This window comes from Bacillus sp. ISL-75 (assembly GCF_018613095.1).
Genome location: NZ_JAGGQX010000014.1, coordinates 1 through 56964, shown reverse-complemented (window position 1 = coordinate 56964; position 56964 = coordinate 1). Strand labels below are relative to the sequence as shown.

Annotated in this window: 65 protein-coding genes and 2 riboswitches (1 of these 67 only partly in view); of the genes, 23 read left to right on the top strand and 42 right to left on the bottom strand. The window is 37.7% G+C overall.

Annotated elements, in window-relative coordinates:
- The 3 genes from efp to J7E63_RS06380 all read right to left on the bottom strand — a co-directional run.
- Positions 1 to 424, bottom strand: partial view of an elongation factor P gene (efp, locus tag J7E63_RS06390; RefSeq protein ID WP_088088945.1) — the 5' portion only. It extends 134 nt beyond the left edge of the window; 424 of the gene's 558 nt are visible here — the first part of the coding sequence; its start codon is at positions 422 to 424; its stop codon lies beyond the left edge, outside the window.
- A gap of 22 nt (positions 425 to 446) precedes the next feature.
- Positions 447 to 1508 carry a M24 family metallopeptidase gene (locus tag J7E63_RS06385; RefSeq protein ID WP_215010714.1) on the bottom strand — a complete coding sequence of 354 codons (1062 nt, stop codon included), beginning with the start codon at positions 1506 to 1508 and terminating at the stop codon, positions 447 to 449.
- Between the two features lie 79 nt (positions 1509 to 1587).
- Positions 1588 to 2085 (bottom strand): YqhR family membrane protein, encoded by a 498-nt coding sequence (locus tag J7E63_RS06380; RefSeq protein WP_215010713.1) that lies wholly within the window; start codon positions 2083 to 2085, stop codon positions 1588 to 1590.
- A gap of 285 nt (positions 2086 to 2370) precedes the next feature.
- Between J7E63_RS06380 and J7E63_RS06375 the strand changes: the two genes are divergently transcribed.
- Both J7E63_RS06375 and J7E63_RS06370 read left to right on the top strand, forming a co-directional pair.
- Positions 2371 to 3315 carry a DUF1385 domain-containing protein gene (locus J7E63_RS06375; protein ID WP_215010712.1) on the top strand — a complete coding sequence of 315 codons (945 nt, stop codon included), beginning with the start codon at positions 2371 to 2373 and terminating at the stop codon, positions 3313 to 3315.
- A 57-nt stretch (positions 3316 to 3372) separates the two neighbouring features.
- Positions 3373 to 3768, top strand: a complete 396-nt coding sequence (locus J7E63_RS06370; protein ID WP_308161920.1) for an SA1362 family protein — start codon at positions 3373 to 3375, stop codon at positions 3766 to 3768.
- A gap of 36 nt (positions 3769 to 3804) precedes the next feature.
- Here J7E63_RS06370 and J7E63_RS06365 read toward each other — a convergent pair whose 3' ends face one another.
- From J7E63_RS06365 to J7E63_RS06350, 4 genes are all read right to left on the bottom strand, one after another.
- Complete coding sequence (locus J7E63_RS06365) at positions 3805 to 4689, bottom strand: patatin-like phospholipase family protein (protein WP_215010710.1); 885 nt, start codon at positions 4687 to 4689, stop codon at positions 3805 to 3807.
- Between the two features lie 160 nt (positions 4690 to 4849).
- Positions 4850 to 5299 carry a C40 family peptidase gene (locus J7E63_RS06360; RefSeq protein ID WP_251033395.1) on the bottom strand — a complete coding sequence of 150 codons (450 nt, stop codon included), beginning with the start codon at positions 5297 to 5299 and terminating at the stop codon, positions 4850 to 4852.
- Between the two features lie 222 nt (positions 5300 to 5521).
- Positions 5522 to 8080, bottom strand: a complete 2559-nt coding sequence (locus J7E63_RS06355) for a vitamin B12-dependent ribonucleotide reductase (protein ID WP_215010709.1) — start codon at positions 8078 to 8080, stop codon at positions 5522 to 5524.
- Between the two features lie 342 nt (positions 8081 to 8422).
- Positions 8423 to 9259: a lipoate--protein ligase family protein gene (locus J7E63_RS06350; protein WP_215010708.1), complete on the bottom strand. Its 837-nt coding sequence runs from the start codon at positions 9257 to 9259 to the stop codon at positions 8423 to 8425.
- A 193-nt stretch (positions 9260 to 9452) separates the two neighbouring features.
- Between J7E63_RS06350 and J7E63_RS06345 the strand changes: the two genes are divergently transcribed.
- The gene (locus tag J7E63_RS06345) at positions 9453 to 9836 is read left to right on the top strand and encodes a rhodanese-like domain-containing protein (RefSeq protein ID WP_214998523.1); all 384 of its coding nucleotides are present in this window, start codon (positions 9453 to 9455) and stop codon (positions 9834 to 9836) included.
- A 306-nt stretch (positions 9837 to 10142) separates the two neighbouring features.
- Here the strand turns inward: J7E63_RS06345 and gcvPB are convergent, their stop codons facing one another.
- The 3 genes from gcvPB to gcvT are packed head-to-tail and all read right to left on the bottom strand — an operon-like array spanning position 10143 to position 14067.
- Positions 10143 to 11603, bottom strand: coding sequence for an aminomethyl-transferring glycine dehydrogenase subunit GcvPB (gcvPB, locus tag J7E63_RS06340; protein WP_215010707.1), 1461 nt, complete (start codon positions 11601 to 11603; stop codon positions 10143 to 10145).
- On the bottom strand, positions 11596 to 12942 hold the full coding sequence (gcvPA, locus tag J7E63_RS06335) for an aminomethyl-transferring glycine dehydrogenase subunit GcvPA (RefSeq protein ID WP_215010706.1): 1347 nt from the start codon (positions 12940 to 12942) through the stop codon (positions 11596 to 11598). Before gcvPA ends, gcvPB begins: the two co-directional genes overlap by 8 nt.
- An 18-nt stretch (positions 12943 to 12960) precedes the next feature.
- Complete coding sequence (gcvT, locus tag J7E63_RS06330) at positions 12961 to 14067, bottom strand: glycine cleavage system aminomethyltransferase GcvT (protein ID WP_215010705.1); 1107 nt, start codon at positions 14065 to 14067, stop codon at positions 12961 to 12963.
- Positions 14068 to 14153: 86 nt separating this feature from the next.
- Positions 14154 to 14233, bottom strand: a riboswitch (glycine riboswitch).
- Between the two features lie 3 nt (positions 14234 to 14236).
- Positions 14237 to 14324: riboswitch (glycine riboswitch) on the bottom strand.
- Positions 14325 to 14501: 177 nt separating this feature from the next.
- On the opposite strand from gcvT, the gene J7E63_RS06325 reads away from it, so the two are divergent.
- From J7E63_RS06325 to J7E63_RS06270, 12 genes are all read left to right on the top strand, one after another.
- Positions 14502 to 16190, top strand: a complete 1689-nt coding sequence (locus J7E63_RS06325; protein WP_215010704.1) for a DEAD/DEAH box helicase — start codon at positions 14502 to 14504, stop codon at positions 16188 to 16190.
- Positions 16168 to 16959: a YqhG family protein gene (locus J7E63_RS06320; protein WP_215010703.1), complete on the top strand. Its 792-nt coding sequence runs from the start codon at positions 16168 to 16170 to the stop codon at positions 16957 to 16959. Before J7E63_RS06325 ends, J7E63_RS06320 begins: the two co-directional genes overlap by 23 nt.
- 128 nt (positions 16960 to 17087) lie before the next feature.
- Complete coding sequence (gene comGA, locus J7E63_RS06315) at positions 17088 to 18170, top strand: competence type IV pilus ATPase ComGA (RefSeq protein ID WP_308161919.1); 1083 nt, start codon at positions 17088 to 17090, stop codon at positions 18168 to 18170.
- Positions 18136 to 19188, top strand: coding sequence for a competence type IV pilus assembly protein ComGB (comGB, locus tag J7E63_RS06310; protein WP_251033394.1), 1053 nt, complete (start codon positions 18136 to 18138; stop codon positions 19186 to 19188). The genes comGA and comGB overlap by 35 nt, the downstream gene beginning before the upstream one ends.
- Positions 19189 to 19208: 20 nt before the next feature.
- Entirely contained in the window at positions 19209 to 19529 is a 321-nt protein-coding gene (gene comGC / locus J7E63_RS06305; protein WP_282599550.1) for a competence type IV pilus major pilin ComGC, read from the top strand.
- Positions 19529 to 19969, top strand: a complete 441-nt coding sequence (gene comGD / locus J7E63_RS06300; RefSeq protein WP_215010702.1) for a competence type IV pilus minor pilin ComGD — start codon at positions 19529 to 19531, stop codon at positions 19967 to 19969. Before comGC ends, comGD begins: the two co-directional genes overlap by 1 nt.
- A 10-nt stretch (positions 19970 to 19979) precedes the next feature.
- Positions 19980 to 20291 carry a hypothetical protein gene (locus J7E63_RS06295; RefSeq protein ID WP_215010701.1) on the top strand — a complete coding sequence of 104 codons (312 nt, stop codon included), beginning with the start codon at positions 19980 to 19982 and terminating at the stop codon, positions 20289 to 20291.
- Positions 20239 to 20715 carry a competence type IV pilus minor pilin ComGF gene (gene comGF / locus J7E63_RS06290; protein WP_251033393.1) on the top strand — a complete coding sequence of 159 codons (477 nt, stop codon included), beginning with the start codon at positions 20239 to 20241 and terminating at the stop codon, positions 20713 to 20715. Before J7E63_RS06295 ends, comGF begins: the two co-directional genes overlap by 53 nt.
- A complete protein-coding gene (gene comGG, locus J7E63_RS06285; protein WP_215010700.1) occupies positions 20712 to 21098 on the top strand; it encodes a competence type IV pilus minor pilin ComGG in 387 nt (128 codons plus the stop codon). The genes comGF and comGG overlap by 4 nt, the downstream gene beginning before the upstream one ends.
- Positions 21099 to 21145: 47 nt before the next feature.
- The gene (locus tag J7E63_RS06280; RefSeq protein ID WP_088088967.1) at positions 21146 to 21331 is read left to right on the top strand and encodes a YqzE family protein; all 186 of its coding nucleotides are present in this window, start codon (positions 21146 to 21148) and stop codon (positions 21329 to 21331) included.
- Between the two features lie 229 nt (positions 21332 to 21560).
- Entirely contained in the window at positions 21561 to 22259 is a 699-nt protein-coding gene (locus J7E63_RS06275; protein WP_215010699.1) for a helix-turn-helix transcriptional regulator, read from the top strand.
- 84 nt (positions 22260 to 22343) lie between these two features.
- Positions 22344 to 22586 (top strand): DUF2626 domain-containing protein, encoded by a 243-nt coding sequence (locus J7E63_RS06270; protein ID WP_088088969.1) that lies wholly within the window; start codon positions 22344 to 22346, stop codon positions 22584 to 22586.
- 44 nt (positions 22587 to 22630) lie between these two features.
- Here the strand turns inward: J7E63_RS06270 and J7E63_RS06265 are convergent, their stop codons facing one another.
- Both J7E63_RS06265 and J7E63_RS06260 read right to left on the bottom strand, forming a co-directional pair.
- Positions 22631 to 23719: a class I SAM-dependent methyltransferase gene (locus J7E63_RS06265; protein ID WP_215010698.1), complete on the bottom strand. Its 1089-nt coding sequence runs from the start codon at positions 23717 to 23719 to the stop codon at positions 22631 to 22633.
- Positions 23720 to 23885: 166 nt separating this feature from the next.
- The gene (locus J7E63_RS06260; RefSeq protein WP_215010697.1) at positions 23886 to 24521 is read right to left on the bottom strand and encodes an MBL fold metallo-hydrolase; all 636 of its coding nucleotides are present in this window, start codon (positions 24519 to 24521) and stop codon (positions 23886 to 23888) included.
- Positions 24522 to 24734: 213 nt separating this feature from the next.
- On the opposite strand from J7E63_RS06260, the gene J7E63_RS06255 reads away from it, so the two are divergent.
- Complete coding sequence (locus J7E63_RS06255) at positions 24735 to 24911, top strand: DUF2759 domain-containing protein (protein WP_215010696.1); 177 nt, start codon at positions 24735 to 24737, stop codon at positions 24909 to 24911.
- 36 nt (positions 24912 to 24947) lie between these two features.
- Here J7E63_RS06255 and J7E63_RS06250 read toward each other — a convergent pair whose 3' ends face one another.
- The 23 genes from J7E63_RS06250 to J7E63_RS06145 form a co-directional block, all read right to left on the bottom strand.
- Positions 24948 to 25265, bottom strand: a complete 318-nt coding sequence (locus tag J7E63_RS06250) for an MTH1187 family thiamine-binding protein (protein WP_088088973.1) — start codon at positions 25263 to 25265, stop codon at positions 24948 to 24950.
- An 86-nt stretch (positions 25266 to 25351) separates the two neighbouring features.
- Complete coding sequence (locus J7E63_RS06245; protein WP_215010695.1) at positions 25352 to 26485, bottom strand: YqgU-like beta propeller domain-containing protein; 1134 nt, start codon at positions 26483 to 26485, stop codon at positions 25352 to 25354.
- Between the two features lie 133 nt (positions 26486 to 26618).
- Positions 26619 to 27590 carry an ROK family glucokinase gene (locus J7E63_RS06240; RefSeq protein ID WP_215010694.1) on the bottom strand — a complete coding sequence of 324 codons (972 nt, stop codon included), beginning with the start codon at positions 27588 to 27590 and terminating at the stop codon, positions 26619 to 26621.
- A gap of 5 nt (positions 27591 to 27595) precedes the next feature.
- On the bottom strand, positions 27596 to 27808 hold the full coding sequence (locus J7E63_RS06235; RefSeq protein WP_088088976.1) for a YqgQ family protein: 213 nt from the start codon (positions 27806 to 27808) through the stop codon (positions 27596 to 27598).
- A gap of 78 nt (positions 27809 to 27886) precedes the next feature.
- Positions 27887 to 28111 (bottom strand): tetratricopeptide repeat protein, encoded by a 225-nt coding sequence (locus J7E63_RS29515; RefSeq protein ID WP_251033392.1) that lies wholly within the window; start codon positions 28109 to 28111, stop codon positions 27887 to 27889.
- A 7-nt stretch (positions 28112 to 28118) separates the two neighbouring features.
- Positions 28119 to 29447, bottom strand: a complete 1329-nt coding sequence (locus J7E63_RS06230; protein ID WP_251033391.1) for a rhomboid family intramembrane serine protease — start codon at positions 29445 to 29447, stop codon at positions 28119 to 28121.
- A gap of 163 nt (positions 29448 to 29610) precedes the next feature.
- Positions 29611 to 29805, bottom strand: coding sequence for a hypothetical protein (locus J7E63_RS06225; RefSeq protein WP_088088978.1), 195 nt, complete (start codon positions 29803 to 29805; stop codon positions 29611 to 29613).
- 93 nt (positions 29806 to 29898) lie between these two features.
- Positions 29899 to 30852 carry an L-lactate dehydrogenase gene (locus J7E63_RS06220; RefSeq protein WP_215010693.1) on the bottom strand — a complete coding sequence of 318 codons (954 nt, stop codon included), beginning with the start codon at positions 30850 to 30852 and terminating at the stop codon, positions 29899 to 29901.
- A gap of 59 nt (positions 30853 to 30911) precedes the next feature.
- Complete coding sequence (locus J7E63_RS06215) at positions 30912 to 31700, bottom strand: DUF92 domain-containing protein (protein ID WP_215010692.1); 789 nt, start codon at positions 31698 to 31700, stop codon at positions 30912 to 30914.
- Positions 31697 to 32263, bottom strand: a complete 567-nt coding sequence (locus J7E63_RS06210; RefSeq protein ID WP_214713388.1) for a 5-formyltetrahydrofolate cyclo-ligase — start codon at positions 32261 to 32263, stop codon at positions 31697 to 31699. Before J7E63_RS06210 ends, J7E63_RS06215 begins: the two co-directional genes overlap by 4 nt.
- Before the next feature lie 56 nt (positions 32264 to 32319).
- Positions 32320 to 32469 (bottom strand): 50S ribosomal protein L33, encoded by a 150-nt coding sequence (gene rpmG, locus J7E63_RS06205; protein ID WP_066064234.1) that lies wholly within the window; start codon positions 32467 to 32469, stop codon positions 32320 to 32322.
- A gap of 61 nt (positions 32470 to 32530) precedes the next feature.
- Positions 32531 to 33193, bottom strand: coding sequence for a hypothetical protein (locus J7E63_RS06200; protein ID WP_215010691.1), 663 nt, complete (start codon positions 33191 to 33193; stop codon positions 32531 to 32533).
- A gap of 14 nt (positions 33194 to 33207) precedes the next feature.
- Positions 33208 to 34467, bottom strand: a complete 1260-nt coding sequence (locus J7E63_RS06195) for a glycosyltransferase family 4 protein (protein ID WP_215010690.1) — start codon at positions 34465 to 34467, stop codon at positions 33208 to 33210.
- Complete coding sequence (locus tag J7E63_RS06190; RefSeq protein WP_215010689.1) at positions 34460 to 35011, bottom strand: DUF4912 domain-containing protein; 552 nt, start codon at positions 35009 to 35011, stop codon at positions 34460 to 34462. The genes J7E63_RS06195 and J7E63_RS06190 overlap by 8 nt, the downstream gene beginning before the upstream one ends.
- A gap of 218 nt (positions 35012 to 35229) precedes the next feature.
- A complete protein-coding gene (phoU, locus tag J7E63_RS06185) occupies positions 35230 to 35889 on the bottom strand; it encodes a phosphate signaling complex protein PhoU (RefSeq protein WP_215010688.1) in 660 nt (219 codons plus the stop codon).
- Between the two features lie 13 nt (positions 35890 to 35902).
- Positions 35903 to 36676 carry a phosphate ABC transporter ATP-binding protein PstB gene (pstB, locus tag J7E63_RS06180; protein WP_214713383.1) on the bottom strand — a complete coding sequence of 258 codons (774 nt, stop codon included), beginning with the start codon at positions 36674 to 36676 and terminating at the stop codon, positions 35903 to 35905.
- A gap of 12 nt (positions 36677 to 36688) precedes the next feature.
- Entirely contained in the window at positions 36689 to 37510 is an 822-nt protein-coding gene (gene pstB, locus J7E63_RS06175; protein ID WP_215010687.1) for a phosphate ABC transporter ATP-binding protein PstB, read from the bottom strand.
- Positions 37511 to 37526: 16 nt separating this feature from the next.
- On the bottom strand, positions 37527 to 38414 hold the full coding sequence (pstA, locus tag J7E63_RS06170; protein WP_215010686.1) for a phosphate ABC transporter permease PstA: 888 nt from the start codon (positions 38412 to 38414) through the stop codon (positions 37527 to 37529).
- Positions 38414 to 39334 carry a phosphate ABC transporter permease subunit PstC gene (gene pstC, locus J7E63_RS06165; protein WP_214713380.1) on the bottom strand — a complete coding sequence of 307 codons (921 nt, stop codon included), beginning with the start codon at positions 39332 to 39334 and terminating at the stop codon, positions 38414 to 38416. Before pstC ends, pstA begins: the two co-directional genes overlap by 1 nt.
- A gap of 80 nt (positions 39335 to 39414) precedes the next feature.
- Positions 39415 to 40332, bottom strand: coding sequence for a phosphate ABC transporter substrate-binding protein (locus J7E63_RS06160; RefSeq protein WP_215010685.1), 918 nt, complete (start codon positions 40330 to 40332; stop codon positions 39415 to 39417).
- A gap of 278 nt (positions 40333 to 40610) precedes the next feature.
- Complete coding sequence (locus tag J7E63_RS06155) at positions 40611 to 42674, bottom strand: peptidoglycan D,D-transpeptidase FtsI family protein (RefSeq protein WP_215010727.1); 2064 nt, start codon at positions 42672 to 42674, stop codon at positions 40611 to 40613.
- 207 nt (positions 42675 to 42881) lie between these two features.
- Positions 42882 to 44099: an MFS transporter gene (locus tag J7E63_RS06150; protein ID WP_215010684.1), complete on the bottom strand. Its 1218-nt coding sequence runs from the start codon at positions 44097 to 44099 to the stop codon at positions 42882 to 42884.
- A gap of 111 nt (positions 44100 to 44210) precedes the next feature.
- The gene (locus J7E63_RS06145; RefSeq protein ID WP_088088992.1) at positions 44211 to 44819 is read right to left on the bottom strand and encodes a superoxide dismutase; all 609 of its coding nucleotides are present in this window, start codon (positions 44817 to 44819) and stop codon (positions 44211 to 44213) included.
- 355 nt (positions 44820 to 45174) lie between these two features.
- On the opposite strand from J7E63_RS06145, the gene J7E63_RS06140 reads away from it, so the two are divergent.
- Positions 45175 to 45870, top strand: coding sequence for a Crp/Fnr family transcriptional regulator (locus J7E63_RS06140; RefSeq protein ID WP_215010683.1), 696 nt, complete (start codon positions 45175 to 45177; stop codon positions 45868 to 45870).
- A gap of 693 nt (positions 45871 to 46563) precedes the next feature.
- Here J7E63_RS06140 and J7E63_RS06135 read toward each other — a convergent pair.
- Positions 46564 to 47046, bottom strand: coding sequence for a DUF456 domain-containing protein (locus J7E63_RS06135; protein WP_215010682.1), 483 nt, complete (start codon positions 47044 to 47046; stop codon positions 46564 to 46566).
- A 189-nt stretch (positions 47047 to 47235) separates the two neighbouring features.
- On the opposite strand from J7E63_RS06135, the gene J7E63_RS06130 reads away from it, so the two are divergent.
- From J7E63_RS06130 to ispG, 3 genes are all read left to right on the top strand, one after another.
- Positions 47236 to 48009 (top strand): DUF1189 domain-containing protein, encoded by a 774-nt coding sequence (locus J7E63_RS06130; protein WP_215010681.1) that lies wholly within the window; start codon positions 47236 to 47238, stop codon positions 48007 to 48009.
- A gap of 96 nt (positions 48010 to 48105) precedes the next feature.
- Positions 48106 to 48444, top strand: coding sequence for a hypothetical protein (locus J7E63_RS06125; RefSeq protein WP_214998493.1), 339 nt, complete (start codon positions 48106 to 48108; stop codon positions 48442 to 48444).
- 116 nt (positions 48445 to 48560) lie between these two features.
- A complete protein-coding gene (gene ispG / locus J7E63_RS06120; RefSeq protein WP_179196035.1) occupies positions 48561 to 49661 on the top strand; it encodes a flavodoxin-dependent (E)-4-hydroxy-3-methylbut-2-enyl-diphosphate synthase in 1101 nt (366 codons plus the stop codon).
- A 55-nt stretch (positions 49662 to 49716) separates the two neighbouring features.
- Here the strand turns inward: ispG and J7E63_RS06115 are convergent, their stop codons facing one another.
- A complete protein-coding gene (locus J7E63_RS06115; RefSeq protein WP_215010680.1) occupies positions 49717 to 50199 on the bottom strand; it encodes a DUF4190 domain-containing protein in 483 nt (160 codons plus the stop codon).
- A 172-nt stretch (positions 50200 to 50371) separates the two neighbouring features.
- Here J7E63_RS06115 and J7E63_RS06110 point away from each other — a divergent pair, with 172 nt between their 5' ends.
- Positions 50372 to 50974: a 5' nucleotidase, NT5C type gene (locus tag J7E63_RS06110; RefSeq protein WP_215010679.1), complete on the top strand. Its 603-nt coding sequence runs from the start codon at positions 50372 to 50374 to the stop codon at positions 50972 to 50974.
- Between the two features lie 44 nt (positions 50975 to 51018).
- Here J7E63_RS06110 and zur read toward each other — a convergent pair whose 3' ends face one another.
- Genes zur through J7E63_RS06095 form a run of 3 tightly spaced genes read right to left on the bottom strand, consistent with a single transcriptional unit; the run spans position 51019 to position 53046 of the window.
- The gene (gene zur, locus J7E63_RS06105) at positions 51019 to 51429 is read right to left on the bottom strand and encodes a zinc uptake transcriptional repressor Zur (protein ID WP_088089001.1); all 411 of its coding nucleotides are present in this window, start codon (positions 51427 to 51429) and stop codon (positions 51019 to 51021) included.
- Positions 51419 to 52276, bottom strand: a complete 858-nt coding sequence (locus J7E63_RS06100) for a metal ABC transporter permease (protein ID WP_215010678.1) — start codon at positions 52274 to 52276, stop codon at positions 51419 to 51421. Before J7E63_RS06100 ends, zur begins: the two co-directional genes overlap by 11 nt.
- Positions 52273 to 53046, bottom strand: coding sequence for a metal ABC transporter ATP-binding protein (locus J7E63_RS06095; protein ID WP_215010677.1), 774 nt, complete (start codon positions 53044 to 53046; stop codon positions 52273 to 52275). The genes J7E63_RS06100 and J7E63_RS06095 overlap by 4 nt, the downstream gene beginning before the upstream one ends.
- Positions 53047 to 53219: 173 nt before the next feature.
- Here J7E63_RS06095 and J7E63_RS06090 point away from each other — a divergent pair, with 173 nt between their 5' ends.
- Positions 53220 to 53477 (top strand): DUF2624 domain-containing protein, encoded by a 258-nt coding sequence (locus tag J7E63_RS06090; protein WP_088089004.1) that lies wholly within the window; start codon positions 53220 to 53222, stop codon positions 53475 to 53477.
- Between the two features lie 28 nt (positions 53478 to 53505).
- On the opposite strand, the gene J7E63_RS06085 is transcribed toward J7E63_RS06090, so the two are convergent.
- Positions 53506 to 54399, bottom strand: a complete 894-nt coding sequence (locus J7E63_RS06085; RefSeq protein WP_215010676.1) for a deoxyribonuclease IV — start codon at positions 54397 to 54399, stop codon at positions 53506 to 53508.
- A gap of 21 nt (positions 54400 to 54420) precedes the next feature.
- Complete coding sequence (locus J7E63_RS06080; RefSeq protein WP_215010675.1) at positions 54421 to 55737, bottom strand: DEAD/DEAH box helicase; 1317 nt, start codon at positions 55735 to 55737, stop codon at positions 54421 to 54423.
- Between the two features lie 259 nt (positions 55738 to 55996).
- Between J7E63_RS06080 and J7E63_RS06075 the strand changes: the two genes are divergently transcribed.
- Positions 55997 to 56659: a YqfQ family protein gene (locus J7E63_RS06075; RefSeq protein WP_215010674.1), complete on the top strand. Its 663-nt coding sequence runs from the start codon at positions 55997 to 55999 to the stop codon at positions 56657 to 56659.
- The last annotated feature ends 305 nt before the right edge of the window (positions 56660 to 56964 follow it).

The following is a 56964-nucleotide window of genomic DNA, read 5'->3' as shown; positions in this document are numbered from 1 at the left end:
CCTTAATACCCGGTTCTGTTTCAGCAACCTCTAAAATTACATTGTTTGGTAATTCTACTCCAAGAGTTTCATAATTAAACATCATAATTTGTACTTCCATATTTTCTTTCAAAAACTTTAATTCATACTCAATGCTTGAAGCAGGAAGTTCTACCTGCTCGTAAGATTCCATATCCATAAATACATGATTATCACCGCTTGCATAAAGATATTGCATTTTACGGTTATCGATTTGAGCTTTCTCTACTTTTTCACCTGCACGGAATGTTTTTTCTTGAATTGCTCCATTACGAAGGTTACGAAGCTTGGAACGAACAAAGGCTGCTCCTTTACCTGGCTTTACGTGTTGGAAATCAAGGACACGCCATAGGCCGCCATCCACTTCAATTGTTAATCCTGTTTTAAAATCATTTACAGATATCATATTAAGATCCTCCTAAAAATCATTACAGTATAATTAGTTCTTTTGTAGAATGTGTGAGTGCTTCGTTATGGTCCTTTGTAATCAATGTATCATCTTCAATCCGAACGCCGCCGAGTCCTGGGATATAGATACCTGGCTCACATGTTACTACCATTCCAGGTTCTAATATTACATCAGACTTCATCGATAGACCAGGGCCTTCATGGATCTCAAGTCCGATACCGTGCCCTGTTGAATGACCAAAGTATTCACCATAACCTTTTTCTTTTATGTAGTCTCGTGTTATTGCATCTGCTTGCTTCCCTGTCAAACCTGGTTTGATTCCAGCCATTCCAAGTAATTGGGCTTCAAGTACAACTTCATAAATTTCTTTAAGCTTTGCGTCTGGCTCTCCAATCGCAATAGTCCGCGTAATATCAGAAACATATCCATTGTAGTAACAGCCGTAATCCATTGTTACAATATCCCCTGCTTCAATGACCTTATCGCTAGCAACACCATGTGGAAGTGCTGAGCGATGACCAGAAGCAACGATTGTATCAAATGAAGAGGAAGTGGCACCAGCTCTCCTCATAAAGAACTCTAACTCATTAGATACTTCTAATTCCGTTTTTCCTGGACCAATGAAGTCTAAAATATGTTTAAATGCAGCATCAGCAATATCAGCTGCTACCTTTAATATCTTAATCTCTGCATCAGTCTTTATCAAGCGTAACTTTTCGATTACACCAGAAAACGGAACTAGTTCAGCGTCAACTTCTTTATCATATAATTTAAAGGAGGAGTAGCTTAGAAAATCCTCTTCAAATCCCAGCTTTTGAATTCCAAGGTTCTTCACTTGTTGTGCAACTTCTTCAGGAATCGTTCCGGTTATTTTTATAATCTCGAAACCTTGGCATTGTTTTGTCGCTTGTTCAATATAGCGGAAATCCGTAAGAAACAAAGTTTTTTCCGCACTAATTAAAACTACACCGGCAGAGCCAGTAAAGTTTGAAATATAGCGACGATTATATGAGCTAGTGATCAAAATTCCATCAATTCCAAGTGTTGAAAAATTAGATCTTAGTTTTTCTATTTTTTCCATTGCTCTCCACTCTCCTTTTCAAATCCATATGAGGACAAAAATATTTTATCATAACCTACTTCATCCGACTAATCGTAACTTAGGAGGACTCCTCTTTCACTTGCTCGTTATTATTTTGATACTCATAATTTATGGAATATCCAATAAAGATTCCATATACGATATAAATACAAACGGATGTAATGATCGTATCTCTTTTTAGATCAAAAAATGGTTTAATACCTGGAAATAGTGGATTTAGAATAAAGAACACCACCAAAAACAATACAATTCCATAGCCAAGTCCAAACCAAAACCCTGTGAATTTCCTCAGCACTGCATAGTAAATAAATGCTGCTATCACGGAACATATTCCAATTAAAATAATGGAAATGACGGTCCCCAGCCATTCGTATTTCCAATGCCCTAGTGCCCATGGCTCTAGAATGACATTGGGACGAATTTCTGTAAAACTTAAGTAGGACGCTATGCAGCCAATCAATCCCCAAAACAGACCTCCAAATAAACCCGTCCAAAATACCATTACCGAAAAGGACATGGGCTTAGGATAATTTCCTAGTTTCTTCTCAATCGCCATTGTAACAACCTCCGTTTACTTTCTGTTTATTCGGGAAGTGCCCTTTTTACTGTTATATATACTTGATATGCTGTCCTATAATTGGGACAACAAAAGGCCATTATAAATTCCATTTCTTATTATGTCCTTTGGTATTCAATCCCTTACATATAAAAAAACTTTTTAATTGGAAATATTATGTCATTCCTAGAGGTTTTTTTGTTTTTCTAGTAGAATAGAATTAAGTACATACAGATTTTATCTTTCAGCTGTTGTGCAACTATAGATTAGGTTGGTGTAAAGTATATGTCCAATTCTCAAAAACCCGTTTATGGCGGCCAAGCGGTTGTCGAAGGTGTTATGTTTGGCGGAAAACATCATTATGTTACCGCGGTACGCAGGAAGGATCAATCTGTTGAATATTTTCATTTACCTCGTAAAGCAAATCCTTATTTTACAATCCTAAAGAAAATCCCATTTCTGCGAGGGATTATCGCAATTATTGAGTCGAGTGCAAATGGATCGAAACATTTAAACTTCTCGACGGAAAGATTTGATGTGGATCCAAAAGAAGATGAAATTATAAAAGAAAAAGAAGTCTCTAAATTGACCATGTACCTTGGTGTTGCTGCAATTGGTGTTATTTCATTTTTATTTGGTAAATTTGCTTTTACACTGATCCCTGTGTTCCTTGCAGTTTTGACAAAACCAATTTTTCCATCGCATTTTGCTCAAGTGTTAGTGGAAGGTTTTTTTAAACTAATTTTATTAATTTCCTATATTTATTTTGTTTCACTTACTCCATTGATAAAAAGGGTGTTTCAATATCATGGCGCCGAACATAAAGTAATAAATACCTTTGAAGCTGGGGTTGAGTTAACCGTTGAAAATGTGCAGGCTCATTCCCGTCTGCATTACCGCTGTGGCAGTAGTTTCATCCTGTTTACAGTCTTTGTTGGTGTTTTTGTCTATATGCTGGTACCATCAACTCCGCTTTGGTTACGGGTGGCCGACCGTCTCCTCTTAATTCCTGTGGTTTTGGGTATTGCTTTTGAAATCCTTCAATTAACTAATAAACTTAAAGATATTCCAGTTTTAAAGTATCTAGGTTATCCTGGTCTTTGGCTGCAACTAATAACAACGAAGGAACCACAAAATGATCAAGTCGAAGTGGCAATACTTTCTTTTAACGAATTATTAAGAAGAGAAAAGGAATCTGAGTACTCGGTTAAAAGCGAAGAAATTGTCTAAATACTTGTTTTATCGTGTTTAAAAGAATAAAAAAATGCTTAAGATGCTCTTAGGGAGGTGGCTTTCTTGAAAAATCGGACATTTGTTAATGTTGTTGTTGGGGGACTTATCATTCTTGCTTTACTTGGCCTTGTTGGTTCATTTACAGCTAATCCGGCCGGTTTCATTCAGAGAATAGCTGTCATCGCATTGATTGTTCTAGCCGTTTATTTCCTAGTACGGAAGTTTTCCAAATCAAACCCTCAGAAAAAAGAGCAGCGTGCATTTCTTAAAGCCGCCAAAAAATCAAAAAAACGATTACTGCAAAAGGGTGGAGACTCAACTGTAAAAACCTCCACTCTTGGGACGCTAGCATCATTAAAGAAGAGCAACAAGACAAAAAAGAAATCTCCTGCTCACTTAACTGTTATCGACGGCAAAAAGGGTAAAAAGAAAAATCGAGCGTCTCTATAGGCGCTCGATTTTCTTTTTACCCTATTGTAATCCGTATTAGTATCCCCATGTCTTCAAAAATTGTTTTGCTCTCTCTTTTCCTAGATTGAACAACTCATGTTTCTTCTCCTCTGTTAAATGGAATTCTGTTGATAACACACCCTCGGTCGGTATAAAGATAATGTTCTTTACATGTTTTTTAGAAATGTACCTAGAATCGTGTGCATCCTTCATCGTCTCAAATAGGGCTCCAAATAGTTGAATCGCATTTTTTATTTTATGTTTTTCAGTTTCATATTCACTTGGGCTTAATTTAATACCGAGGACAGGTCTTACCTTTTGTGCATTTTCCTTATCAAAAAGCCACATAGGAAAATTGCTTAGGACCCCTCCATCAACTAAAATGTTCATTCCATCCATTGTACGCATTTTAACAGGTTCAAAAAAATATGGGATACTGCAGCTGATTCTAATCGCTTTTGCGATTGGAAATGAACCAGGTGAAATGCCGTATCTTTGTAAGTCATCAGGTAAAACAATCATTTGCCCATTTGAGAGGTCTGATGCAATTACTCGAAGTGCCTTCGGGGGCAAATCAGCGAATGTTCTTAACCCTTTGGCTTCAAGTTTCTTACAAATCCATTTTTCAAGTTCATTGCCTTTATAAAGTCCTAGCTTCCAATAGACAAACAGCCATTTTGCAAAAGGGAATGGGATAATTGATTTGCGGGCATCCATTATTTTTGAGAGATCCAACTCGTCGACCAATTGGAAGATTTCTTTACTTGTGTAGCCAGCGGCAATCAATGCTGCAACAATCGATCCTGCACTCGTTCCCGCCACTCTGACAAATCGCAAACCTTTACTTTCTATTTCTTCGCAGGCTCCAATAAGTGCAAACCCTTTTATTCCTCCTCCAGAAAAAACGCCGTCTATATACATGGCAGCCACTCCCAAAGATGTACTCGTTTTTACATCTTTAAGCGGTTATTTTAATAAATAGTACCAAGGACAAGTAGAAAATTTATTATATATAAAAAAGAACATCGTCATTAAACGATGTTCTTGGTCAATAACTATATTGAAAACGCTTAGCTTTTCATTAAAAACGTTTTGCTCCAATGTATCTTGGTTTCCAATAACTATTGCTTGTATAAGCGATTGAAACTCCTTTTGAAGATGCAGCCTGAATCATTTTTCCGCCACCAATGTAAATCGCAACGTGAGTAGGTCTGCTTGCCTTATTCGGTGCAAAGAACATCAAGTCTCCTGTTTGTAAAGAACTAACACGATATCCTTGCTTGTAGTACATATCAGCTGCCGTCCGTGGCAATACTTTTCCAGCCTTACCGTAAGAATACTTAACCAAACCAGAGCAGTCGAATCCTTTAGGTGTTAATCCACCCCATCTATATGGAACACCAAGATTTGCTTTTGCAACTGAGATTGCTTTTGTATGGTAATAGGCCGCTTCCGCTTTATCACCCATAGTGGTAAACAATGAACTTAGAATAATTGTCATAGCCATGGTTGCAATGATTTTTTTCAACATATTGTTTAATCCCCCTGCGTGCTTCGTTACTCATAATATACAAAAAAAGAGTAACATGGACGTAACAGGTAGATTACAGTTGTATTACAAATTTCGACTTCGTTCTACTTCAATTAGCAAAATATGCTAAATATGATGCAGTATAGTGTAACTTTCAGGGACGGATATTGACCTTAATAATACAAAAAAAGGGGGATTTTCTCCCCCTCTAATAAATACGTATTATAAACCACATTTTAATTGAGCGCCGCAGTTTGCACAGGTATTGCAGCCACCCATTTCTTTTACTTTTCCAGTCCGGCAGACAGGGCAAGTGTTACCGACTTCAGAGCCGATCGTTACACTTGTTGAGCGGAGTTCACTGATTGTATCAACAAGGACAACATGCTGCTTCGGTTTTTCATTAAAAATTGATAATTGTTCATTGGTGTTTTCTTCAGCTTTTAGTGTTAGTACCTGAGAATCGCGTGACCCATCAACATAAACAGTTCCACCTTTTGCCCCGCCGCGGTACAAACGCTGATAAACTTTTTCGACCTGCTCTACACTATAACCTTTTGGTGCGTTGACAGTTTTACTGATAGAACTATCTATCCAGCGCTGGATGACACATTGAACATCCGCATGGGCTTCAGTTGAAAGCTCCATCGATGTAACAAACCAGTGCGGAAGATTGTTTTCATCTGCTTCTGGGTGCTGATCCAAGTATTCTTTCACAATATCCGCTTTAACTTCGATAAATTTACCGAGGCGTCCGCTACGGAAATAAGAGAATGAGAAATAAGGCTCAAGTCCGGTGGAGACACCAACCATTGTTCCTGTGGATCCAGTTGGTGCCACAGTTAGTAAATGGGAATTTCTAATTCCGCTTTCTAAAATAGATTGGCGGACATCTTCAGGCATTTTTTTCATAAACCCTGTATTTATGAAGGCCTGTCTTAATCGATTGGTTTCTGATGTTGTTTCACCAGTTAAGAATGGGAAACTTCCCTTCTCTTTTGCCAATTCAATTGATGTTCTGTATGCAGTAGTTGCAATTATTTCAAATACTTGATCAACGAGTTCGTTTCCTTCTGGTGATCCATACTTCGTTTCACAATAAATCAGCATGTCATGTAAGCCCATGACTCCAAGCCCTACACGTCGTTCACCAAGGGCCTGTTTTTTATTTTCTTCTAGGAAGTATGGGGTTGCGTTAATGACATTATCCTGCATCCGTACGCCCACAGCTACTGTTTTCTTAAGCTTTTCAAAATCAACAGTTTTTGTGTCCTTATCAGCCATCTCAGCGAGATTGACTGCAGCAAGATTACAGACGGAAAATGGTGCAAGAGGCTGCTCTCCACATGGATTTGTTGCAACAACTTGTTGTCCATATGCTTTTGCATTGGTCATGTCGTTTGCGTTATCGATAAAAAATATTCCCGGTTCAGCTGAGTAGGTCGCGCAAATATTGATTAGGTTCCAAAGTTCTTTTGCTTTGAACTTTTTGTACACTCGTACTTTATGCCCTTGTTTTTCCCACTCGCGAACGTCACCAACTTTATGCCATTCTTGGTTGTAAATCTCCATTTCCTCTTGATCATATTGTTCAACATACGGGAAGCGGAGTTCGTAGTCACTATCGGTTTCTACAGCATCCATAAATTCCTTTGTTAAACAGACAGAGATGTTCGCACCTGTAAGGAACTCTGAATTGTGGACAGTGTAATTACCGCCAGTTAATAATTTCTCTTCTGCATCTGCTATGATGTTTTCATCAAATCCACCGAACCCAGGAATGTTTTTATAATTTACAATTCCTTGGTACATTGCTGTTTCTCTTAGAGTTAGAGGGGTGAACTTTAACTTATCTTTAGCAAGTTTTTTAATCGTTTCATCATTTGTATTTTCAATCAAGAATCGTAAAATTCTAGGATTTTGCATCTTAGAAATAATAAATTCAATAATGTCTGGATGCCAATCTGCCAACATGATCATCTGAGCTCCGCGTCTTGATCCGCCTTGCTCAACCAAATGAGTCAATTTCGCAATATCATCCAGCCATGAAACCGATCCAGATGATTTACCATTGACGCCTCTAGCCAGTGTATTTCTCGGTCTCAGCGTCGAGCCATTTGTTCCAACACCGCCGCCTCGGCTCATAATCTCCATTACCTGCTTACGATGATCAGAGATACCTTCACGTGAGTCAGGAACAAACGGCATCACATAGCAATTAAAGTATGTTACATCAGTATCTGCCCCAGCACCGTAAAGAACGCGACCCGCTGGAATGAAGTTCATGTTAACAAGCTCTTGATAAAACCTTTCAGTCCATTCTCTTCGCTTCTCTTCCGTCTTTTCAACAGAAGCAAGACCAGTAGCATTACGCTTCGCAATTTGCTCATAGAAGAGCTCCAAAGGCTTCTCAATTACATCTAAGGATCTGACTATCACACCAGTACTAGCTTCCTCAGGATCATCGAGTACTCCCCTGAATTCCTCTTCGACTAAAACTTTCGCTTTTTTCTTTTCCCAGTCTATTTCCATAATATAGCCAAGACCACGAGCTGGAAATTTCGGATCTTCTTTAATAGTTAAAACAACAAAGTCGCCGTTTGTAAGAGTAATTTTTGCAGTATCTTTAAAGGTATAGCGGTCCAACATGACCAAACGAGAAACACCCTTGTGAGTTATTTTCATATCTGGGGTAACTGGATGCACCTGGGGGAATAATTGAATATCCTCATTCAACCTTTCAAAATCAATATTCATTGTTTGTCTAAAAACTACAGACATTAGAACAACTCCTTCTTAAATAAAAATCCACCTATTGTGCTAAATCTAGCAGGTTTACGCTATATCTAGTTGGTTTGTATTTTTAGGTTATCATAGCCCACCTGAATAAATCAACTAAATATCAATATATAGTACCGAAAATATTTTCGACACCACTATATATTGTATGTCAAGCAAACTATAATTATTTTGTCAAACTTAAAAAATAATAGAATTAAAAGTAATCAATAGCTTTTAATAGATTTTCGTCAGAAAACAGGAAAATTCAACAAATTTCGCGGTTTGCTTCTTTACATTAATCGTTAAGGCAACAAAAAAAGACGGCGAATTCGCCGTTTCTAATTATCTTTTATAATTCCATTCATCACTTTCATAGCGATCTTTTGCAATCTTTTCAACATAAGCTAGTTCTTCCTCGGTTAATTGATAAGTTTCAAGCTCAATATTTAGACCCTCAGCAAAGCCTTTATAAAAAGCTTCCTTTGCTTCCTCAAGTGAAATTCTTCTTGGACTAATGTTGTTGATAGCAACCGCTTTATCCTTAAATGCTTTTCTCATACGTTCCTTAACTCTCTCACTTGGATATTTAAATAAACTAAATAGCTTATCTTCATCTAAATCTAACAGAATGGAGCCGTGCTGTAGAATTACACCCTTTTGTCTCGTTTGTGCACTGCCGGCAACCTTCCTGCCTTCCACCACAAGCTCATACCAGCTTGGAGCATCAAAGCATACTGCAGAGCGAGGGTTTTTCAATGCATCCCGTTCTTCTGCTGTTTTTGGAACAGCAAAATATGCCTCAAGTCCTAGCTGGTGAAAACCTTTTAAAATTCCTTCAGAAATTACTCGGTATGCCTCTGTAACAGAATTAGGCATTTCTGGATGTTCTTCAGAAACGATGACACTATAGGTAAGTTCATGCTCATGCAGAACGCCACGTCCTCCTGTAGGTCTTCTTACGAAACCTAATTGGTGTGCCTTAACTGCTTCCATATCAATTTCTTTCTCTACTTTTTGAAAATATCCTACTGATAGCGTTGCCGGATCCCAGCCATAGAAACGAATCACTGGAGGAAATTTCCCTTCACTATGCCAATCAAGTAACGCTTCATCTAAAGCCATATTAAAAGATGGTGAACTATTTCCAGTATCAATAAAACGCCAAACTTCTTTTTTCATTCTAAAACCTCATTTTTTTATAATTATATCGTATTTAAGTCTACCAAAATCTGATATAGATTCAAAATAAGATGTTTCTGCTATAATTATTTAGGCAATATCAAAAGATTTTTTTGCATTCATCTTTATCTTTATCGGATTGACTTATATAATAAATACTAGTGCAGGAAAGCTTGAAAGGAGCAAAAAGAAATTGAGTTCACTTTATCCATTATTAATCATCATTGTAGCAGTTATCATTTATTCCGTTTTTACATTTTTCTATCAGAAAAGAATTGTTAAAACGGTAACAGAAGAAGACTTCCGTGCGGGGTACAGAAAGGCACAACTAATAGATGTTCGTGAAGCAAACGAATTCGAAGGCGGCCATATTTTAGGAGCACGTAATATCCCAATGTCGCAAATGAAAATGCGTATGAAAGAAATTCGTTCTGATATGCCAGTATATTTGTATTGCCAGAGTGGAATGCGCAGTGCACGTGCAGCCCAATTCTTACACCGAAAAGGCTATCGAGACCTTACTCAGCTACAAGGCGGGTTCAAAAAATGGTCAGGTAAAGTAAAAACTAAGAAATAAGAAATCATTAAAGGTTCCGGATTCGGAGCCTTTTTAATTTCAAAAACTGCTACAGAACAAAAGGCGCAAGCGCCCGTTTAGCTGTGTATGGACTGGAGCGCTCCAACTGAGATAAAGGAAACACGGAGAGCGTTAGCGCATTCGTGCTTGACTTATCGTAGGGCGGAGAGTGAAGTCCACTAGCAGCTGGGCGCTGGAGCTGGATTCAGAGAACTATTTTAAGTTGTCCACAATAAATAATTTTATAATCTCCTATCCAACAAGATAAAAGGTCAGATTATTTTTCGAATCTGACCTTTCCATTTATTAAGCTTCTTGGTATTTCAAAACTGGTTTACGGGCTGCTTTTGTTTCGTCCATCCGGCCGACCACTGTTGTATGTGGTGCTTCTTGAACGATTTCTGGATTTTCTTCCACTTCTTTAGCAATTTGGATCATAATATCGATGAACGAATCCAGTGTCTCTTTTGATTCGGTCTCAGTCGGTTCAATCATAATACACTCTTCCACATTTAATGGGAAGTAAATGGTTGGTGGGTGGTAGCCAAAATCAAGCAGACGTTTCGCAATATCCAATGTACGAACGCCTAATTTTTTCTGACGTCTTCCACTGAGTACAAATTCATGCTTACAATGTCTATCAAATGGTAGATCATAATATTCAGCAAGTCTTCTCATCATGTAGTTCGCATTTAATACAGCGTACTCTGTTACCGCTTTTAAGCCATCTGGTCCCATCGAGCGGATGTATGTGTAAGCACGAACATTGATTCCGAAGTTTCCGTAATATGGCTTCACACGGCCGATTGATTGCGGGCGGTCATAATCAAGGACATATTCTTCGCCTTGCTTTGTGATAATCGGCTTCGGTAAGAACGGGATAAGGTCTGCCTTCACCCCGACAGGACCGGAACCAGGGCCACCGCCTCCGTGTGGGCCAGTGAATGTTTTATGAAGATTTAAGTGAACAACATCAAATCCCATATCTCCAGGTCTTGCTTTTGAAAGAACGGCATTTAAGTTTGCTCCATCATAATAAAGCTTGCCACCGGCTTCATGGACAATTTCAGCCAATTCAAGAATGTTTTCTTCAAATAGTCCAAGCGTATTCGGGTTGGTTAACATTAATGCAGCAGTATCTTCGCCAACAACCCTTCTTAAATCTTCAAGGTCAACAAGACCATGTTCATTTGATTTAACGGTAATTGTTTCTAGACCAGCAATCGTAGCGGAAGCTGGGTTCGTACCATGAGCAGAATCAGGGACGATTACTTTTGTACGGTTCATATCACCGTTAGCCTCATGATAAGCACGGATCATCATTAAACCTGTCCATTCCCCATGAGCCCCTGCCGCAGGTTGCAAGGTCACTTCATCCATACCTGTTATTTCGATTAAATGCTCCTGCAAATCGTATAAAAGTTCAAGAGCACCTTGAACAGAGCTTTCATCTTGCAGCGGATGTACATGTGCAAATCCGTTAAAACGCGCTACATTTTCGTTGATTTTCGGATTATATTTCATCGTACACGAGCCTAGTGGATAGAATCCTGAATCGACGCCATGATTTCTCCTCGAAAGGGCAGTGTAGTGGCGCATAATATCAAGCTCCGAAACTTCAGGAAGTTCAGGCTCTTCTGTACGAAGGTAACCATCAGGAAGGAGACCGCTGAGATCTAGTTCCGGTATATCCATTTCCGGCAGGCTGTAGCCGATGCGGCCTGGTGTACTAAGTTCAAAAATGAGTGCCTGGTCTTGATTATGCATGGAAATCCCCCAATTCTTTCACTAGAGTATCAATTTCTTCCTTCGATCTTTGTTCTGTTACAGCAATCAGCATATGGTTAGCCAGTTCTGAATAATCACGCCCTAAATCATAGCCCCCGATTATTCCTTTTTGTAAAAGGTTTTGGTTGATTTCTTTTACAGGCTTAGTTAATTTCACAACGAATTCATTGAAGGAATGGCCATCATAAACAACTTCAAAGCCAGCTTCCTTAAAAGCATTTTTCGCATAATGAGCTTTTTGCAAGTTGGCCGCAGCCATTTCCCTGACACCCTTTTTACCAAGTGCGGTCATCGCTACAGATGCAGCGAGGGCATTTAATGCCTGATTGGAGCAAATATTTGATGTAGCTTTATCACGTCGGATATGCTGTTCACGAGCTTGCAGTGTTAAGACAAAACCGCGGCGTCCTTGGTCATCCGTTGTCTGTCCAACAAGACGGCCTGGAACTTTCCGCATTAACTTAGTAGTGACAGCAAAATATCCGCAGTGCGGTCCGCCAAAGGCAGTTGGGATCCCAAACGGCTGCGCATCACCAATAACGATGTCAGCACCAAATTTACCTGGAGGTGTTAATACCCCAAGGGACAGTGGGTTACTTGAAACTACAAACATGGACTTATTTGCATGAATGATTTCCTCAAGCTCTTTTAACGGCTCGACTCGCCCAAAGAAGTTTGGATATTGGACGATAACGGCTGCAACATCTTCATTAACTAGTCCTTTTAATGCGTCTAGATCTGTTACACCATCTTTGACTGGTACTTCAATCACATTGAGGTACTGACCCTTTGCATAAGTTTTAAGAACATCACGTGATTCTGGATGTACCGCACTGGATACAACTATTGTTTTTCGTTTGGTATGGCCTGCACTAAGCATCGCTGCTTCAGCAAGTGCAGTTCCGCCATCATACATCGATGAGTTGGCAACATCCATTCCCGTTAACTCACAAATCATTGTTTGGAATTCAAAGATAGCTTGAAGTTCACCTTGTGAAATTTCTGGTTGATAAGGTGTATAAGCTGTATAAAATTCTGATCTAGAAATAACATGGTCGACAATTACAGGCATGTAATGGTCATAAACACCTGCACCTATAAAAGATACGTTTCTTTTCAGGTCAGCGTTCCGACTAGCCATCTTAAAAAGCTCTTTCATTAAGTCCGTTTCAGACTTGGCCGCTTTTATATTGTACTCACCCTTAAATCTTACTTTCTCAGGGATATCGCTAAACAGTTCATCAATAGAGGAAACACCAATTGCCTCAAGCATAGTCTTCTTATCTTGTTCAGTCATAGGTAAATAGCGATGTTTCATAAACCTAACTCCCTTCTCTTATTTCTTTTCTTTTTTATAAAAAGGTGTTGGAACTACAGTAGCTTTTAAACGTTTGCCGCGAATTTCAACTTCAACTTCGGATTCAAGACCCGTAAATTCTGCATTGATTAGGGCAAGACCTATATTCCTTTTTAACGTTGGTGATTGCGTTCCAGTTGTAACCTCACCAATTAACTGATCACCTTTATAAACAGGGTAGCCATGACGTGGAATCCCGCGATCAATCATTTCGATTCCTACCAATTTTCTTGTTAAGCCCTTTTCTTTTTGTTGGATTAACGCTTGTTTCCCGATAAAGTCATCTTCTTTGTTTAATTTCACAGCGAAACCAATTCCAGCTTCTAGTGGTGAAATTTCTGGAGATAGTTCTTGACCATAAAGTGCTAAAACTGCTTCAAAGCGAAGTGTGTCGCGTGACCCTAATCCACATGGGATTACTCCATCTTCTTTACCTGCAGTTAAAATGTCTCTCCAAAGGTCCACAACATCTTCTGCATCGCAATATACTTCAAAGCCATCTTCACCAGTATACCCAGTTCTTGATACAAGTGCCTTTTTCCCATTTAGGATTACATCTTGTTGGAATTTGAAAAAGCCAATTTGGCTTAAATCATTATCTCCCGCAAGCTTTTGCAATACTTTTTCCGCAAGTGGTCCCTGGATAGCCAGCTGTGCTGTTTTTTCCGATAAGTTTTCTAAAGAGACATCACCAGTTAAATGGTCTTCAAGCCATTTGTAATCTTTTTCAATATTTGATGCGTTTACTACTAAAAGGTAATGATTGTCTTCGATCTTATATACAAGCAGATCATCAACAGTACCGCCATTTTCATAACACATGGCGGTGTACTGGGCACCTCCATTTTTTACTTTTGATATGTCATTAGTCATCATTTTTTGTAAAAACGCTAAGCTATTAGTGCCTTTTACTTCTATTTCACCCATATGGGAAACATCAAATAAACCTGCACTAGAGCGAACAGCTTCATGCTCTTCTTTAATGCTAGAGAATTGAACCGGCAGTGCCCAACCTCCAAAATCAATGGTTTTTCCACCCCATTCTTTATACACATCAAAAAGTGGAGTTCGTTTTAATTCAGACATTCTTAATCCCCCTTCAATCTTTGGCGCAAATTATTCATTAGATAATATAAAAAAGGACAGAAACCTCCTATGAAACGTAAGAAGGTCTCTGTCCTTGCACCTGAAAGTTTACCTAAAAAGGCTTTCCCCTTTGGTGGCTGCTTAAAGCTAGCAGCGCTCTCCAGAGCTGCGTCCTACAAGAGTTCTTTTGCCTGAGAGATTCACATTTCTGCTTGCTCCTTCGGCGCTACATAAGTAGTCTCTCCCCTTGTTATCATTCGCATTATAATATTATCTAAACTGGTCATACTAATTATACTTATAAAATAAATTACCTTATTAAAATATTTAAAACATTCAAAGCTAATATCATCCTACCATTAAAATAATACATTGAGCAATAACTTTATTAGAAAAGCAAAAAGCTGGAAATTGAACAAAAAGGAGTTGGAACCATGTCGATCGAAATTGAATTTGATTCCTCCTGGAAGGATGATTTTTTACATAGAATTGAAAACGATGGTCCATGGGGGAATTGGGAACTTTTTAAACTAGCAATTGGAGTTGAAAAACATCTCGTCATTCCAGATTTCAAGGGTTTATTAGCACCTAGCCATTTACCCAATCTAACCCCACTTCCTCACCAGCTTGAAACAGCAAAACAAGTAATTGAAAACATGAATGGGAAAGCCATCCTTGCCGATGAAGTAGGACTCGGAAAAACGATTGAGGCCGGGCTGATTCTAAAAGAATATATGATTCGTGGATTGGTGAAAAAGGTATTGATTCTTGTCCCTGCATCCTTAGTTACTCAATGGTCGATGGAGTTGAATAGCAAATTTTTCATTCCAGCCATTTCACAAAGGAAAAGCTATGTGTGGGAACAGTGTGATGTTGTCGTTTCGTCAATTGATACGGCCAAACGAAATCCTCATCGAGATATAATTTTTAAGCAGGACTATGACCTTATTATCATCGATGAAGCCCATAAACTTAAAAATAACAAAACAAAAAATTACGAATTTGTCCAAAATCTGAAAAAGAAATTTTGTTTACTATTGACGGCAACGCCCATTCAAAACCGTATCGAGGAAATTTTTAATCTGGTTTCATTATTAAAACCAGGACATTTAGGCAGCGAAACAGCATTCTTTGAAAAATACAAACGAGATGCACGTTCATTAAATGATGATGAGCATTTAAAAGAATTAGTAAACAAGGTTATGATTCGGAACCGGCGGGCAGATACAGGCATTGAGTGGACGAAAAGGCATGTGGAAACCATTCCGATTGAATGCACTCAAGAGGAGAAAGATCTTTATGAGTCAATTACTGAATTAAAAAATGAGGGGAATTGGGCACAGGCAAGTTCATTCTCCGTAATGACATTACAGCGTGAGGCATGCAGCAGTAGAGAAGCAGTTTTTTATACATTAAAAAATATGCTGCAAAAAAAGGAAAATCCAACCCCAGCTTTCGAAGAACAAATTCAGTATTTAATAACAAAAGTCGAAGCTGTCCAGAAGAATTCAAAAGCCGAAAAAGCATTAGAATTAATTCAAAAAGTAAATGATAAAGTGATTATTTTTACAGAATACCGAGCAACACAAATGTACCTCCAATGGTATTTAAAACAGCATGGAATTTCATCTGTCCCTTTTCGGGGCGGCTTTAAGCGGGGAAAAAAGGACTGGATGAGAGAATTATTCCAAAAGCACGCTCAAGTCCTTATTGCAACTGAAGCAGGCGGTGAAGGAATTAACCTTCAGTTTTGTAATCATATAATTAACTTTGATTTGCCATGGAATCCAATGAGGCTCGAACAACGAATTGGTCGTATCCATCGTCTGGGCCAGGAAAAGGATGTCATGATTTATAATTTTGCGATAAAAAATACTGTCGAAGAACATATTTTGAAGCTTCTTTATGAGAAAATACATTTATTTGAAAAAGTAATTGGTGAACTTGACGATATATTAACAAAGTTGGAATTTGGCAATATAGAAGACCATTTAATCGATATTTTTGGACAATCCTCATCCGAAGGCGAAATGCGAATTAAAATGGAAAATTTATCATCAATGATTGAATTTGCTCAGGACATGAAGAAGGGAGATTCCCATGCAGCAGCAGGAAATTCATAACTTTTTATTGAACTATTTTCAGGCTAATGACTGTGCAATTGTGGCGAATAGCCCAGGCTATTTGACTGTTCAGTTAACAGTTGAACTTGATAAGGAATTAATGAATCGGCCTTTTTACTGGCACTATTTAGAAAAAACGGGTGGAATTCCAAACCCGATGAAGTTAACATTTATTACGAACCAAGATGCCGCTCCTGAAAATATAAAGGGGGAAATCATTCATTTTGGTTCACCTCGGCTACATCAAATTTTTACTTCGACGAAAAATTTAGCCAGCTATATCCGACTTTATGAAAATCATCGGAATCAAAACAAGCAAACTCCTTTACTACCATGGCTTTGTATGAATGTTAAGATCTCCTATCAATGTGACCGTAAGCGGGATATTTTCAAATCAATCGGCTTACAACTCATTAACGGAAAAATGGTTGAAGATTTCCATGACAGACTGCTTGAAATACCGTTAACACCAAAAATACCTGATTACTCCTTTACTTTGTCACCTTTAGTGAAACCTCAAAGCGGGATGATGAGAGTTGAAACCTATCTTACATCCATCATTGAGAAGGATGACCACTCTTGGGCAATAGACGCGCGAGAACGTTGGGATAAAGATTTACACCTCTTGAATCATTTTTACGAGGATGTTGAAGATGAAAATGAAAACTTTGAAACCGAAAAAATGGCACTAAAGGAACAGTACGAACCAAAAATCTCCATATCCTTCATCAATGGCGGCCTATTTTATCTCACTGAAAAAGCAATATAAGAGACAGGGTGTCAGGCACCATGTGAAATTTTCACATGGTGCCTGACACCCTTAAAAAATATTTTTGAAAATAAAGAAGGATAAGGAGGAACCTTGTCGAATATTATCCAAAGAAAAATGAAAAGGCGGTGGTACTTATTGTTAGCGAGATAGAAATTTTAGCAAATCGAATCATTACAGATGCTGCACGAAACCAGGCAACAGATATTCACATTATCCCAAGGAAGAGGGACACACTCGTCCAAATCCGATTAACCAACAAGTTAATTCCTCGACTATCCCTTCCAAGAGATGAATGCGACAGATTAATCTCACATTTTAAATTCACAGCCAATATGGACATTGGAGAAAGAAGACGACCACAAAGTGGATCCATTTTTTGTGAAGTTGACGGAAATTTAATGGGGCTCAGGCTTTCCACACTCCCTTCTAATAATAGAGAGAGCCTTGTCATCCGGCTATTACCACAGCAAGAACAAATACCTTTTCACCAACTTTCACTCTTCCCAGCAATGACCCGAAAACTACTTGCCCTTCTCAAACACGCTCATGGATTAATAATTTTTACCGGGCCGACGGGCAGCGGAAAAACGACTACTCTCTATTCCCTTTTAAATGAAACCGCCCACTTATTTCATCGTAATGTCATTACACTCGAAGATCCCATTGAAAAAAACTATGACTCAGTCCTGCAGATCCAAGTCAATGAAAAAGCAGGCGTCACCTATGCAGCCGGACTAAAGGCAATTCTTCGTCATGATCCTGACATAATAATGGTCGGTGAAATTAGAGATGCTGAGACGGCAAAGATTGCGGTAAGGGCTGCATTAACAGGCCATCTAGTGCTTTCCACGATGCATACCCGTGATGCGAAGGGAGCGGTTTATCGCCTGCGTGAGTTTGGTGTGAATTGGTTAGAGGTCGAGCAGACACTTATTGCCATTACTGCCCAAAGGTTGGTTGAACTTACCTGCCCTTTTTGCAAAGGAGAGTGTTCACCTATTTGTTATTCCTATGGCAGATGGAAACGCGCCAGTGTATTTGAACTTTTATCCGGACGAAATTTACACGCAGTAATGAAAGCTGCTCAAGGAGAAAAAATAGAAATTCGTTACCGAATGATAAAAGATGTAATTAATAAGGGCATTGCCCTTGGATATATTCAAGAATCTGAATATGAACGATTGGTATATAACGATGAAACGGTCTAAATGGTCAGTCAATGAACAAGCAAATTTCCTGAGAAGAACCGGTGAACTATTGGCAAGGGGGTATCCAATTGCTCTAGCAATTGAATCCATAGCATTACAATTACCGTCAAAACGAAAGGAGGATTTAAATGGATGCTTAGAAGAGTTGAAAAAGGGTTTACCGTTTCATGATGCATTAAATAATCTTGGTTTCAACAAAGACTTAGTCGGTTATGTCTATTTTGCGGAGCAGCATGGCAGCTTTGCTGATGCTCTGTTAGAAGGAAGTGATCTTGCCCTATTAAAAGATAAAGACGTACACAAGTTGCTCAAGTTGCTTCAGTATCCAATGGTGCTTTTAGTTATTACAGGTTTTCTATTTATTTTTATAGAAAATACATTGCTGCCAAGGTTCACCACCCTTTTTTCATCACTTGGTCTGGAAGCAAATTTTTTCACAAATGTCATTTATGCTTTTGATCAATACTTCCCAACTGTTATCGGTACCCTGCTTCTGATCCTAATTATGGGAGCCGCTTATTATCTTCTCTTTTTTAGAAAACTCTCCGTCCTCAAACAAAGGTCACAACTTGTTCGAATACCTTTTGTTGGCAGGATCCTCAAATTGCTGTTTACCCACTACTTTTCCATTCAACTTAGCTTTCTCTTATCAGGTGGATTATCAGTTTCCGAAGCCTTACAACTATTTGAACAGAATCTCAGGCATCCTTTTTACAGTCACTTAGCTAAAACGATTAAAACAAAGCTAATTACCGGAGAAAAGTTGGAGACAATTTTAGCGTCTCTGTCGTTTTTCGAAAAAGAATTTCCGATGATTGTAAAACACGGCCAAGAGAATGGAAAATTGGAGCAGGAGTTATTATTTTTCAGTAAGCATTGTGTCACTAACATGGAGGAAATGATAGAAAAACGGTTAACAACCATCCAGCCAATTCTTTACATTTTTATTGGATTCATGGTGGTTTCGATGTATTTAGCGATTCTTTTACCCATGTTTCATTTACTAGACGGCATTTAAAAAAATGGAGGTTAATAAAAATGATGAAAAATGAAAAAGGTTTCACTTTAATTGAAATGATGATCGTCATGCTCGTAATTTCGGTCTTGTTAATTATCACAATTCCAAACGTTGCCAAACATAATTCTAACATCAACAATAAAGGCTGTGATGCCTATGTTAAAATGGTCCAGGCACAAGTTCAGGCTTATGAAATGGATAAGAATAAAGTACCAACTATTGCGGAACTAAAAGCAGAAGGATATATAAAGGGGGACGCTAAAGGTTGTCCAAACGGAAAGACAGTTGAAATAGACTCTGAAGGTACTGTAACAGCTGTTGCATCAGTAACCACTCCATAATGAATACGCATCAAAAAGGCTTCACTTTAATTGAGTCCTTGTTAGTTCTCTCCATCTTCATGATCATCTCCTCAATTACAGTTTTCTCCTTAAAACCACAGCACTCAGTAATGGAGGATGAGGCCTTTTTAATCCAATTAAAAGCCGACCTATATTATGCTCAACAATATGCTATCTCCCATCAGGATGAAGTATCCATTGTTTTTGTTCCAGACCAATATAGGTATTATCTGTCTTTGTGGCCGGAACCAACGCCGATCGTCAATCGAAATTACAGTACAAATATTTATCTCAAAGAAGGTTCTCTCCCCTTATATTTGAAATTCCTAAGCGACGGAAATGTAAACCAGTTTGGAAACTTTTTTATTCAAACAAAAAATAAAACATATGTTATTACCTTTTTAATTGGAAAGGGTCGGTTCTATGTTAAGGAGTACTAGAGGATTTTTTTTGCTTGAACTGCTACTTTCTTTATCTGCCTGGTTAATGCTTAGCTTATTTTTACTGCCTTTATTAATCGAACTAAGAGAACAATCACGACAATTGGAATGGGAGAGCAAGGCGAGGCAGCTGATGTATGAGGAACTACAGACCAAATTAATCAGTAATAAAACATTTTCAAATTACACTTCCATTTTGAATGGAGTTGAATTCAAAATCAAATGGAAAGACACCGGAGCAGCTGACCAAAAGGAGGTGTGTGTAAGAATTGAAAAAAATTCATTACAGCCTGAAACCGAAATTTGTGGGCCCCTTGAATGAAAATGGATTTACGCTCATCGAGGTACTAATTGCTTTTTCAATTTTTACGACGATTATTTTCTTTATGACACCTGTTTTTCAAATTATCCTGACTAATAAGGACACTGAGGCATCGTTACAGGCAATGGAATGGGAAATTTTTTCGAGCCAAATCAAAAAAGAAATAAGGCTGTCCACTCGTGCCGAAGTGATTTCCGGAAGGTTAATTCTAACGAAGGATACTGAAACCATTCAATATGAAAAGTACGGTACTAATCTTAGGAGACGTGTGAATTCAACTGGTCACGAAATAATCCTCCAAAATGTTTCACAATATTCGTTCACCATTTTAAACAATACAGTCAAAACCATCGTAACGGATCTACGGGGAAAAGAATACTCATTTACAGCTTTTCCATTAGTAAATTCGGGGCCAGTCCCATGAAAAATAATGAAAAAGGCTTCACTTACCCACTTACCTTGTGCCTAATCATCCTTTTTTTATTATTTTTCTCGGTACGTATTGAACAATTGTTATCCGAAAGAAAAATGGCACATGAAACGGCTATCATCCTCCAAGAGGAGTACTATTTTCTATCGTCGATAAAAAAAGTGGAAGTAATATTTCAAAAGAGTGGGATCTTACCTGTCAAAGGAACAATTAGTTTTGTTAACGGCACCATGGATTACCAAGCTGAAACTCCTACTGGATATGTCCAAAAAGTCAATTTTATTCTTCACCTCCATGCTGTTGCCAAATCAGTCATTGGACGGGGCTATTTTGATACAAGGACAAAAAGATTAAGTAAATGGGTCGAATTAAAATGAAGAAATATGGACATACTTGTTTATGAAAATTAAAGGCAGGTGTGTCCATGAAAACAAACGACTATGTGAAATATATGACCCAAACCATCGTGAAATACGCAGACCAACCGAAGGATGAACGAAAACGAATTCGTACAGCTCGTAAAGAAACAAAAGCTTCTTTTTGGTATCGCTGGTTCGGAATTCTACCCTACATCGTTTATTTTGAAGTCAAAAAAAGACGAAAATTGTAACGAGAGGATGCTGGGTCTGCTTCGTTATTTTTCCAAAATATCTATATTTCTGCTATTGACAAGAGATTATAAATGAATTTTGGCTATTTTTTTATTATATTGTTACAATATAAAGTCGCAAATTGTGAACATTTTCTAAACTTATAGTGTTAACATTGTTAACCTCATTCCCATGTTACAATGGCTGTATTATAATGGAATAAATTATGGGGGTCCGAGGTGAACAGTGATGGAACAAACATTAAAAATAACAAACGTTTTGTCAGATCCAACACGGTACTATATTTATCAATACATTACAAAACGTCATCAAGAAGTAACCGTTCAAGAGGTGGCGGAAAATTTTAATATTCATCCGAATGTAGCAAGATTGCATTTATCAAAGCTTGAAGATGTAAATATGTTAGCATCTGAAACCAAGAAAACAGGTAAAGGTGGCAGACCAAGTAGATTATATCGTTTATCTGACGATGTAATCCAGCTGCATTTCCCGTTTCGCGACTACATGCTTTTATCCAAAGTCGCACTCCAAACAATGATTTCGCTTGGAGAAGCAGGAAAGCAAGCCCTTTATCTAACCGGAACACATTTTGGCACAGAAGTGATTGAACAAGAAAAGGCAAAAAGAGCATTTGGTGAGGAATTAGAATTTGAGCAAAAGCTAACAATATTAAAAAGCGCTGCAACGCTTGCAGGTTTTTATCCAGAATTTGAAGCAAACGGTGAAAAAACAAAAATCTTTTTCCAAATTTTCAATTGTCCATTTAAAGAAGTGGCTGAAGAACATTCGGAAACAGTATGCAGTATGCACCATGAATTTCTAAAAGGAATGTTTGGAGCACTATTTGAATCCGTTGAGTTGATTGAAAAAGAAAATATTATTTCTGGCTGCGAAACTTGTTCATATCAAGCGCTGGTTACAAACTAATTCGAAACCATTATTTACATTATGCCTCCTTTTCCTTATAATATTGTAATGATGGTATCGTAGGGTAAAAGGAGGGGGATACATATGGATCGCATGTTCAGAGTTTGTGGTTTCTGGACGGGCATTTTTACAGTTATGTTTTATCTAGGTGATATGGATAAAACGGCAATGCTATTCTTAGCCCAAACAGGTTTTTTCGTTCTGCTTAGCTATCTTAAATTATCCGAGCGCATGTATTTGTGGGTATTCGGAGCATATTTAACAGTTTTCTTCGCAGGTTTCACTTATTGGACTACGTTCATGATGGTGCCTGGTGCAGGTCATTGAGAAACAATTAGAAAAAACGTCGGAATACTACCGGCGTTTTTTCTTTATTCAACGAAAACGTCATTTTCATTTAACTTAAACCCTTTTTGCTGGATAACCACATGAAAATAGGTGCTTATTCCGGATGGCATGATCAAACTACGAATCGCTCGATTCCGTTTGCTGACTTCTGAAAATGGATTGGGGTCATAATGGTTCGCTAATTCTTTTAGAATTCCGGACCTTAATAAAAATTCATCCTGTCTGAGTTTGGTAATTAATTCTAATTCTACCTGTTCACCCTTTTGAATGAGATAATCAAAATGAATATGCGTGGTAATATCCATTTCACCTGGGTGCTGTAAGACATCATCAATCATCTGATGCTGATAATACCCTCTTAAACTCCCCTTTGCCCTCCTTGGGTCCATCCACTCCTCAAGTGTATAGCCATAATCAGCTGTCACAACCATTCCTTTTATGAGAGACTGAGCAATTTCCCGCACCATCTTTTCCATTGCTAACGGGATCTCTATCCGCTGTTTTTCCTTTAGTTCAAGCTTGCTTTCTTGTAAAAAAAACAGGATGTCTGAATTTGTTAACAATACTTTTTGCTCATACAGTTCGTTCCTTCGAATCCCTATCATAACCTCATAAAGCTGCCCATCGACTTTCTCGATCACACGAACTGGCAGGGCATCGAATAGTTCATTGGAATAAACCATTCCCTCAAAAGCCTCAATATTGCTGATACTTTCTACTTGGACAACCGAAAAATTAGTTAGCAATTGCCTTTGCAGTTCCTGATGATAGGGACTGCTTTCTACAATTATATATTTTATTGGGGTTTTAATCGTTTCATGCCATTCCTGTAAAAATGCCTCCGCAAAACGTCCATTCCCAGCGCCAATTTCACAAAATACTGGAGCTAATTGTGTCCTTTTACATACGTGAGAAAACCATTTTGCGATCATTCTTCCGTATATATCAGATATATTGCTTGTTGTTATGAAATCTCCTTGTCGGCCAATTTTCTGTTTATTTTTCATATAATAACCGAATTCAGGATGATATAAGGCTGCCCCCATGAAATCCGCATAGGTAATTAACTCATTGGGTGAATTTGAAATTAAACTCTTTAAAAATATATTCATCTATTCTCCTTTTCAAATAAACACTATTGACACAGTGTAAACTTTATAATATTGTAAGGATAGTAGCTTAACTTTTATCCCCTCCCATATTAGAATAGAATATCCCCCAGAAAAACCCTTCTCAAATTGGAGAAGGGTTTTTCTATTTTTGTCTTCTCTCTATCCTCTAAAATCCATTCAAGAACGGATTACTATCCATTTCATCAGCAATGGTTGTTACAGGGCCGTGGCCTGATAAGACATACGTTTCCTCAGGCAAAACAAGCAGCTTATCATGAATGCTTTTTAATAGCTGTACCTCATTTCCACCTGGTAGGTCTGTACGGCCAATGCTGCCTTGAAACAAGGCATCACCTGAAAGAACAAACCCATCCTTTTTGAAATAAAATGAGACACTTCCAGGTGAATGTCCTGGTGTATGAAAAATGTCAAACTCAAAACCACCTATTTTCATTTCTCCTTCATTTTTTAAAATAAAATCAGCTGGCTTTACTGTTATTGAATCCTGAATCATAAAAAATTGAGAACCATTTAAGGAAGAGTCACCCAGCCATTTTTCCTCTTGTTTGTGAAGATAAACTGGAATTTTATAAAAATCCCTTACTTCATCGACACCCCCAATATGATCGAAGTGCGCATGGGTTAGAAAAATTGCGAGAGGTTTTAATTTCCTATTGTTCAACAAATGAATGAGTTTTTTCCCTTCACTGCCTGGGTCAATAATTAAACACGAACGATCTAAATTTTCTACAATATAACAGTTAGTTTGAAGTGCCCCTAATGGGATTTGTTGCCATTTCATTCTTTAGTACCTCCAATTGAAATTGCGATATTATTATTTTACACTAAGTAAACAGTTGAGAGAAAGAATTCTAATTCAATGATCTCTTATTTGCACTCGACAAATGAAAGAAAAAAATATAAAATAATAGTCGAATGTATATAATATAGGTACATAATTTTCTTTGGAATGTTTGAGGCATTGCCTGCTTATGATGAAAAAGGGGGATTTACCATGGGTTTAGTAATTATTTTTGCTATCGTAACCATCCTTGGAGCTTTCGGTGGATTTTCAGCACTAAAGAATAAAAATTTCTTAGGTGCATTTTGGGGTGTAGCGTCATTTGTGACTTTTGGTTGGTTTACAGTTATGACTATTGTTCATTCTGGTTTTCCAACAGGACATCACTAATAATCTTAAAAAGACTGCCATCAGGCAGTCTTTTTTCTATCCCTCGTTTAACAGTGTGGTTACCCGCTCTACTTTATATTCCATACTACGCTTAACATCCCTTCGGTCATCAATACGAATCGTTGTAGCGACCCGCTGGATTCCTTCAGAGAAGGGTACCTCATGCATTTCTTGAATTACTTCAAAAAGGATAGGTAATTCACCTTCAATTATGGTATTCATCGGTGTTAATTGGAAACGAATCTTCCCTTCTTCTTGATATTTCCTCAAAACTTTTTGAACACTTGCCACATATTTACTGACACTTGGTGTTTCCGTACCAATTGGAATGACTGCTACATCTACAATGGCCATGCACTATTACCTTCCTCTCCTATATTTTCATCACAACGTGATTTTATCATATTGGGAGATAAAATAAAAAAATGACAACCGTATTGTCATTCTTTTATCAGCTCATATATTTTCTTGGCCTTAATATCGATAATTTTTTCAAACTGATTCCCGTACAAAAGTGCATCACCAGTAGGAGATAAAAGAATGGGCTCATTTTCTAACCCATCCATGATTATGCTGCTACTTCCGTTCTTTGGATTATAAGCTAGGAGTTGGAAGCCCTCTGTATAGGAATCCGCTTCACCACTTGTGACAGGACTAAAGGTAAAAAATTGTCCCTTCTGCTCATTATAGTCATAGAAAGGAACTAACCAATCTGAATAATTTGTAAGTTGTGGAATAGAAAACGTGAATAGCTTTTTCATTTCTTTGTCAAAAAATGAATAGTTGGCCATCGATTGATCTTGTTCATTAACAGAGACAGTCACGAGCAAATTTCGAAATTCGGAAAAATCGATTGCTGAAGAAAACAGTGTCTTTTCCATCCCATTTTCTAAACTTCTATCAATAAGTGGTGCAAATAAGGAAGGATTATTTTCATCCCAATTAATGAAGGCAACCTCGTTCTCACCCTTCCATTTTATAAAAGGTTGGGGCAAGGTAAGTTCGGTAGTGTTTGACTTATTTAGATCTAATAATAATACTTGAAAGCTCCAATCCTCATTAAATTTCGTGATCAGAATCTCTGATTCCTTATAAGGATTCCACTCAAAAGCTAATTCATAGGAAGCAAAAGATTTTTTCAATTGTTCCTTCCCTTTTATATCTATAATTGTAACTACTCCTTCGTATGATGACGGCGAGGTATGAATTAACATTCTCTTTTTTGAAGGACTAATTTGGACGTTGACTATGGGATATTCACTTTTATAAATTAGTTCACTTTTACCTGTTAAAAGATTGTACTGATAGACACTTGAAGTTTGTTCTAGATTTGTAATGTAGAGGACTTGGGTTCCAGAAAGCCAGCCGACGAATTTATAAAATTCACCATCAGGGATGGAAATAGGTAATTTCCATTCGTTTCCTAGAGCAGTAGCAGGTGATTTAGGCTTTTCATTTTTAGCGGTAACTTTTTGTTTCAACTGCTCTTTTTGAGCACATGCAGTTAAAATGAGAATTAAAAAAATTAAACGGAGGATCAGAAAAATAGGATAATTTCTTTTTTGCCGGCTCAATTTATCAATATTTCCTCCTCTCATTTTCGCTCTCATAGGTTATTACGTTTTTTTGACAAAAATGTTTCAACTTTTTAGCAAATAATACTAAATAGGAAAAAAGCCGCATGACTGCGGATTTTCCCTTTGGAGATTATTGATTTAATTTATTCTTTATTAGCCATGCTGCACCAAGGACACCTGCATCATTTCCTAATGTAGCCAAAGCAAGTTTCGTGGAATCCTTTACGGGTGAAAAAGCAAACTTCTCAAAATTATTTTTTACTGGATCTACTAATATATCGCCTGCTTTTGAAACACCGCCGCCAAGAACAATTTTTTCCGGATTTAGGGTGTTGGCAATACTAGCTAATACGAATCCTAAATGAAAGGAAACCTCATCCAATACTGATTGGGCCAATTCATCACTATTACGGGCTGCATCAAAGACATCTTTTGCTGTAATGCTGCCATTCTCAGCAAGCTTTTCAGATAATTCACCTTTTATCCCCTTAGCTAGTTCAATCTTAGCTAATCGAACAATGCCTGTTGCAGAAGCGACCGTTTCCAAACAGCCGGTCTTCCCGCAATTGCATGGTGCACCACCCGATGGGATGGCTGTAATATGACCTATTTCTCCCGCAGCACCATTAATGCCTTGAACAACTTTGCCGCCAACAATTACGCCGCCACCGACACCTGTTCCGAGAGTGACACAAACAAGGTCCTTCGCTCCAGCGCCCGCTCCCATCCACATCTCACCCAATGCCGCAGAGTTTGCGTCATTTTCAATCGCTGCTGGTAGTGAGGTCGCTGCTTCAAGACGGTCCTTTAGGGGATAGTTATCTGGCCAGCCTAAATTTACGACATTTAAAACAATTCCCTTTTCATAGTTAACTGGTCCAGGTGCCCCCATACCAATTCCTAGTAAATTACTTTTTAATTGATCATGTTCAGCAAGTTTTTCATCAATTGCCTTAGCAATATTACCTGTAATGTTTTGTCCTTCATTTGTGTTATCCGTTGGTATTTCCCATTTGTGAACGATTTCACCTTCAGTTGTTATGAAGGCTAGTTTAGTAGTTGTCCCACCAAGGTCAACACCAACAATCCATTTTCTTGACAATAGAATCACCTATCTTTTTTGACTTTTTCTTTTTGAAATTGTATCTCATGCCTCAAAATTAACAGAGCTGTTTGGAACTCCATTGGCTCTATCAGCTGTGATTGATATAGTTCCTTTAGCTCCATTTCCATTAATTCAAGGTCCGCGACTCTTTCACCAATATAAATAATGGTTCCAAAGCGCTTTAAAAATTGCTGAATATCATAAATAGTTTTCATTTATATCTCCTTGTATTTTAATTGAGAGGAACATAATAGTACAAGCAATATTTTTTTCAGAAATATAATTTGGTTATTCTATTCTCCTCCGTCAGAGGATTGAAGCTGGCGATTAATTTCGTGTAGTAATTCAGAATACTCCTGTTGATTCGGTTTAAGCTTAATTGCCTGTTCTATATTTCCTTTAGCCTCTTCCAGATCTTTTTGCTCAAGATTAATGAGAGCTAAATTAAAGAAAGCCTCATCAAAACTAGGTTCTAGTTTTATTGCTTTTTGTAGATGTGTTTTAGCTTCAGGAAGCATCTCCTTCTTAATTTCTACGTAGGATAGAAGAAAGTAGGTTCTCTGATAGATTGACGGCATTTTCTTCCGATTCCTTTAAAACGTTGTAGGCCTTATCGTAGTTATTTTGCTTTATATATTCATGGGCCATCAACAAATTAGAATTTTCATCATGTGATTTTCCTAAAGAGCTAAAACCATAAGATAAAGAACCATATAGCAGTGCGACAGACGCAATAAAAAACAACATTTGCAGCCATAGTTTGTTCTTCTTTGGAAAGTGGACAGTGCCTGCTGCTATGAATCCCCCTGCCAACCCGCCTAGATGACCTGCATTATCAATTCCCGATGCAGAGAACCCAACCATAAGGTTAATTCCAAGAACGACAAGCAAATTCAATCCCATTGTTCGGAAAAATAATTTCGGATAAATAACTCCAAAATAAAGTAATGCACCAAAACAGCCAAAAATAGCACCGCTTGCCCCTGCTGATAAGTTAGCACTGAAGATGAAACTGGCAATAAAACCTGTAACTCCAGCAAACAAGTAAATCCAAAGAAAACGAAGATTGCCAAAAATTCTTTCCACTTCAGTTCCGAGAAAGTACAATGCAAGGGTGTTCATTGCCAGATGGATAAAACCAATATGAAGAAAAACGGGTGTAATAAATCTCCACCATTCCCCTTCAACGATTAATTGGTTGACCTTGGCCCCGTATTTAATCAAGGTAGAAGTATTGGTGCTTCCACCATGAAGCTGAAGCCAGAAAAAAACAGCAACCTGAATGGCAATGAAAACATACGTAAATATTGGTTTACCATTCAACAGAATTGCTCTTTCCGTCTTAACTTTCTTAATCGCATAATCCAATGCTGCTTTCTTAACGGACTCAACATCCTCTTCTAAGTAATCATCATTGAATGAAAAATGAAGTTCAGCCCCAAGCCTCTCTGAAATACGATGAAAACCTGCTTCGTATTCCCCTTGTGCAAAAAGAATCGAGCTTACCATCGTTTTATTTCCTTCAGAATGGACAAAAGGTTTCGCGAGACGAAATTCATATTCATCAACTGGTGGGAATTGACTAACATAAATATTGACCACATTTAACTCATGTCGACCAATTTGCTTGCGGACTCTCTCTCCATTTGCTGCAGTAAACTCAATATCACGCTGCATAGCATTACTCCAATCCAAATTATGGAGCAGCAGACGAATGATCGGTGCTTTTTTATTTTCTATTTTTTCTAGCCATAATTCTTTTTGGTTTTCAAATAATTGAATAATACGGTAACCATGATCTGAAATAAATGAATACGCTAATTTCCAAAATATGTAACGTTCTCTATTATTCATTTCCCCCCTGCTTCCTATGTAAAAATAAACGGCCATATCAAGCTGCGATAATTCTTTTTCTTATATCTTTCATTATAAACGATTCTCGAGTAACAATAATCAATCAAGCTTTTTATTTTTATTGAGATACGTCTACTCCATAAAAAAAAACCATCTGTGGTTTTCACCATTCAGATGGTCTTCCAAAAACCGATTGCATCATTTTTTGTTTTACACCTGGGAAGCTCATAACTGAGCCTACCGCAAGCCTGCGCATCCAACTAGACCCTAGTAGCACATTGATAAGACGGTATCTGTATCGGAAACCAAAATAACCAATAGAACCAATCATCAATATGGATGTTAACATACGAGACATTCTCATCCCTCCTACTAGTATTTTGCGATTATGACCATCATTTTATCCATAAAAAAGGACTGAATTCACAGTATAAGAATTCAATCCGTTTGATTAATAGTTCTTAAAGACCGGTTCCATCGTTTGCTTTAATACATTCACAGAATTAACGAATTTCCCCTGCTCTTCGTCATTCAATTTAAGCTCCACAACTTGCCTAACTCCATCTCGATTAACTACAGCTGGTACACCTATATAGATATCATTCTGTCCATATTCCCCATCCAGATAGGCAGAAACAGTTAACACAGAATTTTCATTTTGAAGAATCGCTTTTGTCAATCTGACAAGACCCATAGCAATTCCATAATACGTTGCACCTTTTCTTTCAATGATATGGTAGGCAGCATCACGAACATTTAAAAAGATTTGATCAAGGTCCGTTTGATTAAACCCTGTTTTGTTTTTTGACCACTCACTAATAGAAGTACCAGCAATATCCGCATGACTCCATACGGGGAGCTCTGTATCACCATGCTCTCCAATAATATAGGCATGAACATTACGCGTATCTACATCAAAATAATCGCCAAGCAAAAAGCGGAAACGAGCTGTATCTAAAATTGTACCAGAACCAATTACCCGCTCTTTTGGCAGCCCTGAAAACTTCCAAACTGCATACGTTAATATATCGACCGGATTTGTAGCAACGAGGAAAATACCATCAAACCCACTTGCCATAATTTCTTCGACAATTCCTTTAAAGATCCTTGTATTTTTTTCAACTAAGTCAAGTCGTGTTTCCCCTGGCTTTTGGTTTGCACCAGCTGTGATAACAATTAGGTCTGCTTCACCACAATCCTGATAACTTCCAAACCATATTTTCGTCCGGGATGGAGAAAATGGAAGGCCGTGATTCAAATCCATTGCGTCTCCTTCTGCCTTTTCCTTATTTAAATCAATCAAGACAAGCTCCTCTGTTATCCCTTGATTTAATAAGGCAAAAGCATAGCTTGAACCCACAAATCCCGTTCCAATGAGAGCCACTCTATTCACGCGATTAAACATGACCATTCCTCCATGTAAAAGTATTTTGCTATATCAATATCATTCATCCAAAAAAAAAATTAGTTATTCAAATAAATGACTCCTATCGCTGACATAGCAGCAACAAAACCTGAAAGGAAATTCACCATATCATTATCTACAAAGATAGACCCTTTTATTCTATTTGTCGGCAAATCACAATGCCTCTTTTTTTCAGTCTCTATCCCGCATTTCACACAAACATATACCTGTTGGTAAAAGGCACCAATCAACGTATCAATAACATTTCCGAAAAAACCAAAAAGGAAAACAAGAGCTGTTAAGAAATAACTTAAATCAAAAAGCCAAAATCCTATGATTGAAATTAAGAAGGAACCTGCAAGGGATGCAAAGCTTCCCAATAAACTGATTGCTCCCGATGTCCCCTTTTCAACCCGTTTAAAGGAACGTATGTATAATGGTTCTTTTTTGCTTAAACTACCGATTTCCGATGCCCAGGTATCAGAATTTGCACTAGCCAGACATACTATAAAGCCAACTATCCAGATCATATCATTGTTGAAATACTGAATGATACTGAAAAGCCCGGCCGCTCCTCCATTCGCAGCGACCTGACGCCAATCTCTTGTAGCCCCTTTTGCAAGCTTTTCTTCTATTATGCTCTTATCACTACTTTTATATTTTGACCAAAAACTTGAAGAGGCAAAAAATACCCCAAGCAGGAAAAGACCATCTTCACCGAAGCCTAAAAACACTGCAAGTCCAACTAAAATGGCAGCAAAGGCCCCTGATCTAGTCAAGGATTTGGATTTATAACCTGCCGCACCTGTCAATAGAATTCCAACGAAAATCAAAATCGCTATGATCATTTTATTTTGATAACTCCATGGTTTGTAATAATTTGGGATACCGGTACATCATGCTCCTCAACAAGAAACTGTGGGACCAATTGATCGGTAAAGGCAAGTGAAATCGTCATACCGTGGTAATTTTGTAAATAACGATCATAATAGCCTCCGCCAAAACCCAAACGGTACCCTTCTTTTGTATAGGCTAAACCTGGAACTATCATTAGGTCAATCCTATCTGCGTCAACTTCCTTGGTTACTTCCTCAATCGGCTCAAATAGACCATAAAATACTGATTCCAGCTGAGAAAATTCATTTAAAGTTCTAAAGGATAGACGTCTTTCATTTGGATCACATTTTGGCACAACAACTTGTTTTCCTGATTCCCAGGCTTTGCGAATCAATTGATATGTATCCACTTCTGGTTGTTTTGAAACCGTTAATCCAATAACTTTTGCTTGTTTCCATGCTTCATCCTCATAAAGTGTACAAGCAATTTTATACGAATAATCTTCGTATTGAGGTTTTGTAAGCTTTGAAAGTGTCTCTCTCATTTGCTTACGAATAGAGTTTTTATTATTCATTTTAGTAAGCTCCTAACTTTTAGACAACAAAAAAAACAGCAGGAAGCCCCTACTGTTTATTTTGTTTCGCGATGTGCTGTTGAACGTTTTTCTCTTGGGCAATATTTCTTAAGCTCAAGACGATCTGGATTATTACGTTTATTTTTTGTTGAAATATAGTTACGATCTCCACACTCAGTGCAAGCCAATGTAATATTCACACGCATGTTTATTTCCCTCCAAACAATTAAGCATTTCTTTCATACGACTTTTCCATAATATCATTTTTTAAAAGGAAATGCTAGTATGTTTTTTTGTTAATACACTTTCATTCATTTCAGTTAATTTCTTTAAAAGTGCTTCCTCCATTGAAATCAATTCACCTTTGTTGGAACCTGTCATGGTCCATGTGTTCATTTTAGCAATTCCATGCGACTCTATCGTCATTTTCATTGCAAAAATACTGGCCGCTGGACCTTTGGCCATGGGAAGATAATTCAAGTTCCCCTTTTGAAGTGAACTCCAAATTTGATCTGTAAAAACCTTCCACTGCGGCATGGCAGTATATTCTTTCATACCCACTCCATTGAGGTCTCCATTAACTAAATAAATATTCTTATTGGCGAGGTGAAAAATCCTATAATCTGTTGGAGATACAAAAGCTAGGTTGTCTTGAATAACATTGGGAAAATAATGCAAAGCCAAGATCTTAATCTCTTTCGTTTGTTCGCTGTGATTACTGACATAAACACTTGAAAAACGAACTTTGGAGTGAGGTTGCTCCTGTTTCACTTTAATAATTATTTCTTCCTCTTGAAAGACCTTTTCTGTACAATCATGGAGCCAAACATACTTTCCGTTTACCCATAAACCAGGAATAAATTGCAGTGTATCCGGCGGCAGTTGGTGGACAGGAGTCTGTTTATATTTTTGTTGTTCAGTTAGAGTCATCGTTTTACACCTTTTTATAAATTATTTGGTGTTTCTTTCTGTGCATCAGTATGAATGCGTTTGTTCAATACAGTATCTTCCATTACCCTGCTTGTTTCGGATGCAATACGTTTCCATCCATACAGGCTTATCACAATTTGTCTTCCTTTTTTGCCAATTTCTTCAGCTTCAAGTGGATGATTTATTAGAAAGTCGATTTGTTCGAGCATGCTCTCTGCATCCCCAGGGGTCATTAGTAATCCTGTATGTAGATGCTTCACAATACCCTTCATCCCACCTGTATTGGATACAATCGTTGGTTTACCTAAGATCATCGTTTCAAGTACCACTATTCCGAAAGGTTCATATAAACTAGGAATGACTGCTAGTTCACTTCCAGCAATGAGTGAATTCCTTTGCTCATCAGTAACATATCCCACAAATGCAATATGGCTTTCTAAATTTCGCAACCTAATTTGTCTTCGATATGTTTCAAGCATCGGTCCTTTTCCTGCTATCACAAAAAAGCAGTCTATTTCCCTCTCTTTTGCGATCGAAGCTGCCTCTATTATGGTTTCAAATCCTTTTTCTTTTACGATTCTACCAATTGAAAAAATGTATTTCTGATCCTTAAGTTCCGGAAATATTTCCTCTGTATCAAGTTCATTCAAGACAGGTTCAATACCATTTGGAATAATGGCTATCTTTTCATTTTTCGCCTTAAAGACGGAGTTGAGAACATCTTTCATGTAATCGCTGCAAACAATAATTTGATCGGATTCGCCAATTAATTGCTGTTCCTTTTTATGAATAAACTGTTGCATTTGAGTATGAATACCGTTGTTCCTTCCATACTCTGTCGCATGAATGGTCGCTAGTAGTGGGATTTTCAGTGATTCTTTCAATACAATCGAGGCTGAACCAACAAGCCAATCATGTGCATGAATGATATCAAAATGGACTTCCTCTGATAATTTTTCTGCCTTGAAAGCCATAGCTAAATTAAGTCCACCTATCCACGAAAGAAAATTATCATCGTATTGGTTTATTGGTTTGACTCGATGAACATTTACGCCATCCATATTTTCAAATGATGGAAGATTACCATTTATCGCCGTTAAAACATGAACTTCATGTCCTTTTTCTGCCAAATAAACGGATAATCCAAATACATGCCTTGAAAGACCGCCAACAATATTAGGCGGATATTCCCAGCAAAGCATCAGTATTTTTAATTTCATTTTATTCGATGAGGCTTTATGAAAATCATCTAGTTGGGAGAATATATTATCCATTTATATCCTCCATGTTTTTTGATTCCACGTAATAACTATACGTACTAACATGGTCAATCCACTTTGGCGGCTGCTCTTCATGCTGTTTGAGTTGGATTAGATCATGATTCATCTCATTTCCATTAGGGATTTCCATCATTGGAGTTTGAATGAAATTGGAACGAAATAGGGGGAAAAATTCCTGATTGGAAATAGTAATCCCTAATTCTGCTATATAGCTGCGATTTGCAACCAATCCTTTTATGAACCAATGTCCTTTCTGATAAGGAACTGCGATTTCAAAAAAATGGTGAGCGTTTTTTCCAGTAAAAACCAAATCTGTTACATCATAGATCCGAACAACAGGGATAAGACTCTCAAAGCTAAGATTAAAAAATAGTTCAATCATTTTTTTGGGTATATCGGAAACTTCCCAGAAGAGAAGCAATTTGCGGGGGGGAACAAGCTTTGCGGCCAACTCACCTTTAATTGGAATAAAATCTGCAGATGGATTGTTAGTGATATTTCTTCCATCTCCTTTTAGGTTACTAATCTCATTAATCATGTCTTCCTCCATTTCTGCAAACAATCAATATATGCACCAAATTCCAAATTATGCTTAATACATGATAATTTAATCGTACCACCAGATTCAACCGCGCACAATAAACGCAAATTGTCGTTTCTTGAAAGACTTTAATAGTAAATGCCAATCGTTTTACCTTATAAAATAAAAAAAGATAAGGCATAAAAATCCTTATCTTTAATAAACACTATTTATCATTAGGCATTTAAATTAACGCGGTTACCTGTCACAAGGTAAATAACATGCTCTGCGATATTGGTTGAATGGTCTGCGATTCTTTCAATAAATCTACATACAAACGCTAATTGAATAATTTGATTTGTTGAGTTTGGATTTTGTGGGATATAGCTCAATAACTCTTGGATTAAGCTTCCAAACATTTTGTCCACTGCATCATCTTTTTCCGCGCACTTTTTTGCCAACGTAACATCTTCTGAATAATAGGCTTTTATGGAATCAGAAACCATCTCTAAGGCCATCTCCATCATTTTTGGTATATCTATTATTTCTTTAAAATGCTCTTCCTTGCCAATATGGATGGTCGATTTTGCTATATTTACTGCTATATCTGCAAAACGTTCAACCTCAGACGAAACCTTTAATGCCACATTAATTTTCCTAAGATCGGTGGCTACTGGTGATTGTCTTGCAATTAATAATAATGCTTTATCATTAATTTCATATTCTAACTCATCGATTTCATTATCACCATCAATTACCTGTTTCGCCTTTTCCATGTCCTGATTTATTAAGGCAATCATCGATTCTTGGATAGCGTGCTCCGATTTTTCAGCCATTTTTAATAGAAGATCTTTTAATTCTTTTAAATTATTATCAAAATTTGTCCTCGTACTCATAGTAGACACCTCATCATCCGAATCTTCCTGTAATATATCCTTCAGTCCGTGAGTCTTTAGGATTAGAAAAAATTGTCGAAGTTGAATCTAATTCGATTAATTCGCCCATTAAAAAGAAAGCTGTTTTATCTGAAACCCTTGATGCCTGCTGCATGTTATGGGTAACAATAACAATCGTATATTTTTCTTTTAATTCTAAGATCATTTCCTCAATTTTTAACGTAGAAATTGGGTCTAATGCTGAAGTAGGTTCGTCCATTAACAACACTTCAGGTTTCGTTGCAAGTGCTCTTGCAATACATAGCCTTTGCTGTTGTCCCCCAGAAAGACCTAAAGCAGGAGCATTTAAACGATCCTTTACTTCCTCCCATAAAGCTACATCCATCAGTGATTTAATGACAATCTCATCTAGATGCTTCTTTTTAGTGATACCATGGACTCTTGGGCCATAGGCAACATTATCAAAGATAGATTGTGGAAAAGGATTTCCCTTCTGAAAAACCATTCCAACATGTTTTCGTAGTTCGACGAGATCCATTTTCTTGTCTAATATATTTTGCCCATTTAGATTAATTTCGCCCGTCATTTTTACATTTGGGACCATATTAATCATTAAGTTTAAAGTTTTGATAAATGTAGATTTTCCACAGCCCGAGGGACCGATGATAGCGGTGACCTCTTTTTTGTCAATTGGAAAGTTGATGTTTTTTAACGCATGATGCTCTCCATACCATAAATTCAGGTCTTTGACATCAAATACTTGTCTGGTTAATGTTGGTATTGCCACAACTTTTCCCCCTTATCCAAACCTTCCAGAGATATATTCCTCTGTCTTTTTAACAGATGGATTGGTAAAGATTTTTTCCGTATGATCATATTCAATTATATCACCGCTCAAGAAGAAGGCTGTTTTATCAGAAATACGTGATGCCTGCTGCATATTATGGGTGACAATAATAATAGAATACTCTTTTTTTAACTCAACAATTAAATCCTCAACTTTAGCATTGGATATCGGGTCTAGTGCCGAGGATGGTTCATCAAGGAGCATGACAGTCGGTTTCATCGCAATCGTCCTTGCAATACAAAGTCGTTGCTGCTGCCCGCCAGAAAGTGACAAAGCCGATTTATGAAGCCTGTCCTTTACTTCCTCCCATAATGCTGCTTTTTTCAGACTCACTTCCACCATTTCATCAAGTTTGCTTTTCTTTTTGATTCCAGCAAATTTAAGGGCGTGTGTAATATTCTCATAAATTGATTTTGGAAATGGGTTGGGCTTTTGAAAAACCATGCCGATTTCCTTACGGAGAGCAACGACATTTATTTGTTCCGACAGAATATTGAGATCTTCATATATGATTTCTCCCTCCGCCCTTGCTCCAGGGATCAGGTCATTCATTCGATTAATACTTCTTAAAAAAGTGGATTTACCACAGCCTGAAGGGCCTATGAGTGCTGTAACGGAATTTTTTTCAATATCAAGTGAAATCCCATTGACAGCTCGTTTTTCTCCATAAAATATTTCTAGATTATTTACCTTTAAGATATGTTCCTTTTGCAACTGGCTGTTAGACTGAACAGCTTGATTTTCGGTCGATTCTTCTTTAAATGCTGTAACCATCCTATCTCCCCGCCCCTTATTTTGATGCTGTTACCTTTTTATGAATCATGCTTCCTATCCACCTAGCTAATAAGTTAAATACTAATACCGATATTACTAAAACAGCAGCTGAACCATTAGAAACCTCTTCCACATCTGGAATTAACCCTTGTGTATTTACAGACCAAATGTGAACTGCAAGCGTTTCTGCTGGACGAAATATATTCAACGGTGATTGAGGTGAAAATGGATTCCAGTTTGCGTAATCGAGTCTTGGTGTTGAAAGACCGGCTGTAAATAATAATGCAGCGGCTTCACCAAATACACGACCTGCAGCAAGAATCGCACCTGTTAATATCGTCGGAAAAGCACTTGGTAATAAAATGGTTTTTATCGTATGCCATTTGGTAATCCCTAAGGCTAGACTAGCCTCTTTCAAATCACTTGGGACGGCACGGATCGCATCTTCACTCACCCTTACAATTACAGGCAGGTTAAAAACCGTTAAGGCTAAGGCTCCTCCTAAAATGGTATAGCCCCAGCCTGTTAAATTAACGAACATTAATAAACCAAACATCCCAATGACTATGGATGGTAAAGAGGCTAGAACTTCTATACAAGAACGGACAATGTCTGTAATTTTCCCCGGCTTAGCATACTCAGCCATATATATTCCCCCGCCAATACCTAACGGAAGGGCAATTAACATCGTAATAAATAATATATAAAACGAATTGAACAATTGGTCACGAATTCCCCCGCCCGCACGTACATTGCTTGACGGAGAGGTTAAAAAGTCAAGCGAAATATGTTTAAATCCATTAATCAAAATATATGAAAATAACCCAACTAATATAGAAATGATTATGATTGCAATGGCTATAAATACTCCTGTGGCAATCCGATCTGCAGTTTTACTGTTCATCACATTTTCCTCCTTGACGAAAGGTAGCGAATGAGGAGAATAAACGCAAACGACATGATTAATAAAATTAAGCCCATTGACCAAAGAGTATTATTTTCTACACTACCGTAGGTTGTATGGCCCATGTTAAGAGTAATAATTGTCGTTAAGGTTGCTGATGCGTCTAATAAGCTTGTTGGTAAGTCTCTTACGTTACCGATGACCATTTGTACCGCAAGAGCTTCTCCAAATGCTCTTGCCATCCCAAGAACGATAGCAGTCAAGAGGGTAGGTAATGCAGCAGGTATTAAAACTTTTCTTATAGTTTGCCAGCGAGTAGCACCTAAAGCATACGAACCTTCACGAAGATTTTTAGGCAGTGAACTCATCGCATCCGTTGCAATTGTAGTTACTGTCGGCAAAATCATGATTGATAATACAATGGTACCTGAGAGCAAGCTAAAACCAAGTCCGCCCACATGTTCCCTGATAAATGGTACTAACACTGTAAGCCCGATGAAGCCATAAACTACAGATGGAATTCCGACCAAAAGCTCTATCACTGGCTGTAAAATTTTCCTTCCCCATGAGGGTGCAATTTCGGTCATAAAAATCGCTCCGCCAATACCTAATGGTGCTGCCACTATTGCTGCAAGAAAGGTTACCGCAAAGGAACCAAAAATAAACGGTAAAGCCCCATATTCAGGTTTCGCTTGATTTGTAGGATTCCAGTGGGTACTGGTTATGAACTCAATAAGACTTACACCATTTTTGATAAAAGATTGTAAACCCTTTGAACCAAGGAAAATAGTTATCGAGATGGTTGCTGATATCATGATGACAGCACACAAGATAACGAGAATTTTCCCGCGCAATTCCCCATCGAGCCAATTTTTCTTAGACCTTAACAATCTGTCTTTTGCAGGAACTAACTTTTCCATAATGCACCAAACACCCCTAAAATACGTCATAATAGGGTAAATGCTTAATTGCATTTACCCTTTCATTATTCAACCTGTTTTTATAGGTTTTTTTGATTTCCTTTAGCATCGCGCTCAACTTTCATTTTTGTTACTGGTAGATATCCTTGTTCTTTTAAAAGTGTGTTTTGGATATCGTCAGACATTAAATAGTCAAGGAACGCTTTTGCAAGATCTGTTGCTTCACCTTTTGTATAAGAGTGTTGGTATGCCCAAACTGGGAATTTACCAGATTGCACATTTTCTTCAGTTGGTTCTACTCCATCGATTGCAAGTGGAGCCACCGATTCGTCAGTGAAGTATGAGAATGCAAGGTAACCCACTGCACCATCAGTTTCATTGATAATCTTTTTAACGGTGTTTGAAGAATCTTCCGTAATCCCTTCAGCAGGTGTTGCTCCATCAAGGGCGAACTTATTGAATACTGCACGTGTTCCTGAAGAGTCCGGACGGTTTACAAGAACGATCTTCTGGTCTTTTCCGCCAAGTTCTTTCCAGTTTGTGATTTTTCCAGTGAAAACTTTAATTAAATCTTCTTTTTTAATATCTTTAATACCAACTTTAGGGTTAACAGCTGCTGTCATACCTACCACAGCTACTTTATGGTCAACAAGCTGATCAGCTGGGATACCTTCTTTTTCTTCAGCGAATACGTCCGAATTACCAATCTGCACAGATCCTTCAGCAACTTGTGATAAGCCAGTACCAGACCCACCCGCGTTTACTTGAACATCAACATTTGGATTTTCAGCCATAAACTCTTCAGCAGCCGCGGCAACTAATGGTTGCATTGCAGAGGAACCAGAAATGGTTAATGAGCCAGAAAGTTCTGTAGTTTTATTATCTTTATTAGCAGCTTCATCTTTTTTATCAGTAGAGGCTCCTCCACCACAAGCAGCAACAAATACCATTAATGCTGCTAGAGTAAGTAATAGGCCAAATTTCTTAAAGCTTTTCATTTGTTTAATTCCCCCTGTGTATTTTGGTTTGTTTGTTATTTATTCTGCCTTACATGTCTAAGAATAAAACTAAACTGTTAACCGAGTTTTAATTGAATGTAAAGGTTTTGTAAAGATATGTTGAGTTTGTGTAAATCGATAAAATTCTCTAGATATATATTGTCCATAAAAAATTTAATAAATGCAGAGTAGATGATCTTAATAATAAAAAACACCTGCCTCAAATTGAGACAGGTGTTTCAGTAATATTAATGATCAGCTTGACTACTGTTTTGGGTTTATTCGTTATTTACTTCCTGTTGATCAGAGGTTGCATTTTTTTCTGTATCTTGACGTTCTTTCTTTAAGTCAAAATAAGCATCCAAGACTCTTCGGCCGATTAAATTATTGATGCTTGGCCCGCTATTCCCTTGATATGCCCACGGTACGACAACAGCCATTGCCACCTCTGGATTATTAGACGGTGCAAAACTTACGAGACTTAGGTTCATTACTTCAGTCCCACGCTTTGACTTATCAGCGCCGTCATAAAATGCCTGTGCTGTTCCGGTCTTTCCTGCAGGGTGATAATCTGCGCTCTTAAAGTAACTTACAGCTGTACCGTCACCCACCTGCATAACCATCCGAAATCCTTCTTGAACCCGCTTAATCCAAGATTGCTTCATATCTAAACGATTTAATACTTTCGGCTGAATTTCCTCAACAATAGGACCCAATTCATTATTTTCCATTTCCGGTTCGCGAATTTCCTTAACCAGATGCGGCTGGATCCGATTCCCACCATTTGCGATTGTGGAGACGTACTGCGCGAGTTGGATTGGTGTATACGTATCATACTGACCAATCGAAAGGAAAAGAAGTAAACCAGGAGTCCTTTCAGGACCTGGAAAGCCGCTCATTTCATTAGGTAAGTCAATCCCTGTACGCGTACCTAAACCAAATTGACTAAATGACTGCCGCATAGTATCAAAGGCAGAATAATCTAATGGGAGCGGTTGATTTGGTCTATATTGGCCACCTGCCATCGCAATAACAGTTTTCCACATATATACGTTGGAGGAGACCTGTAGTGCCCTTAAATCATTTATCCTGCCAAATGTCCTCCATGATGACATGACAGGTGAGCTAGCTATTCTCAAAGGCTCATCTAGTTGTGTAGAGCCTGGTTGTATTGCCCCAGTTTTATATCCAGTTAATATCGTCGCCCCTTTTACTGCTGACCCAACGTTATAAGAAGTGGTAATATTTCCTCCTGCAAAGTCCTTCATGACTGTTTTTCCATTTTTATCTTTACCAATTTGTTTTCCAGCCAGTGATAGGACTTCACCGGTATGGGGATCCATCAGAACGACGAAGGCTCGATCTAGAAGGGAGGTATTTGGTTTTTGCTTTGCACTCCACATTTCTTCTTCGATGATATCTTCTACCTTCTTCTGAAGATCCATATCAATTGTTAAAACAAGATCCTTACCCCTTTTTCCTTCTGAAACTACTTCAGTTGAAAGTATTTTACCGGACTTGTCCGTTACATTTTTCACTTTTGCCTTTTGACCATGTAATACATCTTCATATTTTAATTCAAGATAACTTTTTCCAACTCGGTCATTACGGCTATAGTCACGGGCCATATACTTTTCTAATTGCTCCTTGGGAATCCCTGCTTCGGAGGAAGTTACATCTCCTAATATGGATTTTAATGTATCACCGAAAACATACTTTCGTTCCCAATCAGTTGTTGTATCAACACCAGGTAAGTTTTCTAAGTTTTCACTAACAATCGCAAATTCTTTAGGTGTAACATTTTTATTTTTAACAATTTGTGGCGTCAAGGCATAACCACTATTAAAGTCCCTATAGATGGCAAGGGTTTCAAGATCTTCTCCAATAATACTGTTTACTTCATCCTCAGTTATTCGATCGATCTGAAGTTTATAAATTTGCTTATCATCCAATTTTTTTTGCTCATATAATGCCCATTCTTTTTTCGTAACTTTTGCTTTTGCTTCTTTGGGATGTTTTAAAATCCAATAATCCTTTTTATCACGAACAGGAACTTTCGATGTATCTTTGTTAATGATTTTTGCTAATTTTGCCGCGCTCTCCAACATTTCCTTTTGGGTGGTTTGTTGATATTTTGTGTAAGTAATCGCGTTCAAGGGTGTATTATCAACAATGATTTTACCATTGCGGTCGAACATTTTTCCCCTTGGTACAGGGTTATTAACAGTAATATCTTCCGTCCGTTCAATTTCACGTTTAAAATCATCACCAAATACGATTTGCAATTCACCAAGTCTAAGTATAAGGATAGAAAATAGCAAAAACACGACAAAGAATAACATGTTTAAACGAAATGGAACATGTTCCTTCTTTTTTTTCTTTTTATTATTCAAAGTATATAAACACTTCCTTTTTTCACGGCTTAAAAGTCACTTTCTCTATTTTAAAGGATAATTCCGCTTTTATCTACGAAAAACCCTTACCATTTTCAGCATAAAAGCCCCAGTGAAAAATGAAAAATGCGGTGAGTAAATAAAATACTCATCGCATTACGTTGCTGGTAAATGTACTCTTTTAATAAAAAGATAGATGCATGTGTGCCCTGCACCCAAAGCAAGAAGTAGGATTGGTATACTGATTTCTGCATTAAACCAAGTGATAGCAGCTAAAAAGGATAATATGGAAACAATCCTTCCCAAATTCAAGAATATTTCCCGAACTACAATGTACTCAATCCTCATTTCTGCCGCTTTCCAACCTGTTCCAATCACATCATATGTAGTGGACATATATGGGACGAGCAAAAGCGGATAGGCAATTGCAATCATACCGCCATAGATTAACAATTTGACAAAATTCACGTCCCAAACAATTAACAGGACAGACGCATATAGGATAAGTCCACCAATAAGAATCGCTTTTTTTCGAAACTTTTGTTTAATTAACCTAGACGCAAGATAATACGCTATAAATGATATTCCTGAATTAAGGAGACCAAATGTTCCTAAAGACAGTTCACTTCCTGTCGAAATATAAACAAGCACTGATATGACAAATGCAAAGGTCCCTTCCCTCAGTCCCTGGAAAAAGTTAGCGTTTGTAATCAGTCGCCAATTTTCATTTTGTTTTCTTTCATTAAGAATCTGATTAACACAATAGCTTCCTGCCGATGGTCGTGGTTTCAATGAAAAACTCATAAAAACCGCAAGTGCAAATAAAGCTAGCGACATTCCAAAAACAATGGTATATCCAGTGAATTTGTCAAATCTAGTTATTATGATTCCAGCAGCGATTGGTCCAATCATTCCACCCGCAGACGATAATATCCCTAAAAAACCATTAAAAAAATCTCTCGTATCTGGTTCGGTGATTTCAAATGTTAACACATTATAAGCAAGCCAATAAAACCCATAACCTACTCCTAACAGACTCCCTAATAAAAGTAAATAAGTAGAAGCCTTTGTGCCAGCGATTAAAACCATTACATAAAATAACGCTAAAAAAATCACACCGATTCTAAGCACGATTACTCTGTCAATTTTCTTGGCCCATCGGCCAGCTAAAATGAAGGTGAGCAGTTGTAAAACAACAATCGATAAATTAAAAAGGGCGATATCTGAATACTTACCCGTTTGTTTCCATAGATAAATATTTACAAACGTATTGGATAAAGCAACACTTAATGAATATAACCCACCAATAATCAGCAAAAGTGATAAATCTTTTGTTAGTTTTACATCACCTAGAATCTTAAATTTTTTTGCCATAAAAAACTCCCCTTTATCTTATGGGTAGTCTTTAACAAGCAAGTTTTTCTTATTCACTTATTCAAATCCAAAAAAAAGAAGACAGCCTAAGCTGCCTTCTTACCATTGCTATTATTTTGCTTGGCTGTAACGTTTTGAAACTTCATCCCAATTTACTACATTCCAGAAAGAGGAAATATAATCCGGGCGTTTGTTTTGATATTTCAAGTAGTAAGCATGCTCCCATACATCAAGACCAAGAATTGGAGTTTTACCTTCCATTAATGGAGAGTCTTGGTTAGGCGTACTTGATACTTCTAATTCTCCGCCAGACACAGATAGCCATGCCCAACCAGATCCGAAACGAGTAGTTGCTGCTTTAGCAAACTCTTCTTTAAAGCTTTCGAAACTGCCAAATTTGCTGCTGATTGCGTCAGCTAATTCACCAGTAGGTGCACCGCCTCCATTTGGAGAAAGGATTTGCCAGAATAAAGAATGGTTAGCATGACCGCCGCCATTGTTACGAACTGCAGTACGTGCAGCTTCTGGAACCGCATCCAAATTAGCAATAACTTCTTCAACTGATTTAGAAAGTAATTCTTCATTACCAGCTAAAGCGTTATTTAGATTGGTTACATATGTGTTGTGATGTCTAGTGTGGTGAATGTTCATTGTTTCTTTGTCAATATGTGGTTCAAGTGCGTTTTCTGCATACGGTAATTGTGGTAATTCAAATGCCATGATTATTCCTCCTATGTATATGGTGATTTTTTCAGCCTTAGAATTTAGAATATTTCTAAAGCTTTCCTTTTTAAGATACCAAAGTCAGTGCTCAGTTTCAAATATAATGCTTAGGCTCTTAACATAAATACCATGCCCGTAATGAAGGATTTTATTCTAGATTTTACTAAAACGTAATCCACTACCGTTCCTAACAATTATTCGAAAAATTGTCACCTTTCACCCGAAGGGCAATCTGTCAACGATTTTTGTCATATCCGACTTTTGTCACTACCAATTCATGTAAAGGCTCTATTGACACCTTATTAATAATTTATTTTAATCAAAGAGAAGGGTGCTAAGGAGTGATTTTTCCATGCAGAAAAGTAGTTATTCTATATATAATTTACTAGTTTACTTTTACGAAAAAAAAGAACCAATTCAAAAGATTAAAGCCGGTTCCGTTCTTTTTCAAGAGAAGGACCCTGCCCAGTATGTTTTCTTATTGCGTAAAGGAAGTATTTCACTTGGAAGAGTTCATTTACGCGGCAAGGATTTTATCTTAAAAATCTTAAATGACCAGGAATTAATTGTAGAGTATCAACTTTTCAAACCATCTCCTCATTATCAATTTTACGCAAAAACGATGACAGATTGTGAAATGATCTTTATCAAGAAGGAACAATTTGAAGAATTTATTAAAAATGATCCAGAAGCAATGAGCGCTCTTGTTGCATGGCTAAGTACAGGTTATTTAAAGGCACAAATGAAATGCCAAGACCTAATTATGAATGGTAAAAAAGGCGGTTTATATTCTATCCTCATCCGCTTATCTAATTCTTATGGACTTAAGACAGAAGATGGAATTCTTATAGATCTGCCCTTAACACATCAGGAATTAGCTAATTTAACCTATGGGACGCGTGAAGTTATTCAACGAGCCTTAAAAGATCTTCGCGAGAAAGAGATCATTACCTATGATAATCAAAAGTTTACTATAAAAAAACTCAACTATTTAAAAGAAGAAGTTGACTGTCAAAATTGTTCCTTTGAAATTTGCGGATTGAATTAATCAACCAAATCCACCCATATAAGTGGCTCAGGCTGTCGAAAAACTTTCGATAGCCTTTTATTTTATTCTCTTTCCTTAATAATTAATTCATCGCGTTAATTTGTTAAAATAATATTAATATATAGGATTTTCAACTTGTCTGTTGATTTGCGCTCCAGGCGCTTCGCTTTCCGCGGGCGTGCCGGGGAGCCTCCTCGTCGCTTCGCTCCTGCGGGGTCTCCCCTGCCCCGTACTCCCGCAGGAGTCTTCGCGCCTTCCGCTCCAATCAACGGTGTAGTATTTAATTAAGACCTTCAACTCATATAAGGTGAAATCAATGGTTAAGCCAAAAGAGTTTAGCCAAAGTGAATGTGAATTTGTGTCAATTTATGAACTTGTTCCAGAAGATTTAGTAGGACTAGAAAAAAAGTATGTTGCAATGCTTTAAGTTCATTTGCCTCCCTGGTGATTGGAGCGGAGGGCACTCGACTCCTGCGGGATAGAGAGGTCACTGGAGACCCCACAGGCGCTAAAGCGCCGAGGAGGCTCCAGGACCTCCCCGCGGAAAGCGAGTGCCCGGAGCGGAAATCAACAGGCTAGTTAGCAGGGACAATCAATTAATTAAATCGAAAATTTAGGTTCAGACAAAATAAAAAATTACCGAGAAAATGACTCTTTCTCAACTATCTGATTCACCCATATAGGTGGCTTTTTTTACAAGACTAAAATGAAAAAATAAACAATCATAAGGATTTGAATAATTGTTTTTGTCAGAACACTGCTTATAAATCCAATAACAGAACCAAAACCAATTTTTAAGCTCTCAGTGAAATTTCTTTTGTTGAAGATTAATTCAGCTCCTATTGCCCCGATAAATGGACCAATAAGGATTCCTAAAAAAGGGATAACAAATGGTCCAACGATAATCCCTATCGTACTTCCCCAGATTCCGGCCTTGGAACCTCCATATTTTTTAATTCCAATCATATTAGCAATATAGTCGGCAACAAATAAAAGTACAATAAACAAACATTGAATCAACCAAAAGTACCATCGAAAGGGTTGAAAATTAAAAAAGACTCCATACAATAAAAAGCCTGCCAGTATAAATAACACACTTGGAACAATCGGATACACCAGACCAACAAATGCAACAATAAATAACAAAATGATGATACTCCAATAGACCAATTCCATTTTATCCATCCCTCATAAAACTTTTTCTAGATATTTTATACAGTGTACACTTTCCTTCTTACGATTAAAACTTGGAATAGGTTTCAAAATATAAAATTGAGTTGCTGTCATTCTTGTATATAACCTTTACTAAAGATACAATAGATGCTGAAGCAATCATTTGTGATTTAATGTATAAAGGTGGTCATTATGAATATTTTCAAGCAATTGTATAAAAGTATCTACTCTCCTAAAGATATTGCCTTATTTCGATTCCAAGGGATAGGAAAAACAATATTATATGTTTTCTTCTTAACATTAATTTCGATTCTGCCGTCAGTTATTTACTTAAGTACCGCACTTACCACGGGTGTCGATACGGCAAGAACCATTATTACTGACGAATTACCTGATTTTTCAATTCAAGACGGGCATCTAACAGCCGATACTAAAGTGCCCATTACATTAAATAAGGATGATTTTTCTATTATTTTAGACCCCACTGGAGCTATCTCTGCAGATGATATCCAAGATGAGGGAAATTCTTTTGCCATGTTAGAAGATCAATTTGTTTTAGCTGCAGGCGGCCGATTTGATACATATCCCTATTCCATGTTAGAAGGGCTAAACATTGCAAAGGGAGACATTGTGAATTTTATTAACACAATTGGCGGAATAAAATGGATATTAATCCCTGTGGTTTCTGTGTTTATCTACTTGTTTGCATGTGCTGGCAGTTTTATCGAGGTAACGGTTTTGGCTCTAATTGGTTTATTATTAAAGAACATTTTAGGTAGGAAACTAAATTACCGGCAGTTGTGGCGAATGGCTGCATACAGCGAAACATTACCCACATTGTTTTTTACCATTATGGCGGCAATTAAAACAACCGTTCCTAACAGCTTTATGATTAATTGGTTTGTTGTGATCATCGTATTATACCTAGCCATAAATGAAATTCCAAAACCCAAAAAAGTGAACTAAGAGGCGCCCATAGCGGGCGTTTTTTTTATTAACACGTTCTTTTTACAATCGGACAAGCATACCAATGTACAAACTGTCTATTTGGAGGCTTGTCCAATGAAAAAGTTATTTGGTTTCTTATTAGCCGTTTTAATCATATATGTAATTTATATTGATTTAACTGTTGGCACCCTGCCTTCCTCATTCACACAGCAGGTGGATGCTAAAATCGAAACACAAAATACGGAGTTGAAAACAGAAACAAACATACCTTCTTTCGAAGCACAAGTTGAACCAGGTGAAACAGTGCTATCTATCGTGGAACATCAACTGGATAAATCACTTCCCGTATCGATTTCTGACTTAATCGAGGACTTTCGAAAATTAAATCCTGGGGAGACTCCAGAAAAAATTCAAATCGGGTCTACATATCATTTCCCTGATTACTCAAAATAAAGAGGATAGTGCTTATTCTTGTCAAAAATAGTGAAAGGCTGATAAAATAGAGTCGGATTGTTTTTATATACCTTATTCGAATCCCATTTTGAAGGAGCGAATTACTCGTGAGTGAAATATTACACCGCACAAAAACTCGACCAATTAAAGTTGGTAACTTAACGATTGGCGGGAGTAACGAATTATTTATACAAAGTATGACCACAACAAAAACACATGATGTTGAAGCAACCGTTGCTGAAATAAAGCGTCTTGAGGAAGCTGGCTGTCAGATTGTTCGGGTGGCTTGTCCGGATGAACGGGCTGCGAATGCCATTCCTGAAATCAAAAAAAGAATCAACATTCCACTTGTTGTCGATATTCATTTCGATTATAAATTGGCTCTTAAAGCAATTGAAGGCGGAGCAGATAAAATCAGAATCAATCCCGGTAATATCGGAAAACGGGAAAAAGTCGAGGCTGTCGTAAAAGCAGCGAAGGAGAAAGGCATTCCCATCCGAATCGGGGTAAATGCTGGCTCACTCGAAAAGAGAATTTTAGAGAAATACGGATATCCAACAGCAGATGGTATGGTTGAAAGCGCGCTGCACCATATTAAAATTCTTGAGGATTTAGATTTCCATGACATTATTGTTTCCATGAAGGCCTCTGATGTAAATCTTGCCATTGAAGCTTATGAAAAGGCATCGAGAGCATTCGATTATCCCCTTCATCTTGGGATTACTGAGTCTGGAACCCTTTTTGCAGGCAGCATAAAAAGTGCGGCTGGTTTAGGCACTATTTTACACATGGGAATCGGTAACACACTACGTGTTTCCTTAAGTGCAGACCCAGTTCAGGAAGTAAAAGTTGCTAGAGAACTTTTAAAGGTATTCGGTCTCTCTTCTAACGCGGCCACATTGATCTCTTGTCCGACATGCGGCCGGATTGAAATTGACCTCATTAGTATTGCAAATGAAGTCGAAGAATACATTGAAAAAATTAAAGCTCCGATCAAAGTAGCAGTTTTAGGCTGTGCCGTTAACGGACCTGGAGAGGCCCGTGAAGCCGATATTGGCATTGCCGGTGCTCGAGGTGAAGGGTTATTATTCAGGAAGGGTGAGATCGTCCGCAAGGTTCCTGAAGCCCAATTAGTTGAGGAATTGAAAAAAGAAATTGACCAAATTGCCGAAGAATATTTTCAGAAAAAAGCAGAGGAAGATAAAATTACGAATTAATATCAAGAAACCCGGTATTTTCACCGGGTTTCTTTTTGCTCCTATGCAGGTTTTGTTAAAAGAACGGAAGAATAAAGATACCAATAACAATCGATATTGCACCGATACCGATGGCCCAGGCACCTAGCCCTGTGGCCCCTCTCCTTCTGGCAACAAAACCTAACACTATTCCTGCAGCTCCAAAAAGAATAGGTAATACAAACAGTGATAAAATCGAAAGCACTAAAGCAAGCGTACCTAGACCTGTACCACCCGCAGCATTTTCCCTTTGCCCCGTCTGTTCCTTTCTTCGGATAAGAGGAGTAGGAGCAGCTATTTCCGCTGCTGTTTCTTCCCTATATTCTGAAGATCGTATCGGAACAGAAGCACCAATCTTAGCTGTATTGTCTTCTTTTTTCAATGTGTAGTGAGCCTTAATAGGTGCGGCAATTTCTGATGCTGTTTCCTCCCGATATGATGTAGGAGAATTGGGAATATCTTGGCCAATATTTGCACTTTGAAGAGCTTCCTGCACTTTCGTGTCTCTTTCATCTGCCATCCTAATCCCTCACTTTCAGTAATAGGAGCATTAATTATTGTTTGCCTCTGTCTGCTTTTTAGTATGTTAATGTTTGCCTAAATTAGTTTTTTGTTTCTTTTCCCCCGTTGACCACTCAATTTTGGTAAACTAAAAGGAGAATCCTAAAAGCTATATGAAGGTGAGAGCAAAAATGAGAAAAAGGTTTGGAATTGATATTGATGGAACGGTTACATGCCCCAAATCCATCATCCCTTTTATTAATAAAGCATTTGACTTGAATATTTTGTATGAGGACGTTAATCAATATGAATTAACTCCATTCGTAAATGTTTCAGAAAAAGAGTTCGCCACATGGTTTTCTGAAAATGAACCCATGATTTATAAAGGCTCTCCTCTCGCTGAAGGAGCGGGAAAAGTCTTAAATAAATGGAAAAAAGAGCATGAATTGTTTTTCATTAGTGCACGCGGCTCCCATTTACTCGATGTAACCATCCAATGGTTCCTTGATAAAGGCTTAACCTTTGACCACATCGAATTAATTGGATCACATGACAAAGTAGCCACAGTGAAAAAGCATTCGGTTGATATCTTTTTTGAGGATAAACACGATAATGCTGTGATGATCCATGAAGAGTGTCAGATTCCTGTCATATTATTTGATACACCATATAATCAAGATCCTCTTCCAAAAGGTGTCATCCGGGTTAATAACTGGAAAGAAGCTTATATTTGGGTAGAAAACTGGGAAAAGCAGCAGCAGGTCCACAGGGAAATGGTTAGTTCCAGCATTTAATTTTAGATACAAAAAAAACAGCTTGTAGGCAGACAAGCTGTTTTTTAATGACATTCAGGACAAAGACCGTAAATCTCAAATTTATGACCTGAAATATCGTATCCTTTTAAATTTTCACTTAAGTCGTTCATTGGGCAAGTTTCAATTTCTTTCGTTTTTCCGCAAGTCATACAGATAAAATGATGATGATGGTGATGTCTTGAACATGTAAAACGGAAATGTTTCTCTCCTGATAATTCTGTCATCTCAAGAATCCCCATATTTACAAACAAGGAAAGATTACGATAGATAGTATCAAAGCTCAGACCTGGATAATCATCTTTAAGCTGATCCAAGACGTCCTTAGCCGTTAAATATTTATCACTGTCAGCAAACAATTGAAGCATATCTTCTCTTTTACCAGTTTGTTTAAACCCTTTTTCTTTTAAGTATTGAATTGCCTCATTAACGTTCACCTGACGGCACCCCCTTACGAATTAAGAATTTTTTATAAAAAATAGAAAAAATTAAGATAAGAACAGCAATCATCACGATTGTTCCACCGGGAGCTAAATCTAAATAATACGCAGTAAACAACCCGCCAAGTACTGACACTTCACCAAAAAGGACAGATAAAAAAATAGTTTGCTTAAATCCTTTGGCTAGCCTTATACTGGCTGCTACAGGTAACGTCATTAAAGATGAAACCAACAAAATTCCGACAATTCTCATAGAAGCTGCAATTACCAAGGCCACCATGACAATAAAAATAAAATGAATACTTTTGGCCGCTATCCCTGAGGCTTTCGCGTGTTCTTCATCGAAGGATAATAAAAAAAGCTCTTTATACAATAAAATAATCACTAAAATTACCATGATACCGATAATAAATACGACCCATAAATCAGTTCTGCTAACTGCCGAAACACTGCCAAATAAATAACTAAACAAATCAGTATTAAAACCATTGGCAAGCGAAATAAATATAACCCCTAAGCCAATACCACTAGAGAGAATAATTGGAATCGCAAGTTCTTGGTAGTGCTTATAGACGCCTCTAAGTTTTTCGATGAACAGTGATCCCCCAACAGAAAAAACCATTCCTAAGTATAGTGGATTTACTCCTGCCATCATCACAACATTTCTTTCAAGAAGCAGGCTCGCTGCTATGCCTGCTAGTGTAACATGACTGAGTGCATCCGCAATTAACGATAGTCTTCTTACAACAACAAACACTCCTAGTAACGGGGCAATAATTCCGATCATAAGCCCCGTTAAAAAAGCATTTTGTAAAAATTCATAGTGGAAAATTCCTTGAATCATTTTACAACGCCTCCGTGCTCATGATGATGGTCTAGCATGTGAACATCATGGCCATAAATTTTAGAAATACCATCAGCCCGGAGCTGTTCAAATTCCATTGTTTCCCCATGAAAATGCAAATGTTTATTCAAGCACGCAACATGTGAGACTTTATCCGAAATAGTCCCAATATCATGAGTAACCAATAAAAGGGTAATATCATGACTTTTATTTAAATCACCCAGCATTTGATAAAAATTATTAACATTCTCGGCATCAACGCCTACCGTAGGTTCATCCAGAATGAGAAGACTTGGTTCACTAACTAGGGCTCGTGCAATAAAAACTCTTTGTTGCTGACCTCCAGAGAGCTCACCAATATTTCTGTTGCTAAAACCTTTCATACCGACTGCCTCCAAGGCTTCGATTACTTTTTGCGCATGTTCTTTTTTAAAAAACTTAAACATCCCAAGCTTTTTGGTTAAACCACTCTCGACAACTTCAAATACAGTAGCAGGAAAACCAGTGTTGAAGGAATTAGCCTTTTGAGAAACATAGCCAATTTTTTGCCAATCTTTAAACTTATTAATTTCCTTACCGAATAAAAAGATGTCCCCTTTTTGCGGCTTTAATAACCCTAATATCAACTTCAATAGTGTTGATTTTCCAGAACCATTAGGACCGACAATTGCCAAAAAAGAACCACTTGGAATAGTAATGTTAATGTCCTCTAGAACAACATCTTTTTCATAACGATACGAAAGTTTTTTTACTTCTATAATTGATTGCATAGTCAGCGCATCACCTTTAATTATAAGAATCATTCCGATTTAACCTAAAGTAGTATACAATAGGTATTCTTGAATGTAAAGTCTGCCACTCCGGCATTCGTCCAGTTGATTCACAAAAATCTCTAATCACACTCCCGGAACTTCTTCATACATTAAGGTGAGGAGTGGTGAGAATGACAATTTTTCAGAGCATCATTAATCATAAAATTAACACGATAACAGCTGAAGAACTGGTAAAATATGCGGATCAATTTAAAATATCAGTGACTAGACAGCAGGCAGTGAAAATTGCCGAATACTTAAGAGGGAAAAATGTGAATATATTTGATGATTCACAGCGGACTCAATTAGTGAAAGAAATTGCCAAAACAGCGGGTCCAGCAACGGCCCGAGAAGTAAATAAATTATTTATACAGTTAACTAAAAAGTAAAAGCTGTGCACTTTTGCACAGCTCTTTTTTATGATTGCATGATAAGGTCAAGCAGGTTCTCATTGAACTTTTGTTCCCGAAGCATATGAATCTCAAATTTATATGGGGCTTTTTTATTATTCTTATCCTCACCCACATATGGAGTTTCTAAAATCTTAGGAACATCGGTAAGCTGTGGATGGTGGACAATATAATTTAGGGCCTTAAAACCGATATGGCCAAACCCGATATTTTCGTGTCTATCCTTTCGCATCCCGACCGCATTTTTACTATCATTAATATGCAGGACTTTCAATTTGTTCAAGCCAACTATTTTGTCAAATTCATTTAATACACCATCAAAATCCTCAACGATATTATAGCCTGCATCATGCGTATGGCAAGTATCAAAACAAACGGATAGCTTATCACTATAGTTTACTCCATCCATAATCATCGCTAATTCCTCGAAGGATTTTCCACACTCGGAGCCTTTTCCAGCCATCGTTTCCAAGGCAATTTGTACTTGCTCTTTGCCAGTCAGTACTTCATTTAATCCTTCGATAATTTTTTTAATACCAGACTCGGTACCGGCACTTACATGTGCTCCAGGATGCAGGACGATTTGCTTTGCTCCAATTGCCTCTGTTCTTTCAATTTCTGTTCGAAGAAATCTAACACCCAATTCAAAAGTATCTGGATTGGTTGTATTTCCAATATTGATAATATAAGGAGCATGAACGACAATTTCGGAGATACCGTTCAGTTCCATATGTCTCCGCCCTGCTTCAATATTGAGATCTTCGATTTTTTTTCTTCTTGTATTTTGCGGTGCTCCGGTATAGACCATAAACGTGTTTGCACCATAGGAAACTGCTTCTTCACTTGCGGCAAGCAGCATATCTTTCCCACTCATCGAAACATGTGATCCTAATTTAAGCATACCTTTTTCTCCCTGGTTTGATTATTTTTTTCTTTGCTCAATCCTTCGTTCGCGCTTTTTGATTTTATCCATTTCCCATTGCATTTTCTTTTTATAACCCGGTTTTACTTTGTTTGGCTTCTTAACCAACGATTTAGCTTTTTGATCGGCCTTATCCTCTTGCCTTACACGTGTTTTCCTTTTATTTCGTTCATCGACGGTAACAAATTCGTTATTTTTAAGGTCGACATTCTTAAATTGAATCCCCATTTTTTCTAACCGGTTTAACGCATCTTCATCCGATGACTCATAAATTGTGAGGGCAATGCCCGAATTTCCGGCACGCGCTGTTCTCCCGACTCTATGGATATAAAAATCTAAGTCTGATGGGAGTTCATAGTTGATGATATGGCTGACCCCTTCTATATCAATTCCTCTAGAAGCAAGGTCTGTTGCGACAATATATTGATAATCCAAATCCTGAATTTGCTTCATCATTTGTTTCCGTTCTCGAGGACTTAGATCACCATGAACTCGGCCAACTTTTAAACCTTTTTCATTTAAAAAGTACGCCACTTCTTCAGCCATTTTTTTTGTATTTGTAAATACAATCGCTAGATAAGGATTGTAGGCAAGAAGGGCATCATGAACAAGCTGCTTTTTACTCCGGTGTCTTGATGGCAAAAGATAATGCTCTAAATTTTCTGCTGCTCTTCTTTTCGGTTCTATCTGAACAGTTTTTGGATTTTCCATATATTTTTTAAGAAAGGGTTTTAATTTTTCCGGGATCGTTGCTGAAAAAACGAGCATTTGCAAGTTTTCCGGCATTTTAGCTGCTACTCGATCCAAATCCTCAATAAATCCCATATCTAACATCATATCAGCTTCATCCACGACCAGGATTCCCGCAGTATGAACAAATAAAGCTTTTTCACTCATCAGGTCCTTGATTCTACCCGGAGTTCCAACAACTATATGTGGCTGAACCTTTAATTTTTCAATCGACCGCTGCTTATCCGTCCCCCCAATATAGCATCTAGTCATAATGGATTGCTCTGGGCTGCAATGCGACGTTATTTTTAATATTTGGTGATAAATTTGAGAGGCAAGCTCTCTTGTAGGTGCAGTAATGACAGCTTGAACTTCCTGTCGTGATGGGTCAATTTTTTCGAGGATTGGAAGAACATAGGCAAGCGTTTTACCCGTCCCTGTTTGTGACTGACCAATAGCACTCTCTCCCTTTAAAACGACAGGAATCATCCGTTCCTGAATTTCAGTCGGCTCAGTAAAACCGAACTCCTTAACGGCTTCTATAATAAATGGTTGAAACGTAAAACGATCAAAACGATTTTCTTTCATATATTTGCTCCTTATAGTTAAAATCTCATGATTTTGGAGTAGTTTTCTTACTTTAGCAAGTGCATCACTTTCTATTCCATCATGCAATTATAGTCAATATTTCATCAAAACTCCAGTTATCTTTCGTTTTAATATCATTTTCTACTTATTACTGACTTTTAAACAACTAAATTTAGTCTTTGTCCTGTGTATAATACCTAAACCAAATTAGGGTATATGCATAATTTAAAGCATGAGGCAATTGAAAGGAGGCAACGAGATGCAACCAAGACCAAGAATGCCTATGCAGGGGGGCATGGGACCAGGACCTTATGGACCACGTAATCAGATGATGAACCCTGGTTTTAACCCTTTTAGCGGCAGGAATCCAATGATGGGTGCCCCTTCCAATCCGTTTGGAGGAAGAAATAACCGCATGATGATGGGGCAAATGATGGGAAGGCCTAATCCTATGAACAAAGGCGGTGGGGGATTACTTTCGAAAATTCTCGGAGGAAGAAGCCAGGCTGGCGGCTTTATGGGAATGCAAGGAGCAGGAAAAGCAGCATCAGGAGGCGGAGGACTGCTCCAATCTTTGAGTAACCCTGGCGGACTAACTAGCATGTTGAACAATACGCAGCAGGTGCTAAAGACAGCCCAGTCGATTGGACCGATGATCCAACAATATAGCCCAATGATAAAAAATCTTCCTGCAATGTGGAAAATTTATAAAGGATTCAAAAATGCTTCAAAAGCTACGGATGAAGCAACAGTAGAAAATAACCAATCAACTGATGCCGCCGTCGATGAATCATCTAATCATGAAGAGCCTGTAAATAGTACGTCCAATAAAAAAGGGCAACGCAAAAATAAGCAACAGCAAGTGCCTTCAAAAAAAAGTCCATATCAAAAAGGAAGTTCTGTTCCGAAAATGTATATTTAAATGATAAATGCTGGAGACAGCATTCAGATTGTCGAGAAAGAGTATTTTTCTCGGCAATTTTTTATTCTCAGCATTTAATTATTCATTGTACCTGCTAATGGGCCTGTTGATTTCCGCTCTAGGCACTTCGCTTTCCGCGGGCGTGCCGGGGAGCCTCCTCGTCGCTATGCTCCTGCGGGGTCTCCCCTGCCCCGTACTCCCGCAGGAGTCTGCGTGCCTTCCGCGGAAATCAACAGAGCTATAAAATCAATGATGCACTGCTCTTAACACAACCAAACAATAAAAAATTAAGTGGTGAAATCTAT

Coding starts and splice junctions, on each gene's coding strand:
- J7E63_RS06360 (WP_251033395.1), bottom strand. CDS start 5,299: ATGTTGAAAAAAATCATTGCAACCATGGCTATGACAATTATTCTAAGT.
- phoU (WP_215010688.1), bottom strand. CDS start 35,889: ATGAGTACGAGGACAAATTTTGATAATAATTTAAAAGAATTAAAAGAT.
- J7E63_RS06150 (WP_215010684.1), bottom strand. CDS start 44,099: ATGGCAAAAAAATTTAAGATTCTAGGTGATGTAAAACTAACAAAAGAT.
- J7E63_RS06095 (WP_215010677.1), bottom strand. CDS start 53,046: ATGCAATCAATTATAGAAGTAAAAAAACTTTCGTATCGTTATGAAAAA.
- pstC (WP_214713380.1), bottom strand. CDS start 39,334: ATGGAAAAGTTAGTTCCTGCAAAAGACAGATTGTTAAGGTCTAAGAAA.
- J7E63_RS06115 (WP_215010680.1), bottom strand. CDS start 50,199: ATGGCAGATGAAAGAGACACGAAAGTGCAGGAAGCTCTTCAAAGTGCA.
- J7E63_RS06085 (WP_215010676.1), bottom strand. CDS start 54,399: ATGCTTAAATTAGGATCACATGTTTCGATGAGTGGGAAAGATATGCTG.
- J7E63_RS06355 (WP_215010709.1), bottom strand. CDS start 8,080: ATGTCTGTAGTTTTTAGACAAACAATGAATATTGATTTTGAAAGGTTG.
- J7E63_RS06275 (WP_215010699.1), top strand. CDS start 21,561: ATGGAACAAACATTAAAAATAACAAACGTTTTGTCAGATCCAACACGG.
- J7E63_RS06270 (WP_088088969.1), top strand. CDS start 22,344: ATGGATCGCATGTTCAGAGTTTGTGGTTTCTGGACGGGCATTTTTACA.
- pstB (WP_215010687.1), bottom strand. CDS start 37,510: ATGGTTACAGCATTTAAAGAAGAATCGACCGAAAATCAAGCTGTTCAG.
- J7E63_RS06320 (WP_215010703.1), top strand. CDS start 16,168: ATGCAGCAGCAGGAAATTCATAACTTTTTATTGAACTATTTTCAGGCT.
- J7E63_RS06375 (WP_215010712.1), top strand. CDS start 2,371: ATGTCCAATTCTCAAAAACCCGTTTATGGCGGCCAAGCGGTTGTCGAA.
- J7E63_RS06075 (WP_215010674.1), top strand. CDS start 55,997: ATGCAACCAAGACCAAGAATGCCTATGCAGGGGGGCATGGGACCAGGA.
- J7E63_RS06190 (WP_215010689.1), bottom strand. CDS start 35,011: ATGATTAATGAGATTAGTAACCTAAAAGGAGATGGAAGAAATATCACT.
- J7E63_RS06135 (WP_215010682.1), bottom strand. CDS start 47,046: ATGGAATTGGTCTATTGGAGTATCATCATTTTGTTATTTATTGTTGCA.
- J7E63_RS06265 (WP_215010698.1), bottom strand. CDS start 23,719: ATGAATATATTTTTAAAGAGTTTAATTTCAAATTCACCCAATGAGTTA.
- J7E63_RS06200 (WP_215010691.1), bottom strand. CDS start 33,193: ATGACTCTAACTGAACAACAAAAATATAAACAGACTCCTGTCCACCAA.
- J7E63_RS06090 (WP_088089004.1), top strand. CDS start 53,220: ATGACAATTTTTCAGAGCATCATTAATCATAAAATTAACACGATAACA.
- J7E63_RS06250 (WP_088088973.1), bottom strand. CDS start 25,265: ATGGCCATTGTAGATGTAGCAGTCATTCCAATTGGTACGGAAACACCA.
- J7E63_RS06230 (WP_251033391.1), bottom strand. CDS start 29,447: ATGAATAATAGAGAACGTTACATATTTTGGAAATTAGCGTATTCATTT.
- gcvPA (WP_215010706.1), bottom strand. CDS start 12,942: ATGAAACATCGCTATTTACCTATGACTGAACAAGATAAGAAGACTATG.
- J7E63_RS06110 (WP_215010679.1), top strand. CDS start 50,372: ATGAGAAAAAGGTTTGGAATTGATATTGATGGAACGGTTACATGCCCC.
- J7E63_RS06280 (WP_088088967.1), top strand. CDS start 21,146: ATGAAAACAAACGACTATGTGAAATATATGACCCAAACCATCGTGAAA.
- J7E63_RS06220 (WP_215010693.1), bottom strand. CDS start 30,852: ATGTTTAATCGCGTGAATAGAGTGGCTCTCATTGGAACGGGATTTGTG.
- J7E63_RS06365 (WP_215010710.1), bottom strand. CDS start 4,689: ATGTATATAGACGGCGTTTTTTCTGGAGGAGGAATAAAAGGGTTTGCA.
- J7E63_RS06160 (WP_215010685.1), bottom strand. CDS start 40,332: ATGAAAAGCTTTAAGAAATTTGGCCTATTACTTACTCTAGCAGCATTA.
- gcvPB (WP_215010707.1), bottom strand. CDS start 11,603: ATGCATAATCAAGACCAGGCACTCATTTTTGAACTTAGTACACCAGGC.
- J7E63_RS06235 (WP_088088976.1), bottom strand. CDS start 27,808: ATGAAAACTATTTATGATATTCAGCAATTTTTAAAGCGCTTTGGAACC.
- rpmG (WP_066064234.1), bottom strand. CDS start 32,469: ATGCGTGTGAATATTACATTGGCTTGCACTGAGTGTGGAGATCGTAAC.
- pstA (WP_215010686.1), bottom strand. CDS start 38,414: ATGAACAGTAAAACTGCAGATCGGATTGCCACAGGAGTATTTATAGCC.
- comGD (WP_215010702.1), top strand. CDS start 19,529: ATGAATACGCATCAAAAAGGCTTCACTTTAATTGAGTCCTTGTTAGTT.
- comGG (WP_215010700.1), top strand. CDS start 20,712: ATGAAAAATAATGAAAAAGGCTTCACTTACCCACTTACCTTGTGCCTA.
- J7E63_RS29515 (WP_251033392.1), bottom strand. CDS start 28,111: ATGCTTCCTGAAGCTAAAACACATCTACAAAAAGCAATAAAACTAGAA.
- comGB (WP_251033394.1), top strand. CDS start 18,136: ATGAACGATTGGTATATAACGATGAAACGGTCTAAATGGTCAGTCAAT.
- J7E63_RS06210 (WP_214713388.1), bottom strand. CDS start 32,263: ATGAATAATAAAAACTCTATTCGTAAGCAAATGAGAGAGACACTTTCA.
- J7E63_RS06225 (WP_088088978.1), bottom strand. CDS start 29,805: ATGTCTCGTATGTTAACATCCATATTGATGATTGGTTCTATTGGTTAT.
- J7E63_RS06155 (WP_215010727.1), bottom strand. CDS start 42,674: ATGTTATTCTTTGTCGTGTTTTTGCTATTTTCTATCCTTATACTTAGA.
- J7E63_RS06140 (WP_215010683.1), top strand. CDS start 45,175: ATGCAGAAAAGTAGTTATTCTATATATAATTTACTAGTTTACTTTTAC.
- J7E63_RS06325 (WP_215010704.1), top strand. CDS start 14,502: ATGTCGATCGAAATTGAATTTGATTCCTCCTGGAAGGATGATTTTTTA.
- J7E63_RS06215 (WP_215010692.1), bottom strand. CDS start 31,700: ATGATCATAGCGATTTTGATTTTCGTTGGAATTCTATTGACAGGTGCG.
- gcvT (WP_215010705.1), bottom strand. CDS start 14,067: ATGTCTGAATTAAAACGAACTCCACTTTTTGATGTGTATAAAGAATGG.
- J7E63_RS06125 (WP_214998493.1), top strand. CDS start 48,106: ATGAAAAAGTTATTTGGTTTCTTATTAGCCGTTTTAATCATATATGTA.
- J7E63_RS06260 (WP_215010697.1), bottom strand. CDS start 24,521: ATGAAATGGCAACAAATCCCATTAGGGGCACTTCAAACTAACTGTTAT.
- J7E63_RS06145 (WP_088088992.1), bottom strand. CDS start 44,819: ATGGCATTTGAATTACCACAATTACCGTATGCAGAAAACGCACTTGAA.
- J7E63_RS06350 (WP_215010708.1), bottom strand. CDS start 9,259: ATGAAAAAAGAAGTTTGGCGTTTTATTGATACTGGAAATAGTTCACCA.
- J7E63_RS06380 (WP_215010713.1), bottom strand. CDS start 2,085: ATGGCGATTGAGAAGAAACTAGGAAATTATCCTAAGCCCATGTCCTTT.
- J7E63_RS06255 (WP_215010696.1), top strand. CDS start 24,735: ATGGGTTTAGTAATTATTTTTGCTATCGTAACCATCCTTGGAGCTTTC.
- J7E63_RS06385 (WP_215010714.1), bottom strand. CDS start 1,508: ATGGAAAAAATAGAAAAACTAAGATCTAATTTTTCAACACTTGGAATT.
- comGC (WP_282599550.1), top strand. CDS start 19,209: ATGATGAAAAATGAAAAAGGTTTCACTTTAATTGAAATGATGATCGTC.
- J7E63_RS06195 (WP_215010690.1), bottom strand. CDS start 34,467: ATGGATAATATATTCTCCCAACTAGATGATTTTCATAAAGCCTCATCG.
- J7E63_RS06130 (WP_215010681.1), top strand. CDS start 47,236: ATGAATATTTTCAAGCAATTGTATAAAAGTATCTACTCTCCTAAAGAT.
- J7E63_RS06100 (WP_215010678.1), bottom strand. CDS start 52,276: ATGATTCAAGGAATTTTCCACTATGAATTTTTACAAAATGCTTTTTTA.
- J7E63_RS06080 (WP_215010675.1), bottom strand. CDS start 55,737: ATGAAAGAAAATCGTTTTGATCGTTTTACGTTTCAACCATTTATTATA.